The sequence below is a fragment of the Collinsella sp. LCP19S3_A7 genome (genome assembly GCF_052121995.1).
Taxonomy (GTDB): domain Bacteria; phylum Actinomycetota; class Coriobacteriia; order Coriobacteriales; family Coriobacteriaceae; genus Collinsella.
In genome coordinates this window covers 1-44276 of sequence record NZ_JBQKDE010000016.1, presented here as the reverse complement: position 1 = coordinate 44276, position 44276 = coordinate 1, and the positions used below count along the sequence as shown (strand labels likewise).

Annotated in this window: 40 protein-coding genes and 1 tRNA gene; 30 read left to right on the top strand and 11 right to left on the bottom strand. The window is 60.2% G+C overall.

Annotated features, from left to right (window positions below; all coding sequences use genetic code 11):
* Nucleotides 1–273: 273 nt before the first annotated feature.
* From purE to ACTQV3_RS07680, 3 genes are all read left to right on the top strand, one after another.
* Nucleotides 274–738: a 5-(carboxyamino)imidazole ribonucleotide mutase gene (gene purE / locus ACTQV3_RS07690; protein ID WP_441068237.1), complete on the top strand. Its 465-nt coding sequence runs from the start codon at nt 274–276 to the stop codon at nt 736–738.
* Nucleotides 739–774: 36 nt separating this feature from the next.
* Entirely contained in the window at nt 775–1779 is a 1005-nt protein-coding gene (locus ACTQV3_RS07685; RefSeq protein WP_441068239.1) for a class B sortase, read from the top strand.
* 143 nt (nt 1780–1922) lie between these two features.
* Nucleotides 1923–2339, top strand: coding sequence for a molybdenum cofactor biosynthesis protein MoaE (locus tag ACTQV3_RS07680; RefSeq protein ID WP_441068241.1), 417 nt, complete (start codon nt 1923–1925; stop codon nt 2337–2339).
* Between the two features lie 106 nt (nt 2340–2445).
* On the opposite strand, the gene ACTQV3_RS07675 is transcribed toward ACTQV3_RS07680, so the two are convergent.
* Entirely contained in the window at nt 2446–3675 is a 1230-nt protein-coding gene (locus tag ACTQV3_RS07675; protein ID WP_441068243.1) for a putative ABC transporter permease, read from the bottom strand.
* Between the two features lie 296 nt (nt 3676–3971).
* Here ACTQV3_RS07675 and purF point away from each other — a divergent pair, with 296 nt between their 5' ends.
* The 13 genes from purF to ACTQV3_RS07610 all read left to right on the top strand — a co-directional run bounded on the left by purF (nt 3972) and on the right by ACTQV3_RS07610 (nt 15207).
* Nucleotides 3972–5642, top strand: coding sequence for an amidophosphoribosyltransferase (gene purF, locus ACTQV3_RS07670; RefSeq protein WP_441068245.1), 1671 nt, complete (start codon nt 3972–3974; stop codon nt 5640–5642).
* A gap of 156 nt (nt 5643–5798) precedes the next feature.
* Entirely contained in the window at nt 5799–6902 is a 1104-nt protein-coding gene (purM, locus tag ACTQV3_RS07665; RefSeq protein ID WP_441068247.1) for a phosphoribosylformylglycinamidine cyclo-ligase, read from the top strand.
* Entirely contained in the window at nt 6892–7599 is a 708-nt protein-coding gene (gene purN, locus ACTQV3_RS07660) for a phosphoribosylglycinamide formyltransferase (RefSeq protein WP_441068249.1), read from the top strand. Before purM ends, purN begins: the two co-directional genes overlap by 11 nt.
* 233 nt (nt 7600–7832) lie before the next feature.
* Nucleotides 7833–8177, top strand: a complete 345-nt coding sequence (locus ACTQV3_RS07655; RefSeq protein ID WP_441068251.1) for a type II toxin-antitoxin system RelB/DinJ family antitoxin — start codon at nt 7833–7835, stop codon at nt 8175–8177.
* On the top strand, nt 8174–8641 hold the full coding sequence (locus ACTQV3_RS07650) for a PIN domain-containing protein (protein ID WP_441068253.1): 468 nt from the start codon (nt 8174–8176) through the stop codon (nt 8639–8641). Before ACTQV3_RS07655 ends, ACTQV3_RS07650 begins: the two co-directional genes overlap by 4 nt.
* Before the next feature lie 65 nt (nt 8642–8706).
* Complete coding sequence (locus ACTQV3_RS07645; protein ID WP_441068255.1) at nt 8707–9174, top strand: PTS sugar transporter subunit IIA; 468 nt, start codon at nt 8707–8709, stop codon at nt 9172–9174.
* Between the two features lie 120 nt (nt 9175–9294).
* Nucleotides 9295–10515: a peptidylprolyl isomerase gene (locus ACTQV3_RS07640; RefSeq protein WP_441068257.1), complete on the top strand. Its 1221-nt coding sequence runs from the start codon at nt 9295–9297 to the stop codon at nt 10513–10515.
* Between the two features lie 54 nt (nt 10516–10569).
* Nucleotides 10570–11013 (top strand): GatB/YqeY domain-containing protein, encoded by a 444-nt coding sequence (locus ACTQV3_RS07635; protein WP_117862823.1) that lies wholly within the window; start codon nt 10570–10572, stop codon nt 11011–11013.
* Nucleotides 11014–11380: 367 nt separating this feature from the next.
* Complete coding sequence (locus ACTQV3_RS07630; RefSeq protein ID WP_055251548.1) at nt 11381–12112, top strand: amino acid ABC transporter ATP-binding protein; 732 nt, start codon at nt 11381–11383, stop codon at nt 12110–12112.
* Between the two features lie 8 nt (nt 12113–12120).
* Entirely contained in the window at nt 12121–12996 is an 876-nt protein-coding gene (locus ACTQV3_RS07625; protein ID WP_427795601.1) for a transporter substrate-binding domain-containing protein, read from the top strand.
* Between the two features lie 25 nt (nt 12997–13021).
* Nucleotides 13022–13768 (top strand): amino acid ABC transporter permease, encoded by a 747-nt coding sequence (locus ACTQV3_RS07620; RefSeq protein ID WP_427728857.1) that lies wholly within the window; start codon nt 13022–13024, stop codon nt 13766–13768.
* A gap of 3 nt (nt 13769–13771) precedes the next feature.
* Complete coding sequence (locus tag ACTQV3_RS07615) at nt 13772–14410, top strand: amino acid ABC transporter permease (RefSeq protein WP_055285379.1); 639 nt, start codon at nt 13772–13774, stop codon at nt 14408–14410.
* A 173-nt stretch (nt 14411–14583) separates the two neighbouring features.
* A complete protein-coding gene (locus tag ACTQV3_RS07610; RefSeq protein WP_427717988.1) occupies nt 14584–15207 on the top strand; it encodes an AAA family ATPase in 624 nt (207 codons plus the stop codon).
* Nucleotides 15208–15334: 127 nt separating this feature from the next.
* Here ACTQV3_RS07610 and gltA read toward each other — a convergent pair whose 3' ends face one another.
* From gltA to glmU, 6 genes are all read right to left on the bottom strand, one after another.
* A complete protein-coding gene (gene gltA / locus ACTQV3_RS07605; RefSeq protein WP_117647774.1) occupies nt 15335–16744 on the bottom strand; it encodes an NADPH-dependent glutamate synthase in 1410 nt (469 codons plus the stop codon).
* On the bottom strand, nt 16735–17574 hold the full coding sequence (locus ACTQV3_RS07600) for a sulfide/dihydroorotate dehydrogenase-like FAD/NAD-binding protein (protein WP_006235793.1): 840 nt from the start codon (nt 17572–17574) through the stop codon (nt 16735–16737). Before ACTQV3_RS07600 ends, gltA begins: the two co-directional genes overlap by 10 nt.
* 359 nt (nt 17575–17933) lie before the next feature.
* A complete protein-coding gene (gene pth, locus ACTQV3_RS07595; protein WP_441068260.1) occupies nt 17934–18563 on the bottom strand; it encodes an aminoacyl-tRNA hydrolase in 630 nt (209 codons plus the stop codon).
* 348 nt (nt 18564–18911) lie between these two features.
* Complete coding sequence (locus ACTQV3_RS07590) at nt 18912–19748, bottom strand: hypothetical protein (RefSeq protein ID WP_427717995.1); 837 nt, start codon at nt 19746–19748, stop codon at nt 18912–18914.
* Between the two features lie 748 nt (nt 19749–20496).
* Nucleotides 20497–21483 carry a ribose-phosphate diphosphokinase gene (locus ACTQV3_RS07585; RefSeq protein ID WP_154516678.1) on the bottom strand — a complete coding sequence of 329 codons (987 nt, stop codon included), beginning with the start codon at nt 21481–21483 and terminating at the stop codon, nt 20497–20499.
* A 193-nt stretch (nt 21484–21676) separates the two neighbouring features.
* Nucleotides 21677–23089, bottom strand: a complete 1413-nt coding sequence (gene glmU / locus ACTQV3_RS07580; RefSeq protein ID WP_441536033.1) for a bifunctional UDP-N-acetylglucosamine diphosphorylase/glucosamine-1-phosphate N-acetyltransferase GlmU — start codon at nt 23087–23089, stop codon at nt 21677–21679.
* A gap of 205 nt (nt 23090–23294) precedes the next feature.
* Between glmU and ACTQV3_RS07575 the strand changes: the two genes are divergently transcribed.
* Genes ACTQV3_RS07575 through ACTQV3_RS07565 form a run of 3 tightly spaced genes read left to right on the top strand, consistent with a single transcriptional unit; the run spans nt 23295 to nt 26534 of the window.
* Nucleotides 23295–24173 carry an energy-coupling factor transporter transmembrane component T gene (locus tag ACTQV3_RS07575; RefSeq protein ID WP_441536040.1) on the top strand — a complete coding sequence of 293 codons (879 nt, stop codon included), beginning with the start codon at nt 23295–23297 and terminating at the stop codon, nt 24171–24173.
* A 23-nt stretch (nt 24174–24196) separates the two neighbouring features.
* A complete protein-coding gene (locus ACTQV3_RS07570) occupies nt 24197–25816 on the top strand; it encodes an ABC transporter ATP-binding protein (protein ID WP_441536032.1) in 1620 nt (539 codons plus the stop codon).
* A 4-nt stretch (nt 25817–25820) separates the two neighbouring features.
* Entirely contained in the window at nt 25821–26534 is a 714-nt protein-coding gene (locus ACTQV3_RS07565) for a DUF6580 family putative transport protein (protein WP_441536031.1), read from the top strand.
* A 535-nt stretch (nt 26535–27069) separates the two neighbouring features.
* Here ACTQV3_RS07565 and ACTQV3_RS07560 read toward each other — a convergent pair.
* Nucleotides 27070–27888 carry an exodeoxyribonuclease III gene (locus ACTQV3_RS07560; protein WP_154516667.1) on the bottom strand — a complete coding sequence of 273 codons (819 nt, stop codon included), beginning with the start codon at nt 27886–27888 and terminating at the stop codon, nt 27070–27072.
* Between the two features lie 136 nt (nt 27889–28024).
* Between ACTQV3_RS07560 and ACTQV3_RS07555 the strand changes: the two genes are divergently transcribed.
* The 4 genes from ACTQV3_RS07555 (at nt 28025) to ACTQV3_RS07540 (ending at nt 32770) form a co-directional block, all read left to right on the top strand.
* A complete protein-coding gene (locus tag ACTQV3_RS07555; protein WP_441056409.1) occupies nt 28025–28777 on the top strand; it encodes an NAD-dependent protein deacylase in 753 nt (250 codons plus the stop codon).
* 94 nt (nt 28778–28871) lie between these two features.
* Complete coding sequence (gene folK / locus ACTQV3_RS07550) at nt 28872–30608, top strand: 2-amino-4-hydroxy-6-hydroxymethyldihydropteridine diphosphokinase (protein ID WP_441041490.1); 1737 nt, start codon at nt 28872–28874, stop codon at nt 30606–30608.
* The gene (locus ACTQV3_RS07545; protein WP_441536030.1) at nt 30609–31310 is read left to right on the top strand and encodes a hypothetical protein; all 702 of its coding nucleotides are present in this window, start codon (nt 30609–30611) and stop codon (nt 31308–31310) included.
* Between the two features lie 263 nt (nt 31311–31573).
* Nucleotides 31574–32770: an ATP-binding protein gene (locus tag ACTQV3_RS07540; RefSeq protein ID WP_441549816.1), complete on the top strand. Its 1197-nt coding sequence runs from the start codon at nt 31574–31576 to the stop codon at nt 32768–32770.
* A gap of 109 nt (nt 32771–32879) precedes the next feature.
* Here the strand turns inward: ACTQV3_RS07540 and ACTQV3_RS07535 are convergent, their stop codons facing one another.
* Nucleotides 32880–33653 carry a type III pantothenate kinase gene (locus tag ACTQV3_RS07535; RefSeq protein WP_441068276.1) on the bottom strand — a complete coding sequence of 258 codons (774 nt, stop codon included), beginning with the start codon at nt 33651–33653 and terminating at the stop codon, nt 32880–32882.
* A 197-nt stretch (nt 33654–33850) separates the two neighbouring features.
* On the opposite strand from ACTQV3_RS07535, the gene ACTQV3_RS07530 reads away from it, so the two are divergent.
* From ACTQV3_RS07530 to ACTQV3_RS07515, 4 genes are all read left to right on the top strand, one after another.
* Nucleotides 33851–33927, top strand: a tRNA-Met gene (locus ACTQV3_RS07530).
* Nucleotides 33928–34131: 204 nt separating this feature from the next.
* Entirely contained in the window at nt 34132–36909 is a 2778-nt protein-coding gene (locus ACTQV3_RS07525; protein ID WP_441536028.1) for a class I SAM-dependent DNA methyltransferase, read from the top strand.
* A complete protein-coding gene (locus ACTQV3_RS07520; RefSeq protein WP_441536027.1) occupies nt 36842–37825 on the top strand; it encodes a hypothetical protein in 984 nt (327 codons plus the stop codon). Before ACTQV3_RS07525 ends, ACTQV3_RS07520 begins: the two co-directional genes overlap by 68 nt.
* Nucleotides 37803–38741, top strand: a complete 939-nt coding sequence (locus ACTQV3_RS07515; protein WP_441536026.1) for a restriction endonuclease — start codon at nt 37803–37805, stop codon at nt 38739–38741. Before ACTQV3_RS07520 ends, ACTQV3_RS07515 begins: the two co-directional genes overlap by 23 nt.
* A 20-nt stretch (nt 38742–38761) precedes the next feature.
* Here ACTQV3_RS07515 and ACTQV3_RS07510 read toward each other — a convergent pair whose 3' ends face one another.
* Nucleotides 38762–39511 (bottom strand): HNH endonuclease, encoded by a 750-nt coding sequence (locus ACTQV3_RS07510; RefSeq protein WP_441536025.1) that lies wholly within the window; start codon nt 39509–39511, stop codon nt 38762–38764.
* 202 nt (nt 39512–39713) lie between these two features.
* Between ACTQV3_RS07510 and ACTQV3_RS07505 the strand changes: the two genes are divergently transcribed.
* Together ACTQV3_RS07505 and ACTQV3_RS07500 are read left to right on the top strand one after the other, a co-directional pair.
* Complete coding sequence (locus ACTQV3_RS07505) at nt 39714–40022, top strand: hypothetical protein (protein ID WP_441549815.1); 309 nt, start codon at nt 39714–39716, stop codon at nt 40020–40022.
* A 10-nt stretch (nt 40023–40032) separates the two neighbouring features.
* On the top strand, nt 40033–40431 hold the full coding sequence (locus ACTQV3_RS07500; protein WP_441536023.1) for a hypothetical protein: 399 nt from the start codon (nt 40033–40035) through the stop codon (nt 40429–40431).
* Nucleotides 40432–40474: 43 nt separating this feature from the next.
* On the opposite strand, the gene ACTQV3_RS07495 is transcribed toward ACTQV3_RS07500, so the two are convergent.
* On the bottom strand, nt 40475–40705 hold the full coding sequence (locus ACTQV3_RS07495) for a hypothetical protein (protein WP_441536022.1): 231 nt from the start codon (nt 40703–40705) through the stop codon (nt 40475–40477).
* Nucleotides 40706–41808: 1103 nt separating this feature from the next.
* On the opposite strand from ACTQV3_RS07495, the gene bilR reads away from it, so the two are divergent.
* Complete coding sequence (bilR, locus tag ACTQV3_RS07490) at nt 41809–43839, top strand: bilirubin reductase, long form (protein ID WP_441536021.1); 2031 nt, start codon at nt 41809–41811, stop codon at nt 43837–43839.
* The last annotated feature ends 437 nt before the right edge of the window (nt 43840–44276 follow it).

The window sequence follows — 44276 nt, the reverse complement described above, 5'->3', positions numbered from 1 at the left end:
CAATATTTCAGCCAACGTACGTCATAGCAATTCCCGGTAGGTCGCAGGGCGGGTTGGGGGGGGGGGGGGGGGGTTTTTTTGCAAAATTTTTATAAAACACCCGCTTGCTAAAAAAAACCACCCCCCCCGCCCCCCCCCACAAACACAACCCCCCCCCCCCCCCCCCCCCCCCCCCGCCACAAAGACCGCAGGGACGGGAGCAGCTATACTACTCTCAGTAGTTAAGGGTCGCGGATTGGCCGCGTCACCGCTCTCAACAGGAGGTCTTTATTTATGGCAGATCAGAAGCCGGTTGTCGGGATCATCATGGGCTCCAAGTCCGATCTGGGCGTTATGGAAGGCTGCACCGCCGAGCTCGAGGCGCTGGGCGTGCCCTATGAGCTCGTGATCGCAAGCGCGCACCGCACGCCGGAGAAGGTTCACGAGTGGGCTTCGACTGCTGCCGATCGCGGTATCAAGGTGATTATCGCCGCCGCCGGCAAGGCCGCTCACTTGGGCGGTGTCGTGGCTGCCTTTACGCCGCTGCCGGTTATCGGTGTTCCTATGAAGACGAGTGACCTGGGCGGCATGGATTCGCTGTTGTCGATGGTGCAAATGCCTTCGGGCGTGCCCGTAGCCTGTGTTGCCATCAACGGCGCCAAGAACGCCGCTATCTACGCCACACAGATTCTGGGTGCTTGCGATCCCGAATATCGCGCAATTATCGAGAAGATGAAGCAGGAGATGGCTGACGCCTAAGCGGCTTGCCGTTCCGTTGTAATCATAGGGAGAGTCATGTCCGACTATCAGGGAAAACGTTTCTCGGCTTCTCAGATCCCCGATCCATCCAAGTTGGGATCGGTCCGCTCCATGCAGCAGGGTCGGGCATCCTCTCCTCAACAGGCTCGTGCGCCGCGCCCCGTAACGCCGACGTCCCATCGCCGTCAGGATACGCCGGCTGCGTTTCGCCCCTCGTCATATGGCACGGCAAAGAAGCAGGCCCGGCCGACGAGGCGACCGAGCGGCGCTCCGTCCAGCTACACCGAGCCGCCGCGTAAGAAGCGCCGCTCCATCATCCCCATTCTGCTCATCATCGTGGGCATCGGTCTGATTGTCGCCGCTGCCGCCATCTTTATCAATGCACAGATTGGCTACAAGCAGGCGAGCGATTCGTACCAAAAGATCGAGAAGCAGTACGTGAGCGATAAGGATGCGAGCGGCGTGCCGATTGTCGATTTTGACGCTCTTGCTAAGGCAAATCCCGAGATCGTGGGATGGATTTATGTGCCGGATACCAACATCAACTATCCCGTGGTGCAGGCCAAGGACAACTCTAAATACCTCAACACGCTGTTTGACGGTACGTCCAATGCATCGGGTGCGATTTTCTTGGACTTCGAAGATGTCGCGCCGGGCATGGTGGACCAGCAGACGACAATCTACGGCCACCATATGAACGACGGATCGATGTTTAATGTGATCTCGGACACCACCGACCAGGCGACGTTCGATAGCATCGAGTACGTGTATTACATCACGCGCGATGGCACGTATAAGCTGAGACCGCTGGCGACCAAGGTGGTTGAGGATACGTACTCCAAGGCGCGCGCGACCAACTTTGAGGGCGACGACGGGCTGACGAATTATCTGTCCGAGATGCTCGACGGTGCCTCTGCCGTGGCGAGCGATGCCACCGATCGTGCGGCTTCGGCAACCAAGGTCGTAACACTTGTGACCTGCCGCTCACTGTCATTTAGCAATACGCGCGCCGTCATGGTACTCACGCCGGTCGAGGAATAAGTGGTTCGAGAGTAGCTAATTTGGGACGGGGCTCTTTTAGCTACCCCGGGTATGCAGAATGATTTTGCTGGGTTAGGTGACTGGGGTAGCTAAAAGAGCCCCGTCCCAAATTAGCTACTCGACGACGGAAAAAAGGGGAAGCGATGCTTGAAAGCGGCAAATTGATGCCTTCGGTCGATGCGTGGCTGCGCGAAGCCAAGGCCGACGCTTCGGCGCCGGCGTGTGGCATGTACCTGACGCACAATGGCGTGGTGCGTGCGACACCCAAGTCCGAGGCGCGCGGTGTCGAGACCGATGGCGTGGCGCCGGGCCACAAGGTGGGCGGCGTGGTGTTTGGCTACGACGCCAGCAAGGTGCAGGCCGCTATCGAGTCAACGCGCACGATGCCGGGTATCGGCTATGTGCGCGTATGGCTGGCGAGCGGCGAGCTTGCCGTGGGCGACGATATCATGCTCGTGCTCATTGGCGGAGACATTCGCCCGCATGTGGTCGATGCCCTGCAGGCGCTCGTCGGCACTATCAAGAACGAGTGCGTGAGCGAGGTCGAGCGCGAAGCGTAACGCCTAGCCGGCAACCCGTGTACGTCTATAGCAAAAGCCCGCTGGCAGTTCATGTAGATCTGCCAGCGGGCTTTGGTGTGTTGGGGCTGTTTTGTGCCGGCGCTCGCTACACGCGCGTGGCGTCCTTGGGGCTCATGGTCATGCTCTGGAAGCGATTTTCCATATACTCGTTATTGAAGTACTTTCCGTAGAACTGCGCAACGGGAATATCGCTGGCCGTGCCGTTGACACGCTGGTACCAGTAGTCGAGCGATTGCAGCGTCATGACGCCGTCGACCAGCATGATGATGGTAAAGATGACGGTGGCTGAGTAGCGACTCTTCCAGGGAATCATGTTAATGAGCTTGAGCAATCTGGGCAGCAGCAGCTTGATCCAGATGAGTCCGCCCAGACCCCACAGGCAGGCGAAGCCCGTGCAAGTGCGACCGCCCGTAAGCACGGCGAGCGGATCGGGCATGCCAAAGAGCTTCATATGCGAGTAATTCCACGAGACCACACCGAACGAGGTCTGCATAAACCAGCCCACAAAGACCTCAAAGCTTGCGCCAAGCAAGGCGCTCACCAAAAAGATAATGATGGGGTTCTTTTTGTAGAAGCGGTTGAGCACCATGGTCATGAGTACGGCGCCAAATCCGTAGATGGGGCTGAAGGGGCCAAATAGCATGCCGGCGCGGTTCTGGTAGACGCCTGGATCGTCGACCGTCATGTGCCAGATGTCCTCCAGGATCAGGCCGAGCACGCAGCAGACAAAGAATACCCAGAACAGGTTGAAGTAGTTGAGCTTAATGTAGCCCTCGCCGGTCTCATCGCGGCCGAGCATGCCCTCGGCGGCGGCGTCGCGATCGAGCATCTCCTGCAAGCGGCGCTGCAGTTCGCGCTCCTGACGAAGCGTTGGGTCAACAGTGGCCGAAAGCGCGACGAGGATGCCGAGCTGGATGGCGGGGCGCAGCAGGAAGGGTCCGATACCCTGGAGCATCACGTCAACTAAAAGCTCCACGACGGTAAATGCGATGAGGACGTAAGACAGGCGGGCGGCATTGCGCCGCTGGTCCTTGATGAGGTCCAGGCCAAAGACGATCAAGATGATCGCGCTTGCCGCCGAGAGCATAATGCCGGCGACGATAAGGCCAACCGCGACCAGGGTGTTATCACCGAGCTTAGCGGCGACGTTGCCGTTAATGAGTGCGGTGATGACCTGCCACATAAAGACGGCGACTGACGGGAGCGTGCCCACGCCAGATAGGGTGCACAGGACTGCGTAGACCTTGATGATAAGGGGGATCTTCTTGGCCTCCGTGGTGCTGGGTACACTGGGGTCGAGTTGATTTCGATCCATACGCTACCTTTCTCGTCTTGTAGTAGCCTACAAGGATACGCCGACGACCAGCTAAAAGACAGGACGAACGTCCCAATTGCAACAATGTAGCCCCTAGCGCGGGCGAGACACGGCGCACGGGAAGTCTTCGAGGCCGTTGCCCCTGAGAGTGGACTACCCAATAAAATGTTTGGTCGCAAAACGGATAATAAGCTCGGTGGGCTTTTAAAAAGCGCTGCTCATGCGCGGGAGTGCTTGTCTTGCCGTGCGTATAATAAGGCAGGTAACGCCAAATAACGAGGCTCTGAGGGGATGCCATGTCTCAAGAAACCATCCGCGCGGCCGAGCGTGCCACGGGACAGGTGACGACCATGTCGACGTACGATCCGGACTCCGACCAGCTGCATGAGGAATGCGGCGTTTTTGGTGTGTGGGCGCCCGATCGCGACGTGGCTCGACTGACGTACTTTGGTCTGCGTGCGCTGCAGCATCGCGGCCAGGAATCGGCGGGAATCGCCGTGGGCGACGGCGGCACGGTTATGGTTCGTAAAGACCTGGGACTGCTCGATCGCGTGTTCTCCAACGCCGACCTGTCGACGCTCTCCGGCCAGTTGGCTGTGGGCCACGTGCGCTATGGCACCGCCGGCGCCAAGAGCTGGGAAGCCTCGCAGCCGCATCTTTCCACCATCAACAGCGTCATCATCGCGCTTGCGCACAACGGCACCCTCGTCAACACCGACGAGCTGCGCCGTCAGCTCATCGAGCTGGGCGTGCCGTTCCTCTCCAATTCGGATTCCGAGGTCGCGACCAAGCTCATCGGCTACTTTACGCAGCGCACAGGCCATTTGCGCGAGGGCATTCGCAAGACGATGGAACTCGTGCGCGGTGGCTATGCCATGACGCTCATCAACGAGCAGGCACTCTACGCTTTCCGCGACCCGCACGGCATTCGTCCGCTGGTGCTGGGCAAGCTTGTGGACGAGGGCTTGGACCAGGCCGACGCCGCATCCGTTTCGCGGCTGCCGTCGCAAGACGACGCCGCGACGGTCGACGCTGCCACTCATGTCACTCGCGCTGGTGGCTGGGTCGTTGCGTCCGAGACCTGCGCGCTCGACATTGTGGGTGCCGAGTACGTCCGCGACGTCCGTCCCGGCGAGATTTTGCGCATCAGCGCCGAGGGCTTGGTGTCCGAGCAAGGCGTGCCCGCTGCCGAAGAGCCCGCCAACTGTATCTTTGAGCAGGTCTACTTTGCCCGTCCCGATTCCATCATGAATGGTAAGAGCGTTTACGCCTGCCGCTATGACATGGGTCGCCAGCTGGCACACGAGGAGCCCGTCGAGGCCGACCTGGTCATTGGCGTGCCCGACTCCGGTCTGCCGCCTGCGGAGGGCTATTCGCACGAGAGCGGCATTCCCTTTGGCGAGGGCCTCATCAAGAACCGCTATGTGGGCCGTACGTTTATCGAGCCCACGCAGGAGCTGCGCGCCATGGGCGTGCGTATGAAGCTCAACCCGCTGCGCGATAACATCGAGGGCAAGCGCCTGGTCGTCATCGACGACTCCATCGTTCGCGGCACCACCATGGTGCAGCTCGTCAAGATGCTGCGCAACGCCGGCGCCAAGGAGATTCACATCCGCATCAACTCGCCCGAGGTCATCTGGCCGTGCTTCTACGGCATCGATACCGACGTGCAGTCGCAGCTCATCAGCGCTAACAAGACGGTCGATGAGATCTGCGAGTACATTGGCGCCGATTCGCTGGCCTTCCTTTCGGTCGAGGGCCTGCTGAAGGTCATGCCCAAGGGCGGCTACTGCGATGCGTGCTTTACCGGCCGTTATCCCGTGGCTATTCCCGAGAGCTTTGGCCGCGACAAGTTTATGGAGGGCTTTAAGCCCCGCAACCTGGATAAGCCGCTGCACTTTGGCGACGACGCTGTGGTCGAGAAATACGATGACCGCAGCTGGGAAGAGAAGCACGGCGAGGCCTAGAACCTGCCATGTAGGGACAGGTTTATTTTGGTAGGTTTTACCTGCTGTTTTGTTGATATGACGGCGCGCACCGCTGCGGTGTGCGCCGATATGAACGCAACTATGAGCACTGTTTGGCGTCTGTGTGTCAAACGGTAGTGGGAGAGGAAGGCTCAGATGAGCGACAGCAAGCATGTGACGTATGAGGATGCCGGCGTCGATACCGCCGAGGGCGGCCGCGCCGTCGACGCTATTAAGCAAATGGTTAAGGATACCAACCGTCCCGAGGTTATCGGCGGCATCGGTGGCTTTGGCGGCCTGTTCTCGGCCGCCGCGCTTAAGGATATGGAAGACCCGATCCTGATCAGCGGTACCGACGGCGTGGGCACCAAGCTCGTCCTCGCCCAGATCATGGACCGTCACGAGACGGTGGGCCAGGACCTGGTCGCCATGTGCGTCAACGACATTTTGGCTTCGGGCGCCGAGCCGCTCTTCTTTTTGGACTATGTTGCCATCGGCCACATCGAGGCCGAGCACATGGCAAAGATCATCAAGGGCGTGGCAGACGGCTGCAAGCTCGCGGGCTGCGCGCTCGTGGGCGGCGAGATGGCCGAGCACCCGGGCGTCATGGCTCCCGCCGACTACGACCTCGCCGGCTTTACCGTGGGTGTCGTCGACCGTCCCAAGATGCTCGACCCCGCCAACGTCCGCCCCGGCGACGTGATTCTGGGCCTTCCCTCCACCGGCGTGCACTCCAACGGCTACTCGCTCGTGCGTAAGGTCATCGGCGTTGACGGCATCAAGCCGGGTACGCCCGAGGCCGCCGCTAAGGCCGAGGAGCTGAGCCGTCCGCTCGAGGAGCTCGGCGGCGCATCGCTGGCAGACGCTCTGCTGGCCCCCACGCTCATCTACGTCAAGCCGATTCTTGAGCTGCTCCGCGGCGGCGCTCCGGTGCACGCCATCGCCCATATCACCGGCGGTGGCATCACCGAGAACCTTAACCGTGCGTTGGCCGACAACGTCGACGCCGTGGTCACCCGCAATGGCGACGAGATGGGCTGGGACATTCCGCCCGTCATCACCTATGTTTCGCACCAGGCCGAGCTTACGCCCAACGAGGCATGCAAGACCTTCAACATGGGCGTCGGCCTGTGTCTGATTGTCGCTCCCGAAGATGAGGCCGCGGTAACCGATGCCCTGGTCGCGCTGGGCGAGAAGCCGTTCCGCGTGGGCGAATGCGTCGAGGGCTCCGGTAAGGTCGTGTACTCCGATGAGCGCTAACGAGCAGACGGCTGCCGCCGAGGGCTTGGACTTTGCGCCCTATACCCGTCCGACCGGCACCGATACCACCGAGCCGCTCAAGATCGGCGTGCTCATCAGCGGTTCGGGCACCAACCTACAGGCGCTCGTCGACCTGATCGCCGCCGGCAAGCTCAATGCTTCGATCGAGCTCGTGGTGTCGAGCCGTCCTTCGGCCAAGGGCCTGCAGCGTGCAGAGCGTGCGGGTATCCAGACGCTGACGCTCTCCAAGGATGTCTACGCCGACCCTATCGCCGCCGACGAGATTATTGCGCACGAGCTTCTCGAGCGCGGCTGCGAGTATGTGGTCATGGCTGGCTACATGCGCATGGTGCATACGCCGCTGCTGGCGGCGTTCCCCAACCGCGTTGTCAATCTGCATCCGGCGCTGCTGCCGAGCTTTACCGGTGCGCATGCGATCGACGATGCCTTTACGCGCGGCGTCAAGGTGACCGGTGTGACTGTGCATTTTGCCAACGAGATCTACGACAACGGTCCCATCATCGCCCAGCGCGCGCTGGCTGTTGAGGAAGGCTGGGATGTCGACACACTCGAGGAGCACATTCACGCGATCGAGCACGTGCTGTATCCCGAAGTCGTGCAGATGCTCGCTGACGGCCGCGTCCACGTGCTGGAGAGCGGTAAGGTGGCAATTGATCCGGCGCGCCATCGTGCGTAAAAGGATTCGCCTGGTTTTCATTGCAACGTAAACTATCAAAAAGCTGATTGGGGCATATGGAATCACATGTGCCCCAATCAGCTTAATACCTCTTTGATTTTGGGCTTTGGATAACGTGACGGGCACCATTCCCATTCCAAGAAATCCGATAGGGCCTCGTCCGTGTGTGGGCGGGGCCCTTTTGCGTGGCCTTTTATGTTTGCTATACTGCTAGCAAGTAGAGAGGAGCCGCTATGGGTGCAGCAACGGTGCAGCTCAACACACGAATCGATCCTATGCTCAAGGCTGGTGGCGATGCGGTCCTGACACGCAATGGATTGGGGCCGAGCGATGCCGTTCGTGCGCTTTGGGCCTATCTTGTCGAGCATCAAGCGTTGCCGGGATTTATGGTGACGGATAAGCGCGAGGCGCCCCGCGCGGAGAGCCTGGCTGAGCAGGGGTGTGGCCTAGCTTTTTCATCGCTGGGGCTAAATGCTTTGGATTTTGCGCCAGTTGGATCATCTGCGGAAGACTGGGATGCCGTACGAGATGATATGTATGACACGATGATTGTCGATATTGAGGCGAATTGTCGATGATCGAGGCAAAGCATCTCTTGGTAGATACGAACGTTTGGCTCGATTATTACCTGCAAGAGGGGGCGTTCGACGAAGCGAAGAGATTAGTTGAACTGGCCGAGGCGGGAAAGATTGACCTTCTGTACACGCCCACGACGGCAAAGGATGTGTTCTATATCCTGCCTCGGCGTCTGGCCCGGCGGAATGCGAATGGGGTTAACGTGTCGTTTGCCTCGGCGTCATGGGCCTGCATCGAGCACATGATGCAGGTGGCAACTGCCTCTCCGCTTTCGTTGGCAGAGTGCGAGATGGCGCGCATGCTTGGCAAGCGCATGCCGGATCTCGAAGACAACCTCATCATCGCTTCGGGCGAGACGGCAGATGTTGACTACGTGGTCACGAGTGACCGGCGCATGCTGGAGGCGATGCCCGAGGTGTGCTTGACGCCTGCCCGCGCACTCGAGATGATTGGGATCTTCGACTAACCTTGCCTGTCTGGTTTCGCTATCATATGGGGCATTGTGAGCCTCATGCAACTTTGGAGGACGGTATGGCGGATAACGCCGAGATGCTATTCTCGCCTGAGCTGGTGTTTTTTGATTGGGAGTGCGCGACGCCGGATGAGGTGTTTGCGCGACTCGAGGGCGAGCTTGCTCCGCGCGGCTACATTGCGTCCGGTTGGCTCGATGCCGTCCGTACGCGCGAGGACATCTATCCCACGGGCCTCGCCATGCCGGCGGCCAATATTGCCATTCCGCATACCGATCCGGGGTTTGTGGCTAAGCCCTATATAGCGGTGATGAAGCCCTCCGCGCCCGTGACGTTCAATGCTATGGCGGGCATGGGTGCCCCCGTGCCGGCGCAGATCATCATCAATCTGGGTATTGCCGAGCCGGGCGGCCAGGTCGAGGCCCTGCAAGCGCTTATGAATATCTTTATGGATGCCGACGCCGCAGCCGACGTGCTCGGCCAGACCTCGTCCCAGGGCATGGTCGACGCCATCCGCCGTCACTTCTAAGACTGGCACCTTTGCACCAAAATGGTGCAGATTAACCTGTCCCCCATGCACCAGGTGTGCCGCGGGGGCCGCGTTGTGACACAATGACGTTTGTTCGATTCGTGATGCGAAAGGCCAACTATGGCAAACAAGAAAAAGAACCCAGAGGCCGCACCGACGCCCGAGCAGCAGGTCCGCGCCGCGTCGAGCTCTCGTAACAAGGCGCGCAAAACCCGCGTGTCCAAGACCGTCAAGATCGTTCTGGTGGTTATCGGCGTGCTGGCAATGCTGCTTTCCGTCTCGGCCATGGCGTGCTCCGGCCTTATGTCGCAGGCCGAGGACACCTCGGGCTACAAGCTGACCGGCGGTGTTGCTGCTACTATCAACGGCACCAACCTCACCGAGGACACCGTGACCAAGCAGATCATGAGCATGCGCACGTCCTACGGCTATACCAAGGACAAGGATTGGGCGCAGTATCTGGTCAATAACGACCTGACGCCCAAGAAGTACCGCAAACAGCTCATCGATTCCTATACGCAGCAGATTCTGCTCCAGCAGGCGCAGAAGGAGAACGGCGTGACGGTTTCGGACGAGGAAGTAGAGAAGGCTTGGAAGGACGCCTGCAAGAGCGCGGGCGGCGCCAAGACCTTTAAGGAGACCCTTAAGACCTACGGCTATACCGAGGACACCTACAAGGATTCGCTCAAGGAGAGCCTGGCGCAGCAGAAGCTTAAGGATGCCGTCGCTCCCACCAGCAAGCCCAAGGACAGCGAGATTGTCGATTACATTAACGAGAACCTGTCTAACTACAACGATGCCCGCCGCTCGTCGAACATCCTGATCAAGGTTGATTCCGACGCTTCGGACGAGGACAAGACCGCCGCCAAGGCCAAGGCGCAGGAGTGCCTGGATAAGATCAACTCCGGCGAGCTGAGCTTTGAGGATGCCGTGAAGCAGTATTCCGACGACACCGGTTCCAAGGAGAAGAAGGGTGACGTGGGCTGGGATAAGCTCACCACCTTTGTCGACAGCTACCAGACGGCGCTCGAGGGCCTTAACAAGGGCGATGTGAGCGACGTGGTCGAGTCGACGTATGGCTACCACATCATCAAGTGCATCGACTACTTCCATGTCGATGGCCAGGTCGATGACATCAATCAGGTGCCCAAGGCTATTAAGAAGTACGTTTCCAATGTGGTGAAGACCCAGGCATCGGGCACGGCATACAACGAGTGGCTGGAGAAGTACACGAAGGATGCCGACATTACCGTCAACCCCATGCCCAAGGAGGTGCCCTATAACGTGAGCCTGAAGGGCGTCACCAAGAGCTCGACCGACGATTCGTCGACGACTGAGTAATCAAGGGGCGGTGCTCATGCGAGTGCCGCCCATGTTATTGAGGAGGATTTGCAGATGACCAACGAAGAGCTGCAGCAGGAAATGATTGCCGCCATGAAGGCCAAGGACAAGGTTCGCCTGTCTATCATTCGCCAGGTCAAGGCCGAGGTTAAGAACATCGAGGTCAACGAGCGCCGCGACGTGACCGAGGAAGACGTCAACAGCATGATCAAGCGTCTGATTAAGCAGACAAGCGAGACGTTGGAGATGTCCATCAAGGCCGGTACCGATCAAGATCGTACCGACAACCTAACCGAGCAGGTCAAGATTCTGGAGAGCCTGCTGCCCGCCCAGGTTTCGGGCGAGGAGCTCGAGGCGCTGATTGAGCAGGTCATCGCCGAGCTGGGCGCCACGTCCAAGAAGCAGATGGGCCAGGTTATGGGGGCGCTCGGCAAGGCCACCGGCGGCAACTTCGATAAGCCTGCCGCGGCAAAGATCGTCGGCGCAAAGCTTGCGTAATCTGTTACGCGGTTTTACCAAACCGCGTAACGGCCCGACGCTGCAAACCCGTACACGCGGCAATCTGACGTTCAATTTCAAGGGCGCGACCATAAGGTCTGCGCCCTTTCATTTCACGTCACCTTGCTCGCGTGTACGGGTTTTCGCTGACGTTTGCTCAAAATTAGCTGCCCCATTACGGCACTCATTGGGGACAGACTTAAATGAGTGCCCAATGAGCGGGTACTCATTTAAGCCTGTCCCCAATGAGTGCTCAATGACTAGGTTAAAGGTTGCGGGTTCTTTACGGGAATGTAGTGTGGGCTGCGGAAACGTGGTTCTTTCCGTAAAATAGAGCAATTCGTGTAAGCGCAGGGAAGGGATATTCATGGCAGACATGATCGAGATCAAGCATCTCAACAAGTACTTTGGCGACCTGCATGTGCTCAAAGATATCAACCTCACCGTCAAGCGCGGCGAGAAGCTCGTAATGATCGGGCCTTCCGGCTCGGGCAAGTCCACGCTCATCCGTTGCGTCGATTATCTGGAGGAGCCCACGTCGGGCGAGGTCATCATCGACGGTACGCCGCTCACCAAGAAGAATCACCTGGAGATGGCTCGCAAGTACAGCTCCATGGTGTTTCAGCAGTTCAACCTATATCCCAACATGACGGTGCTGGGCAACCTGACGCTCGCGCCCATCAAGCTGCAAAAGAAGAGCAAGGAGGAGGCGACCGAGATCGCCATCGCCGCGCTCAAGCGCGTCGGCATGGCGCATAAGGCCGGCGAGTACCCGCAGAACCTCTCGGGCGGTCAGCAGCAGCGCATCGCCATTGCCCGTGCCCTGTGCACCAAGCAGCCCATCATCCTGTTTGACGAGCCGACCTCGGCGCTCGACCCCGAGATGGTCCAGGAAGTCCTGGACGTTATGATTGAGCTCGCGCAGGAGGATATCACCATGATCTGCGTGACGCACGAGATGGGCTTTGCGCGCCAGGTGGCCGACCGCGTCATCTTTATGGAGGATGGCCGTATCCTAGAGGAGGGCACACCCGAGCACTTCTTTGATAACCCCGAGAACCCGCGCTGCCGCGAGTTTCTGTCCAAGATTCTGCACTAGGCGCGGTGATGGACATGACGGATATGACGAGGGCGGCCGTGTCACGCCGTCACTTTTTGCAGCTGGCGGGCGCCGGTATGCTCGCGCTGACGGGGACCGCGCTTACCGGTTGCGACAACTCCACCGGCGGCGAGGGCTCCGACAAGGGGTCTAAGCTTGCGGCCATCAAGTCGCGTGGCCATCTGAATGCCGGCGTTAAGAAGGACGTTCCTGGCTACGGCTATTACGACACCGCCAAGGGCCGCTTTGAGGGCATGGAGGTCGATTTGTGCTACCAGATCGCCGCTGCCGTCTTTGGCGTGAGCTACAAGGAGGCCCGTGCCCAGGAGCTTGTCGAGTTTACCGACGTAACGCCCAAGACGCGCGGCCCGCTGATCGATAACGGCCAGCTCGACGTGGTCGCGGCGACCTACACCATCACCGACGAGCGCAAGAAGAGTTGGGATTTCTCGACGCCGTACCGCACCGACTACGTGGGACTCATGGTCAAGAAGCGTTCGGGCTTTACCTCGATTGAGGACCTGGACGGCAAGGTCATTGGCGTGAGCCAGGGCGCCACCACGCAGGGCCTGATCGAGCAGATGATCAAGGACAACGGCTTTAGCTGCGAGCCCGAGTTTAGGGCCTTTAGCGGCTACCCCATCATTAAGAGTTCGCTCGATGCCGGCAATATCGACGTCTTTGCCATGGACCGCTCCACGCTGGCCGGTTACATGAACGAGACCGTTGAGCTGCTGCAACCCGAGGTCAAGTTTGGCGAGCAGGGCTATGGCGTGGCGACCAAGAAGGGCTGTGATCTTTCGGCCGTGGTCGATCAGGTGATATGCGATCGCCTGGCCGACGGCTGGCTCGACCAAGAGGTTAAGACCTGGGGTCTTGTATAGGCGCATCGTCCAAGGAAGGAATCAAATGCTCGAAGGATTGTTTGACGCCGACCGCTGGTCGACGACATTCCAAAACATGGGGCCCTTCTGGGAGGGCTTTGGCGTGACGCTGCAGGTGGTCGTTGCCGGCCTGCTGCTGTCGCTGGTGCTGGGCACGCTGCTGGGCGTGTTCTCTACCACTCGTTCTCGCGTTCTGCGCGCCATAAGCCGCGTGTACGTGGAGTTTTACCAGAACACCCCGCTGCCCGTGCAGGTGCTCTTTATGTACATGGCCGGTCCGCAGTTTTTGCAGGCCATAACCGGTGCCGACCAGCCGGTGCGTATCGCGCCGTTTGTGCTGGGCTTCTTGGGCGTGGGCCTGTATCACGCTGCCTACATTTCGGAGGTCATCCGTACCGGTATCGAGGCCGTTCCGCGTGGCCAGATGGAGGCGGCCCAGAGCCAGGGCTTCACCCGTGCGCAGGCATACTGCTACATCGTGCTGCCCCAGACGTTCAAGATCATTCTGCCGCCGCTGTGTAACCAGGCACTCAACCTGGTCAAAAACACGTCGGTGCTGGCGCTTGTGGCCGGCGGCGACCTTATGTACCGTTCCGACAACTTTGTGAGTTTGTACGGTTACCTGCAGGGATACATCGTCTGCTGCCTTATGTATTTCATCATCTGCTTTCCGCTCGCCATGCTGGTGCAGTGGCTCGAGCGCCGCTCCAAGGAGCGCCCGCGCGGCATGAGCCTGGCCGAGCTGGGGCTCGACAACGTAGAGGAGGCCTAGCGCATGGAAATCTTCAACGCGACTAACCTGCTCTACATTTGGGGCGGCTTTGTTAAGACGATCGAGATCTCGGCGCTGTCGATCTTTTTCTCGCTCATCTTTGGCACGGTGCTGGCGCTCGTTAAAAGCTACGCGCCCCGTCCATTCCGTATTTTGGTGAGCGCCTATATCGAGCTGTTCCGTTGCACGCCAAACTTGCTGTGGATCCTGTTTATCTACTTTACGGTGCAGGGTTTGGACATTGTGATTTCGACCATCGCCTTTACGCTGTTTACCAGCGCTGTTATGGCCGAGATTGTGCGTGGCGGCCTCAACTCGATTCCGCGCGGCCAGTTTGAGGCGGCGCAGAGCCAGGGCTTTGGCTTCTTTGCCACCATGCGCTATATCATTCTGCCGCAGACGTTTAAGACGATCATTCCGGCGCTGTTTAGCCAGTGCACGACCGTCATCAAGGACAGCTCCTATCTTTCGGGCATTAACGTGGCCGAGCTCATGTACACGGCAAACGTCGTGATGGCCCACGCGATCGACCTGTCGCAGGTGCTTATGCTCTACGGCCTGGTGTTTGCGATGTACTTTGTGCTCAACTTTGGTATCTCGCTGCTGGTGAGGGCATATCAACGTCGCATTGTGGCCGCATAGTCCTGCTTCCCCAAGCACGGCACCTTGCCCCTCAATCGTCGCTTGCGTACATTTAGTACGCGGCACTCCTCTTTCGGGGCAATCTGCCGCACTTGGGAAACCAGGACGAAGGTGGGGGCAAAATGAATGTGACAAAGGGACTGTCCCTTTGTCACATAGAGAAAGGAATCGCGATGAGCGATCTGGAGAACAAGAAGAATCCTGTGGTCATTACCATCGCGCGCGACTTTGGCGCCGAGGGTCACGAGATTGGCCGCATGCTTGCCAACGAGTTGGGAATTCCGCTGTACGACAACGAGCTGCTGGTGCGTGCGTCGATGCGCGCGGGTGAGTCGCTCGATAAGATGGCCGCCTACGACGAGCGTCTGGCCGTGGAGAACATGGCGTTTCTGCCCGACCGCTACGATGCGCGTTCGTACTCGGACAAGTTGTTCCAAAAGATGAGTCAGGTGATTTTGGACCTGGGCGAGACCGAGAGCTGCATTATCGAGGGTCGCCTGTCCGATTACCTGCTGCGTAACAACCCTAATCACATTGCCGTGTTGGTGACCGCACCCTTTGAGGACCGCGTCGAGATCGTGCGCAAGAAGCGTGGGCTCAACAAAAAGAAGGGCGCCAAGCTGGTCAAGCAGCAGCAGAAGGCACGCGAGGCGTTCTATAAGCGCTACAGCGCCGGAAAGTGGAAGATGACGAGTGGCAAGGATATCGTCGTCAACCGCGCCAAGCTGGGTCGCGAGGGCTGCAAAGACGTCATAGCCGCTGCCTACCGCTACAAGGTGGCTCAGCTCGAAGGCTAGCCGACCAAAAGCCACCGCAAAGGTGCCCGTTCCCTTTATGGTGATCGGGCGGCCGGCATAGAAAAAGTCCCCGCCGGGCGTGTGCCCGACGGGGACTTTGCCGTTTGGTGGCTAGTGCTGTAGGTGATTACTCGCCCAGCAGGCTCTTGGTGATGGAAGCGGCGGCCTTCTTGCCGGCGCCCATCGCCAGAATGACCGTAGCGGCACCGGTGACGATGTCGCCGCCGGCCCAGATGCGGGGATCGGTGGTCTGGCCGGTCTCCTCGTCGGCGACGATGTAGCCCCACTTGTTGAGCTCCATCTTGCCGCCGATCTTGGCAGCAAAGGGGTTGGCGTTGGTGCCGATAGCCGAGATCGCGACGTCGCAGGGGATCTCCTCGATGGCGCCCTCGATGGGCACCGGGCGACGACGGCCGGACTCGTCGGGCTCGCCGAGCTCCATCTTCTGGACCTTGACGGCGCACACGGAGCCGTCCTCGCCAGCGACAAACTCGAGCGGGGAGACGAGCGGCAGAACCTCGACGCCCTCGGCCTTGGCATGGTGCAGCTCGGCGCGACGGCAGGGCATCTCGTCCTCGGTACGACGGTAGGCGATGATGGCGTGCTCGGCGCCCAGGCGCTTGGCGGTACGGACAGCGTCCATAGCCACGTTGCCGCCGCCAAAGACGACGACGTTCTTGCCGTGCTTGGTGGGGGTGTCGTACTCGGGGAACTTGTTGGCCTTCATCAGGTTCACGCGGGTGAGGTACTCGTTTGCGAAGAAGACGTTGGGCAGGTTCTCGCCGGGGACGTTGAGGAACTTGGGCAGGCCAGCGCCGGTCGCCACGTAGATGGCGTCGAAGCCCTGCTCGAACAGCTCCTCGGCCGTGGCCATGTTGCCCACGACGGAGTTGTACTCAAACTTGACGCCCATGTCCTCAAGGCCGTCAATCTCGCGCTTGACGACCGCCTTGGGCAGACGGAACTCGGGGATGCCGTAGACCAGCACACCGCCGCCGGTGAAGAAGGCCTCAAAGACGGTAACGTCAAAGCCGTTGCGGGCGAGCTCGCCGGCGCAGGTGATGCCGGACGGGCCGGAGCCGACGACGGCGACCTTCTTGCCGTTCTTGGGAGCCATCTTGGGCGTGGAGGCGAGCTCGGGGCGGTCACCCAAGAAGCGCTCGAGCTGGCCGATGGCCACGGGCTCGGACTTCTTACCACGGATGCACTTGCCCTCACACTGGTTCTCCTGCGGGCAGACGCGACCGCAGATGGCGGGAAGCATGGAGTCCTCGCGGATGGTATCGAGGGCGCCGCCAAAGTCCTTCTCGCGGATCTGCTCGATAAAGCGGGGGATGTTGATGTTTACGGGGCAGCCCTCAACACAGAACGGCTTCTTGCAGTTGAGGCAGCGCTCGGCCTCAGCCAGCGCCATCTCCTCGGTGAAGCCCTTGTCGACGGGGCGGAAGTCGCAGGCGCGCTCGGCGGCCGGCTCCTCGTTATCGGGGGTGCGGGGCGACTTCATATCGGCAACGAAACGACCGTTAACTAGTGGCATGCGCAGCTCTTTTCCTCATAGGCCTTGAGGGACTCGCCCTCTTCGGAACGGTAAGCGGCCTGGCGGGCACGAAGGTCATCCCAGTCGACCAGGGTGGCATCGAAGTCGGGGCCGTCGACGCAAGCGAACTTGGTCACGCCGCCCACTTCGACGCGGCAGCAGCCGCACATACCGGTGCCGTCAACCATGATGGGGTTGAGCGACGCGGTGATGGGGGTGTCGTACTTCTGGGCGGTGAGGGTCGAGAACTTCATCATCGGAACGGGGCCGACGCAGAAGACCTGGCTCACGGCCTTGTCCTGCAGCAGGCGCTCCAGCGGAGCGGTGACAACGCCCTGCTCGCCGTAGGAACCGTCGTCGGTGGTGATGTGGATGTGGTCCTCGTCGAGGAGCTCGCGGAACTGGTCCTCCATGAGCAGGAGGTCCTTGGTGCGAGCGCCCATGATGGCGTGCACCTCGTGGCCGGTCTCGACCAGGTGCTTGGCGACCGGGAAGGCAATTGCCAGGCCGACGCCACCGCCAATGACGGCGCAGGGGCCCTCGGCCATCTCGGTGGGAACGCCCAGCGGGCCCACGACGTCGCGCAGCGACTCGCCGGCCTCGTAGGTGGAAAGCATCTCGGTGGTCTTGCCGATCACCATGAAGATGAACTCGACCCAGCCCTCGTCACCGTTCCAGCCGGCCAGGGTAAACGGGACACGCTCGCCCGTCTCGTTGGCGCGAACCATGAGGAACTGTCCAGCGTGCGCATGCTTGGCGATTGCAGGCGCCTCGATGCGGAACTTGAACACCTTCTCCGAGAACTGCGTCTTCTCCAGGATCTTATACATAGAACCCCTCTCTTGTTAGGGCAACCGAACCGTGCCTCCACGGAAATGGACGGCAGCCCGAATAAAACCGTACGCGCACAGGCGTTGTGCAGACATACGGTGTAAATTATACCCTCATGGACATGTTGCTTACGTGTATCTTTGGCAGGCGGGAAAAGTGATCCAGCACAAAGAGGCAGGTTTATTTTGGCGGGTTTTATCAGATAAAACGACAAAAGGGGCCGGCCTTGCATATCGGTGAGGCCGGCCCCTTTTGGGGTGTTGGGTATGTATGGCGGCACAGGGTTTATTGCGATGCGGCCGCTGCGGCGTTTTCGCATATAAAATCTGCCAAAATAAACATCCCTTTTTGGTAGGTTTTAGTGCTTGCCGTTGGCAGAGGCGGAGCCGTTGACGTGGTCGCGGGCATAGATTACGCCGTGCACAATCGCCAGGCCGGCGGCGTCGGCGGCGCGGGCGCAGGTGTCCTGGAAGTCCTTGGCCTCGCGGGCGCGCAGCTGCTTGAGCACGTAGTCGGCGACAGCCATCTTGCCGGGAGGGTTGCCGATGCCGGTGCGGATGCGGCTAAAGTCGCGGCTGCCCATCTTGTCGATGATGGAGCGCAGGCCGTTGTGGCCGGCGTGGCCGCCGCCCACCTTGACGCGCACGTCGCCGGCGGGAATGTCGAGCTCATCGTGGATTACGAGCAGCTCTTCGGCCTTGATTTTGTACTCGCGGCAAAGCTTGGAGATGGGGCCGCCCGAGGTGTTCATGTACGACTGCGGCTTGACCAGCACAATCTGGCGCTTGCCGCCCTCTTCCTCTGGATCGTTGATGTTGATGAGCGCGACCTCGGCGCCGGCCTGGTTTTTCCAGTACGTGACGCCGGCCTGACGCGCCAGCTCGTCGATCGCCTTAAAGCCTGCGTTGTGGCGGGTCTCGGCATACTCATCGCCAGGGTTGCCGAGTCCGGCAACCATGCGAATCTTAAGCGGCTGTGCAGCTGCCATGTGCTTCCTTTCATCGATTTGTCGCCTGCTATGGTGAGCGACCCCGTTGCTGCTGTCAAATGGAGGGTGATTGAGGCTGCATGAGGGCGTTTGGACAGTCGTCAGAAGCCGGGATGGACAGTTAGTTCAGATTTGTATAAACCAAGAGATCTTTGACTGCCAAAATCGGGGCCACGGAACTGTCACGGCGCTTTGGGGAGCACAATTTGTGCTATTTCAGATCTTTTGAGTTTTCAAATGAGGTGATTGGCGCCGGGATGGCGGCAAACCACCTCGACATGAGCCGTCTGTTTATACAAATCTGAACTAACTGTCCAGCCATGCTCGGTAGCACTGGGTAAAAGTCTTTTAGACCGGCGCGAGGCCGATTCCGGCCCGCAGGGTGTTGAGCCAGGCGGCCTGACGCTTGCGATAACCCTTGATGCGGTAGCGGAATCGAACTCCCGCAAGTCGATGCATCGTCTGGGCGAAGGCTTCGAGTGCAACAAGGTCCTTCATTTGGTCACGATTGATAACCAGGACGTGGATACCCATGGCCTTAAGGCCATTGTTGCGATTGCCATCGTGGATGCGAGCGTTTTGAAGCTCATGTCCAATTCCGTTGTATTCGTTGTCGACTCCGGCGGCTGGACAATATAAGTCGCAGATGGCGTAGGGGATGCCCGAGGACATGTTGACCGCAAGGGTGTCGAAATCGACTCGATAGTTGAGCAGCAGGCCTCCCATGGGCAGGCTGCAACACCCGAATCCGCCAAAGCGCATGGGTGCGCCCAGGACGGCGAACATCAATGATTCCGCTGGGGATGCGGATCCGGCCCGGGCGAGTTTGATAGCTGTGCGAAACGAGGCGTAGGAACTACTTTTGGCAAACCGTGCGACTGCCTCGAGCTCTTCGATGGTTGTGGCGGGCTCGCATTTGTAGTGCGCCTGTTCGTAGCGGGTTTCGGCTTGCTTTTCGGGTGTCGGTTGATCGCCCTGGCAATCGAGATCGTCCATCGTTTCGAAGCTGTTGGCCTCGGGCCACGTGTCGTCGTAGGCGATGGGGTAAGTTGCTTCGGGCGGAAGTGAGTAGGTCCCGAGCAGTTCCATGAGAAGCATCAAGGTTTTGGCAACCGATTCATTTTTGGAACAAAGCATGGCCGTCATGGCGGGAGACGTTGCGTAGATGTCGGCTTCGATGTGCATGATCGCGCCCTGGGGGAGAGGGGCGGTGATGGTGTGCTGGAGGAGCCGTCCGTCGGGTCGTCTGTTGCTGCCGCTCGCAACAAAGAGGTCTAGACGCTCGGAGTCGTCTTCGCTCCAGGCGTCAAGTATTGCAAGGGCCGCAAAGTCTATGGCGTCCTTGTTGGGAACGCAACCTACGAGGGCTTGTGTCTGTTGCTCGTCATCGATGGCGTCCCAGGGAAGGGCGGAGTACGCCCGTCGAGCGCGGCGAATTGCGCGAAGGGCGGAGAGGTGTGAAATTACGGTTGTCATAGCTATAAGGTACTAAGCCGTTGGCGAAATGATATGGCCGTGTCGTTCTTTTCGCTCAAAGGGGCGTCGCGCGCCGCGGGCGGTAACGACATCATACGGAATGCCTTGGAAAAGTGGAGAATGGAGTGATGGGTTGGCTTGGAGGCATCTACTGAGATGGGTGCTGGACAGTTAGTTCAGATTTGTACAAGGCGACCGGGGGTGTATTGCCGTTGTTGAGGGACTCGGTGGGCAAAATGGGGCCAATGGCATGGTGAAGAGATCCATGGGAGGAGGAATCGAGCGGAATTATGCCGGCAAGAGAGCTTTCGATACATTAAATGGCCCAAACGAATGCCCAAATTAATACAAATCTGAACTAACTGTCCAAGACGGGTTATCGAGGGGCAGAAAAAAAGGGTCGGAAGCGAGCCTCCGACCCTTCAAAAACACCAGAGATGATGCGATGCGCGCTGGATTACAGCGCGAAGTCGCCGCCGACGAGCGTGGAGACGGGCTCCTCGTGGTAAACGGCAGAGATGGCCTCGGCGAACTCCTCGGCGACCGAGATGGTCTTGATCTTGCCGCCAACCTCGACGGGGATGGCATCGGTGACGAGGCACTCGACGATGGGGGCGTCGTTCAGGCGCTCGATGGCCGGGCCCGAGAAGATGCCGTGGGTGGCACACACGTAGATGTCGCCGGCACCCATGGCCTTGAGCTCCTTGACGTTGGCGCACAGGGTGCCAGCGGTGTCGATCATGTCGTCATTGATGATGCAGGTCTTGCCCTTGATGTCACCGATGATGCCCATGACCTCGGCGGCGTTGTGGCGCGGACGGCCCTTGTGGGCGATGGCGAGGCTGCAGCCGAGCATGTCGGAGAGCTTCTTGGCAGCTTTGGCGCGACCCACGTCGGGGGAGACGACAACCAGGTTGTCGGTGTCGAAGTGCATATCGTTGTAGTACTGGCCAAACAGCGGCAGTGCAGACAGGTGGTTAACCGGGATATCGAAGAAACCCTGAATCTGGCCCTGATGCAGGTCGAGGGTGATGATGCGGTTGACGCCAGCGCGCTCGAGCAGGTTGGCGACGAGGCGGGCTGTGATGGGCTCGCGCGGGCCGGCCTTGCGGTCCTGGCGGGCATAGCCGTAGTGGGTGATGACGGCGGTGATGGAGCGGGCGGATGCGCGCTTGGCAGCGTCGGTGGCGATGAGCAGCTCCATGAGCATGTCGTTGACGTTGCCGCCGGCCACGGACTGAATCAGGAAGACGTCGGCGCCGCGGACGGTCTCGTCGTAGCGGGCGTAAATCTCACCATTGGCGAACTGCTTTAGCGTAAGGCCCGAAAGCTCGACCCCAAGGTACTCAGCGATCTTCTGAGCGAGGGGACGGTTGGAGGAACCGGAATACACGCGGATGGACTTGCGCATATTCTCCGACTTCTCGGGATCATTAATCGGCATTACCCTTCTCCTTTATATATCGAATGCCATATAGATGCCTTGTTGCATTGTAACCGCGTGGCGGGGTTTATCGGGTCTTGATAACGTCTTTACCGTCAACGGACACGAACCGACCACTCATCCGGTCGCGCAGGTCAGCATAGAAAAAGGAGCCATCCCCATGGGAACAGCTCCTTAGATGCTTGGTAAAACGTTATACCTCGTCGTCCTCGTGCAGACGGCGGCGATAATCGGCGGCCCAGCCCTCAATATTTACCTGACGGGCGCGGCCCAGGCCGAGTGCGTCAGCCGGGACCGGCTCGGTGATGACGGAGCCGGCGGCCACGAGTGCGCCGTCGCCGATCTGGGCGGGCGCGACCATCATGGTGTCGGAGCCGATGAAGGCATCCTTGCCGATGACGGTCTTGTGCTTGTGCACGCCGTCGTAGTTGCAGGTGATGGAGCCTGCGCCCACGTTGACGCCGGAACCCATGGTGGTGTCGCCGATGTAGGACAGGTGCGGCACCTTGGAGCCCTTGCCGATCGTGGACTTCTTGATCTCCACGTGTGTGCCTGCCTTGGAGCCATCGAGCATGTGGGTGCCCGGGCGCAGGTAGGCGCGCGGGCCGCAGTCGACGCCGTTCTCGATGACAGCCTCGATGGCGATGGTCTCATCGATGGTGCAGCCGCTGCCAACGGTGGTGTCGGTGAGGCGGCTGTTGGGGCCGAGCTGGCACTCCTCACCCACGGTGACGTGGCCGATCAGATGCGTCTGCGGCCACACGACGGTGTCGCGGCCGATGACGGCGTCGGGGCCGATCCAGGCCTGCGTGGGGTCGATGAAGGTAACGCCCTCGGCCATCCAGTGCTCGTTGATGCGGTCGCGCGCGATAGCGGTGAGTTGCGCGAGCTGGATCCGGCTGTTGACGCCCAGGCCGTCGCGGTAGTCGTCGCAGTGGAAGATGGAGACTGCCTGGCCGTGGCCCTTGAGAATCTCGAGCATGTCGGGCAGGTAGTACTCGGACTGCGCGTTGTCGTTGCCGATCTCGCTGATGTGGGCGGCGAGCTGCGCGCCGTCGAAGGCGTAGCAGCCGGCGTTGCACTCGAGCAACGTGGCGGCCTGCTCGGGCGTGCAGTCCTTCTGCTCGATGATGCGCTCGATCTGACCGTCGGCGCCCAGCTTGATGCGGCCGTAGCCAAAGGGATCGGGCGGGGTCATGGTCATGACGGTGCAGGCGAGCTCGCCGCCGGCGACGGTCTGCGCGAACTTGGCGACGGTGTCGGCGGTGATGAGCGGCAGGTCGCCGTTGAGCACGACGACGGGGCCTTGCATGATGCCGCATGCCTCGAGCGCGACCTTTACGGCGTGGCCGGTGCCCAGGCGCTCGGTCTGTTCGACGCACTCGACCTTGGTGGCGCTGTTGGCGTAGGCGCCGTCGATAAGCGCGCGCATCTCGTCGGCGTGGCTGCCGATGACGACCACGACGCGGCTGCAGCCGGCCTTGATGGTGGCGTCGACGATCCACTGGACCATGGGCTTGCCCAGGATCTTGTGCGAAACCTTGCAGTGGTTCGACTTCATGCGGGTGCCCTCGCCGGCGGCGAGGATAATTGCGGTTGCGTCCATGTGATCTCCTGTTACGTTATAGAGACGTGCGTTTGGAAACGATACACGGCGCAATATGATACCGCAGGCATATGATGAGCGCGTAACGATTGGCGCATGGCGGCCGATGTCGGTTCCGCCGGCGTGCCGTTTGCGCTGGTTGTGCATGGCAGCGGCACTGCGGCGTTGGCGTTTGAGCGAGGGGATGGGGGTGTCCGTGGATATCATGCGAGAGGAATCGGGCAACGAGCCCGTCGCGGCATTCTCGATGTCGCATCCGGCGGTGCCGGCGCTCTACATGGTGCTGACGCTGGGGCTCACCATGTTCTCGATGCAGCCGGTACTGATTGCGCTGTCACTTGCGGGCGGGCTGGCGTATGGGTTTGCGACGCGCGGCGTCGCACGCACGTTGGGGGCGCTTCGCTGGCAGCTGCCGGTGATTTTGATTATCGCGGTGCTCAACCCGTTATTTAGCGCTTCGGGCTCGACGGAACTGTTCCGTATTGGCATGCGTGCGGTGTATCTGGAGAGCATGGTATACGGCCTGTGCATGGGCGGGCTGTTTGTGACGAGCGTGCTGTGGTTTGAGGCCGCGGCGTCGATGCTTAGCTACGACAGGGTGCTTGCGCTTTTGGGTAACACCGCGCCGGTGATCGCGTTCATGATCTCGATGTGTATGCGGCTTATCCCGCAGTTTTTGCGTCGCGGTCGCACGGTGCTGGCGGTGCAGGATGCGATTGATGTGCCGGGCCGCGCGCCGGCCGACCCCGTGCGTTCGCGCCTACGGGCATCGAGCGTGTTGATGGGCTGGGGCATGGAAGATTCGCTGGAGCGTGCGGACGCCATGCGCTCCCGTGGGTGGGGCGCCGCGGCGCGTCGCACGACGTACGCGCGGTATCGGCTGGCGCGCGGCGACGTTGCCGCGTTGGTTGGGCTTGCGCTGTTTGGCGTGGCCACGGCGGCAGTGGCGTGGACCGCGACGATGCAGTATTCGTTTTACCCGCAGCTTTCGGTGCCGGCGCCGTGGCCTGGCTATGTTGTATACGCGACCTGGATGGCGCTGCCCTGCGTGGTGCATGCGATTGACGAGAAGAGGTTTGGCTGATGGCTCGGTTGGACGGGAGCATCATGGCGGACGCGGTGTGCGGCTCGGATATGCCGGCGATTGAAGTGCGGGGCCTGCGCTTTGCCTACCCCGGGGCCGAAGTGCCGGTGTTCGAGGAGCTCGATTGGCGTGTTCCCCAAGGGACGTTTGCGTTGCTTGTCGGTGGTACCGGGTCGGGCAAGTCGACATTACTCTCGTTGCTCAAGCCCGAGATTTCGCCGGCGGGCGAACGCTCCGGCGAGCTGCGCATGCTGGGCGAAAGCGTTGCCGACATGGACGCTCGCGCGTCCGCGGAGCGCGTGGGCTATGTGTTTCAGGACCCCGAGAACCAGATTGTGTGCGAAACCGTGTGGCACGAGATGGCGTTTGGCCTGGAAAACTTAGGCATGTCGCGCGACGAGATGCGCCGTCGCGTGGCCGAGACCAGTTATTTCTTTGGGGTGGAGGATTGGCTCCACCGCGATACCGATACGCTTTCGGGCGGACGCAAGCAGCTGCTGTCGCTGGCAGCCGTGCTGGCGTTGCGCCCTCGCGTGCTGCTGCTCGACGAGCCCACGTCCCAACTGGATCCCGTTGCCGAGAAAAATTTTCTGCATGCGCTGTTTCGCGTGAATCGCGAGCTGGGCTGCACGGTTGTTGTGGCAACGCACCAGCCGCGCCCGATGCTTGAATACGCGACGTGCGCGTATCGGATTGAGGGCGGGCGCGTATGCGAGGTCGCCGATATCGCCTCCTTGGGGCATCGCGAAGAGCTGTTTTCTGGCGAGGTGCCAGGGTGGGGTGGCTCGTGGCGTGCAAAAAACGGAGTTTTCAGCAGCGCCAGTGGCCGGCCGGGCTATTTGGACCCGCGCGTGGGCGCTCCGGGCGCAAAAAAAAGACCGAAATCGGATAAATCGGCTGAATTTGAGGCGCAAATCCTGTCGCAAGACGACTCGGGGGCGCCGTCGTGCGCCGGTGGATGCCGAATACTCCCAAAAATGCACGCTGGGTCGGCTACCACCCTGGCAGGGGGCTGGTTTCGCTACGATCGAGCGTCCGGCTGGGTGCTGCGCGGGCTCGATGCGTCGTTTTCGGCAGGCGCGGTGCATGCTGTTGTGGGCGGTAACGGCTGCGGTAAGTCGACAATGCTTTCGGTGCTGGCCAAGACGGTCAAGTTGCAGCGTGGGCATATGGAGCGCGGGGCGGACTCGGCGGCACTGCTGCCTCAGAATCCCAAGGCGCTGCTGGTTGCCGAGACGGTGCGCGAGGAGCTGATGGAATGGGCTTCGACCTGCGGATATGACGAGGCTATGGCGCGAGAGCGCGCGACGAGTCTGGGATTGTCCGGCTTGGATGGGCGCCATCCGTACGATCTTTCGGGCGGGCAGCGCCAGCTGCTTGCGTTGGCAAAGCTGCTGTTGATCGGCCCCGAGCTGCTATTGCTCGATGAGCCCACCAAGGGTCTGGACCTGGCCAGCCGTCGCATCATCGCCCGCGCCCTGCGCGACCATGCGGAGGCCGGCGGTACCGTCATCATGGCAACGCACGATCTGGGTTTTGCCGAGCAGGTTACCGATGACATTGCCATGATGTTCGACGGTGAGATTGCCTGCATGGAGCCGCCCGCCGACTTTTTTGCCGACAATGTGTTTTATAGGGCGTGATGGGATGGCGGATTATCGCGTCTTGCGCATACTCGCAAAACTGGAGATCCCACTGCTGCTGGCGGTGCCAGCGGTAATGGCCTCGGCGTTGCTGGCAGGCGTTGAGCAGGCGGCGCTTGCCATGCTTGTCGTGGTGGCGCTGGTGCTCGCGCTGTTCTTTGCGGGCTACGAGGCGTCGCGACCGGGCCTGCGCCAGATTATGCCCACGCTGGTTCTGGCGGCGTTGGCCGCGGCGGGGCGTATCTTGTTTGGCCCCATTCCAGACTTTAAACCCGTGAGCGCCATCGCCATTATCGCCGGGGCGACGCTCGGTCGTCGTAACGGCTTTATGGTCGGTGTGCTGGCGACGCTGACCAGCAATTTCTTTTTTGGGCAGGGCATGTGGACACCGTGGCAGATGTATGCCTGGGGTCTGGTCGGCTATGTTGGCGGCGCGCTGGCGCATGCGGGTGCGTTCGACCGTGCCGATGGAACCGTGCGCATGCCGGCGCTGATGGCGTACGGCTTTGCGTCGGGCCTGCTCTATGGCGCCGTGATTAACGCCTACGACATCATCGGTTTTGTGCAACCGCTCACGTGGGCGGGCGCCGTGGCGCGTCTTGCCACGGCGGTACCGTTCGATATCACACACGGCCTTGCGACCTGCGTGTTCTTGGCCGCTCTCTACAAACCTTGGTGTCGTCGCATTAACCGTGTCGTCGTGAAATACGGGCTGTAGTGGCGGTTGCGCCGGGGCGAGAATCAATACTGTCGAAGTGCCATTTTAAAACTATGCCGGTTTACGGGGCTAGATTGGCACAGGCAGACCATGCCGGCTTTTTCCGAAAATAGACGATCCGTCTACCTGCGGTTTTATTTTGCTTGAATTGCGTTTGGTTGGGGATTTGCGATTCAGCCCCGTAAACCGGCATAGTTTTGGAATGGCCGGCTGACATGATGGGCGTCGTGGCCCTTAGAGAGCCAAATTGATCCGTTTTCTTCCGCCCCCAGACGTCCCCAGGGAATCAGTTGACGGCGCTTGCCACGAAACTGGCCCATCTACTACGTTTAGCTTGATACCCTCGACCATGACCGCGTTTTATGAAAAACCGCAGGCTTTCTACCTGCGGTTTTCTTTTTGCGTTGTTCGCCGTGGTTGAGGGTAGTGGCTTAAACGTAGTAGATGGGGCAGTTTCGTGGCGGGTGTGCCGCGTGGATTCCCTCGCGAGGTGAAAATGATCCGTTTTGCTTCGTCCCCGAGGGGTCGGCTGGTGCTAGAGCTCTAGGGTGAGGGTGACGGGGCAGTGGTCGCTGCCAAAGATGTCGCCGCGGATGCCGGTGTCGCGCACGTTGCCGGCGATGGCGTCGCTCACCAGGAAGTAATCGATGCGCCAGCCCGCGTTGTTCTTGCGGGCATTAAAGCGGTAGCTCCACCAGCTGTAGACGCCCTCGACGTCGGGATTTGCCGCGCGCCAGGTATCGGTAAACCCGGCGTCGAGCAGCTCGGTAAACTTACCGCGCTCCTCGTCCGAAAAGCCTGCGTTGCCGCGGTTGGACTTGGGGTTCTTGAGGTCGATCTCCTCGTGCGCGACGTTAAAGTCGCCGCAGGTCACCACGGGCTTGCCGGTCTCGCGCTCGAGTCCCGCCAAAAAGCCGCGATAGGCATCGTCCCAGGCCATGCGCACATCGATGCGCGCGAGCTCATTTTGGGCGTTGGGCGTATAGACGTCCACAAACCAAAACTTGTCGAACTCGAGCGCGCAGACGCGGCCCTCGGTCGCGGCCTGCGCCACGAGCTCGGCTGCCGCGCCCTCGCCGGCGTAAGGCAGCAGCGCATCGGCGCGCAGCACGCGCAGCGGTTCCTGGCGGCTAAAGACCGCAGTACCCGAATAGCCTTTACGTTCGGCGTAGCTCCAGGTTTGGTGATAACCGGGCAGGTCGATATCGGCCTGGCCCTCCTGCAGCTTGGTCTCTTGCAGCGCCAGGATATCGACATTGAGCTCCTGTGCGATCTGGATAAAGCTCGGGTCCTTTTTGAGCACGGCGCGCAGACCGTTGACGTTCCACGAGGCGAAAGTGTAAGTCTGAGGCATGGTGTCCTTTCGACGGGGTTTGCAGGCTTAAGATTAGCGCAAAAGGGGCGGTGGTGGGCTCCGCGCGTGCTGACTCAAAGGCCGCATGCTGGGATGTCGCCCGACGCTGCCCGACCAACAAGGACGGAGGACTCATATGACGCAGGCGATATCGGATCCCAAGCGGGCCTCCGCCGCACTGGCGGAGCTGTTTGGTACCCACAAGCGTGTGGTCTTCTTTGGCGGCGCCGGTGTTTCCACGGCGAGTGGCATTCCCGATTTCCGCAGCGTGGACGGCCTATATCACCAACAGTTTGCCTACCCTCCCGAGACCATGCTCTCGCATAGCTTTTACGAGGCGCATCCGGCCGAGTTCTTCGACTTCTACCGCACCAAGATGATCTCACTTGGCGCCAAGCCCAACCGCTGCCACACCAAGCTGGCCGAGCTGGAGCGTGCCGGCAAACTAAATGCCGTTGTGACGCAAAATATCGACGGTCTGCATCAGATGGCAGGCTCTCAGCGCGTGTTCGAGCTGCACGGATCGGTCCATCGCAACATTTGCCAGTCGTGCGGCGCGGTCTATAGCGCCGAGTGGATTTGCGCCCGCGGGCACGAGGACGCCGCGGGTGTGCCCGTGTGCCCCGCGTGCGGCGGGCGCATTAAGCCCGATGTGGTGCTCTACGAGGAGCCGCTCGACGAGCATGTGCTGACCGACGCCGTTGCCGCCATTGCCGCGGCCGATGCCCTCATTGTGGGCGGGACCTCGCTCGTGGTGTATCCGGCGGCGGGTCTTACGCGATACTTTACCGGCGATACGCTGGCCATATGCAATCTTGCTCCCACCGATCAGGATGCAAATGCCGACCTGCTGATTTCTTGCGACATCGCTGCCGCGTTTGCGTTCTAGCCCGCGCGCGCGGATACAATAGAAAGACTAATTGCAAAGCGACCCCGCCGCCTGCGCCCGAGCGTGGCGGCGCGGGCATTTTAGGAGGATGTTCATGGCGAACGACAGCAAGACATGGCGGTGCGGAAAGTACGAGCTCAGCTTTGACCGTCCGCGCATCATGGGCGTCCTCAACGTGACGCCCGATTCTTTTAGCGACGGCGGTGAGCACTTTGACCAGGATGCCGCTATCGAGTACGGCCTGGCGATGCTCGATGCCGGCGCCGACATCATCGACGTGGGCGGCGAGTCCACGTCGACGTGGCGCCCCGGCTTTACCCCGGTCAATCCCGATGAGGAAGCGCGTCGCGTGCTGCCCGTGGTGCGTGCGCTTGCCAAAGAGGGCGCCATCGTCTCGATCGACACGCGTCATGTGGCGGTTGCCAAGGCAGCCGTGCGCTGCGGTGCCTCGATCGTCAACGACGTGACCGGCTTCACCGACCCCAAGATGGTCGAGTTTGTCGCGACGAGCACCTGCGGCGTCATCGTGATGCACGCCGGCGAGGTCGCCGCGCCCGCTCGCACGCATGCAACGGTGCAGCTCGATACCTCTGCCGCGGCGTTTGTTGCCGAGAAGGCGCGCGAGGCGGCTGCCGAGGCCGCGCGCGAGGCCGAGAAGCCCGCCCGCCGTCGTCGCGGCAAGCTGCTGGGCGAGCCCAAGACGGAGGCCAAACTGCCGGGTGGCGTGGTGCAGCCCTCGCTGCCGTTTGGCGATCCGGAGCCAGCGCCCGGGCCAACGGGCGAGCAGAAGCAGGAGACGCCGGCCGCCGAGCAGGCTGCCCCTGCCGCCGAGGCCGCCGCGACCCCTGAGCCCGCGCCGGAGCCCAGCGATCACTTGGCCGCCATGATGCGCCGCAGCGCCCGCCGCGAGGAGGCTTATGTGCCCACCTCGCAGCTTCGCCGCTTTACCCTGCCCGATTCGGCGCCCATCATGCGCCGCGTCATGGGCTTTCTGTCCGATCAGGCCCGCGCGCTCATCCACGCCGGCGTGTCACGCGACCGTATCTGCATCGATCCGGGTCCGGGTTTTGGCAAGACGGCCAACGAAGACATCGTCATCCAGCGCGAGACCGCCAAGATGGCGTCGCTGGGCTATCCGCTCATGTGCGCCGTGTCGCGCAAGCGCTTTGTGGGCGCCGTCTCGGGCGTGACCGAGGCCGCCGAGCGCGATGCCGCCACCTTTGGCGTGTGCCTGGGCGCTATCCAGGCCGGTGCCAACATCGTGCGCGTGCACGATGTCACCGGCTTTGCGCAGTTCCTGAACGGCTACTGGGCTGTTGCCAAGCCGCAGCCGCGTCGCGCGTTTGTGGCCGTGGGCTCCAACCTGGGGCATCGTTGCGACAACATCCGCGCCGCGCGCGACATGATCGCCGAGATTCCGCTCACCTGTGTGTCCAACTGCTCGCGCATCTACGAGAGCGAGCCGGCCTACGAGACGCGCCAGGACGCGTTTGCCAACGCTGTCATCGAGATCAAGACCGAGCTGGCGCCGCTGGTGCTGCTCGACGAGCTTATGAAGATCGAGGCCGAGCTGGGGCGCGACCGATCCAAGAAGGCCAAGGTCAACGGCCCGCGCACCATCGACCTGGACCTGCTGTGGATGGATGGCGAGACCCATGGCGGCAAAAAGCTGCGCCTGCCGCATCCGCTCATTGGCGAACGCGACTTTGTGCTGGTGCCGCTCGAGGACCTGATGCACGACCCGGCGCGGTTCTTCCGCTACAACGGTGTAGAGGTCAAGGAGCCCGAGGATCGCGTGGGCCATATCGTGGGCGAATTGGGGCGTATGTAGATGATTGAGATGAATGCTGTTGCCGCCGGTACCGAGCTCGACGCGGCACGTGACGCGGGTCGCGAGGGTGTGCCCGCGGGCTGGTGCGCTTGGAGCGTGGGCGAGGCGTCGTTGACGTTTTCGCTGGTCGTGCGCCCGGATGTGAATATGCACGCCTTCCATGGCCTGCCGTTTGTGGCGGCGATGGGCATGATGGACGCGCTCGCGGGAACGGCATCGACGCCGGGGCTGGGTCTTGCCGGTAAGGTGGGCATTCAGTGGCCGAGCGATATCGTGTACGGCGCGCCCGCGTTTGAGACGTCGTTTGCACGCGTCGCCGTCAACGGTGGCGCCGGTGCCGCGGGTATGTTCGGTGCCGTGACGGTGGATATTGAGCGCGCGGCGCTGGGCGAACTTGGCGTGGATGTGACCGATGAAGCGCTGGTCGAAGCGCTGACTACCGCCGTGCTGGCCCGCGTGGACGCCTGGGCGGTTGTCGCCAACACGCCGCAGGGCGCCGCCGGCCCGCTGGCTCCCGTGCTGGGCGAGTACTTCGACATGGTGCCGCTGCTGGGCCGCCAGGTTGCGGCGGTGTCGCCCAACGGCTTGCCGCTTGCGGTTGGTGTGTTTGCGGGCCTGGACATCTGGGGTCGCGCGACCATCAAGACCGATGCCGGCGAGCAGGAGTTTCCGCCCGAGGCCGTACGGATTCGCGGGCTGTAACGCGAGATGTCCGCGCTCAAAGATAATGATGACAACAAGACCCTCCCCGGCAGAGTGAACTGCCTCTGCCGGGGAGGGTCTTTGCGCGACTACAGGGTGGCATCGCGGCCCTATTCCTCAAAACTGAAAAATTTTCGTTTTTGAGGAATAGGATTAAGGCAGCTCGGCCTTTCGCGAGGTATATTCGCTATAGAGCCTATTCCTCAAAACTGAAAAATTTTCGTTTTTGAGGAATAGAGATAAAAGACCGCGAGGAGGCCCCGATGAAACTCATCAATAGAGCGTCATATATGGACACGTTGACGAGTCTTATTGGCGTGCCGGATATCAAGGTCATCACGGGCATCCGCCGCAGCGGTAAATCAAAATTGCTCGAGGCCCTCCGCGATTACGTGGAGGCAAATCTGCCTAATTCGAATGTCATCCATATCAACTACAACCTCGATGAGTTCGAGAACCTGCTCGAGTATCACGCGTTGCTCGCTTATGTAAAAGATCATCGGGTGCCCGGCAAACAAAACGTTCTGCTTATCGATGAGGTTCAGATGTGCGAAGGTTTTGAGCGTGCGATCAACAGCCTTCACGCATCCGAGCATTATGACATCTTCATTACCGGATCGAATGCCTTTTTGCTGTCGAGCGATCTGTCGACGCTCTTTACGGGGCGCACGTTCGAGATCGAGGTTTTCCCATTCTCGTTTGAGGAGTATCGTCTCTATGGCGACGAGGGCGAGGTCGACCGTGACTTCGATGAGTACGCGAGAACCGGCGGTATGTCTGGCTCTTACCCTTATCCACTGCAGGAGCAGCGCTATCAATATCTCTCCAACGTCTTTAAGACGCTCATTGTGAGAGATATCGTGCAACGGCATAACGTGAGAAACGAATCGGCGCTGCTGCGCATTGCCGATTACATGATGGACAACGTTTCCAACATTACGTCGGCACGCAACATTACCGATGCATTAAATGCGGATGGGCTAAAGATTACGAACAAGACGGTCGGTGCGTACATGGGGTACCTGTGCGATGCGTTTGCCTTCTATAAAGTTCGTCGATATGACATTCGCGGCAAGAAATACCTTAAGAGCGGCGAGAAGTATTACCTGGCAGACCACGCGTTCAAATACGCGCTGCTCGGTACACGCGATATGGACTGGGGTCGCGTGTACGAGAACATAGTGGCCATCGAGCTGCTGCGCCGCGGATATGAGGTATACGTCGGCGTACTCTATAAAAAGGAAATTGACTTTGTAGCAATCAAGCGAAGCGAGAAGCTCTACATTCAGGTGAGCGACGACATCAGCTCGGATAAGACATTTGAACGCGAGATTTCACCACTGCTGAGCATTGGCGACGCGTACCCCAAGATGATTCTCGCCCGCACGCATCACGAGGCCACGGACCGCGACGGAGTGCAGATCGTGGACCTGGCGAGGTGGCTGTGCGGCGAGGCGTAGCGTGCATCGAGCCTATTCCTCAAAACTGAAAATTTTTCGTTTTTGAGGAATAGGCTCGAAGCGTTGCCTAGTTCGCCGCTCGCGCTCGTGCTCGACTTAAGCTCCTGCCCTATCCCAGCTCCTGCATGCGGCGGTAGATTTCGCAGATACCCTTAATGGTGAGCTGTCCATCGACCACGTCGAAGGCATCGGTCGAATCGGCGACGATGCCGGCGAGGCCTCCCGTGGCGATAACGGTGGCATCCTCGCGGCCCAGCTCGCGCTTCATGCGCGCGACCAGGCCTTCGGCCATAGCGGCGGTGCCCACCACGGCGCCGACCTTGATGCACTCCTCGGTATCGCGGCCGATGGCGTGCTCGGGCGCCTCGAGCGGCACGCTGGCGAGCTTGGCGGCGCGGGCGGCAAGCGCATCCATGGAGATGCGGATGCCCGGCGCGATCGCTCCGCCAATGTAATAACCGTCCTCATCGATGACGTCGATATTGGTTGCGGTGCCAAAGTCCACCACGATTGCCGGCGCGCCGTAGAAAGTCTCGGCCGCAACGGCGTTGGAAACGCGGTCGGCACCTACGGCCTGGGGACGCGCCGCGCGCAGCTTGGTCACGGCGGCCGTCTGCGGCCCAATGACGATGGCGTCTGCGGCAATGCGGTCGGCCACGGCATGCCATTCACGCGAGAGCTGCGGCACCACGCCCGCAAAGGCGATAGCATCGACCGCGTCGAGCGAAAGGCCGTACATCTTAAAAAAACCCATCAGGCGCACGTGGATCTCGTCGGCGGTATAGGAGCGGTCGGTGGGCATGCGCCACGACTGCACCAGCTCGTCTCCGTCAAACAGGCCCATGGCCGTCTGCGTGTTTCCCATATCGATAGCGAGCAGCATGTCTACTCCCGGTTTCGGCATAAAAGGACGCGCACCATTGTATACGTGCTGTCGACGGCGCTCGGCTGCGATTCGTTTACGGTGATATGGGCTGAGGGGTTTTAAATATGAAGGAATTATGCTCTACGAGAGTTTCCTTGCCGTCCACCGAACTCCCGAGTAATATTCTTTCTTGCGCACATGAGGCGCCCAGACATTGCGGGGTGGAGCAGTCTGGTAGCTCGCCGGGCTCATAACCCGGAGGTCGTAGGTTCAAATCCTGCCCCCGCGACCAAGACTTTTAGCAGCTCAGAGGCATTGTTCCTCTGGGCTGTTTTCTTTGGATAAAGGATGCGGTGAAGACTTCCGATCGGAATATGAGCAGATTGCAACGACCGCCAGGACAAAAGGGATACCAATAAAACTAAAACCAGCTAAAAAGAAGTGAAGAACCCGTAGAATCTTTCTCAGTGGAAAAGGCTATCAAGTGAGGGTCTGTATGCCGGGAAAGAAAGCCGATGCAGAAGCTTTTGCAAGCAGGTGGGCGAACAAGGGAAATGAGAACCAGGACACGCAGCGGTTCTGGATCGACTTCTATCAGAACGTCCTTGGTGTGGAGGATGCCGTCTCGAGACTTGAGTTCGAGAAACCCGTTTCTACCGACGCAAGCACGCACGATGGGTATATCGACGTCTTCATACCGTCGGCCAAAACCCTTGTCGAGCAGAAGTCACTGGGAATCGATCTTGCCAAGGAGGAGACACGCCAGGGACGCAAGGTGACGCCTGCGAAGCAAGGTAACGCTTACGCTCAGGGCATGCCCCTCTCGCAACAGCCGCGCTATATCATCGCCTGCAACTTCTCGGATTTCTGGGTCTTTGACCGTGAGAGGGATTCGCTCTGCCGGGAGCCTCTCTTCAAGTTGCCGCTTGCCGAGCTCCCCAAGAACCTCGCCGCCATCCAGTTCCTCAAGGGCGGCGCGGAGGCCCCGGCCACGATCTCCCGTGCCGTTTCCGTCGAGGCGGGCAAGATCATGTCGAAGCTCCATGAGCAGGTGGCCGAGGCGTTCGATGACCCCGACACGCCCGAGAACCACCACGCGCTTTCCGTGCTCATGACGCGTCTCATGTTTCTCATGTTCTGTGAGGACTCGGGGCTCATTGCCCCCAACGCCTTTCGCGACTACGTCTCGCACTTCTCGGCGGACGACCTTAGGCACGGCCTCAAGGACCTGTTCGTCTGGCTCGACACCAAGGACGAGGAACGCGACAAATACGCCGGGTCTTGGTTGAAGAAGCTGCCCTATATGAACGGCGGCCTTTTCCGCGAGAAGACGGAGATACCGCCCCTGTCCGAGAACTTCCGCCATACGCTCATCGTCGAGGGGTGCCAGGAGTTCGACTGGTCGGGCGTGAGCCCCACGGTTTTCGGCTCCATCTTCGAGGGCGCGCTGTCCCACGACCACCGCCGCGCAAACGGCCAGCACTTCACGAGCCCCGAAAACATCCACAAGGTCATAGACCCGCTCTTCCTCGACGGCCTCAAGGCTGAGTTCGAGGAGGCCCGTGCCAAGCCCGTCGCGGGCGGTGCGAGGACCCGTGCGCTCAAGGACCTGCATGAAAAGATCGGTGGCGTCTCTATCCTCGACCCGGCTGCCGGGTCAGGCAACTTCCTGACGGAGAGCTACCTGTGCCTGAGGCAGCTGGAGAACCGCATCCTCTTCGAGCTCCAGGGTGAGCAGACGTCATTCAGCTTTGAGGATTCCGGCGATCGCGACGTGCTGGTCAACCTAAAGAACTTCCATGGTATTGAGCTGGAGGATTTCGCTTGCTGCGTTGCCCGCACGGCTCTCTGGATCGCCGAGAAGCAGGCGGACGCTGACACCGCAAAAGTGACGCAGCGCGTCTACCAGGAACTTCCGCTCACGGACTATGAGGGTATCGTTAACTCGAATGCCCTTCGTATCGACTGGAATGACGTCGTATCAGCGGATGAGGTCGATTATGTGCTCGGAAATCCTCCTTTTATAGGCAGTTCGCGCCTTGAAGACGCTCAAAAGGAAGATAGGAAGGCGATTTTTGGCAAATCCGCTGGTTTGCTCGACTATGTTGCATGCTGGCATAAGAAAGCGGCTGAATATATGGATGGGCATCGTGTTCGATGTGCATTCGTTTCAACTAACTCTATCTGCCAGGGACAGCAGGTTGAGCCCCTGTGGAAGCCCCTGTTCGACAATGGCGTTCATATCGATTTCGCCTATAAAACGTTCGTTTGGGATTCCCAAGCATCTGATAAAGCGAATGTCCATGTTGTCATTGTCGGATTTTCTAAAAGTCCCGATATGCAACCTCTACTGTTTAGCTCAACGGGTGCAACAAAAGCGGACAACATCAACGGCTACCTCTCGAATGCTCCGGACGTCTTTGTCGAAAAGCGAAGGCAGCCCCTCTGCTCTGTTCCGAAGATGTCGCGAGGTGGCGGCGCTGGTGATTGGGGATTTTTAACCCTCGATGAGGCTGAGGCACATCGTTTACTGACTTCATATCCTGCTCTCGAACAGTACATTAGGCCATTTTCAATGGGATCTGAGTTTATCAAGGGCATTAACAGGTATTGCTTGTGGTTTGCTGGACTATCGGGAGCCGAGCTATCCAAACTTCCCAAAGAAATAAGGGATCGGTTCGATGAAATCCGCAAACTAAGGTTGGCTTCTCCGCGTTCTGGCACGCAAAAGAGAGCCTGTGCCCCGTGGGAGTTCGATGAGGTTAAAGCGCCTGCCGATGGCGCATTCCTGGCCGTTCCACAGGTGTCTTCCGGACGGAGGAAATACATTCCGGTCGGATTCATAACCAACGGCACTATTCCTGGAAACAAGCTCTTTTTTGTCGAAGAGGCGGATTTGTATGATTTTGGAATCATCTCAAGTCAGTTTCACAACGCATGGATGAGGCAGGTTGCTGGACGCTTAAAGAGCGATTATCAATACTCGAACACTATCGTCTATAACAATTTTGTCTGGCCTTCTCCATCTGCGAGTCAGAAGGATGAGATACGCCAGTGTGCTAGGGATGTGCTTGAGGCGAGAAACGCTCAACGCGGGGCAACTCTTGCCGACATGTATAGCCCCGATAAAGCCCTCTTCTTCTCCGATCTCATGAAGGCTCATGCACGGCTCGATGCTGCTGTCGAATCTGCCTATGGCGTTGATTTTGGCGGAGATGAAGAGAGGGTTGTTTCGCATCTATTCAAGCTTTATGCCGAGAAGGTCGGTGAGTAGCGTGAAGGGGAACGTCATAAAGCCGAAGGGGGAGACGATACCATCCGAACCCGATTCCGTGAAGGGGAGCATTGGAGATCTAAGGGCCGAGGCCGATCGACAGGAGGAGGAAGCCCAAAGATATGCCGTCGCCTTCCTCAAGAAGGTTATGAGGCTGAAAGGCGTGGCAATCGAGCGCGACCATTTCCTCCGCTCAGAGTTTCGTAAGCGGGGCGTTGCGGACGAGCGGGTAGAGCTCGCGATTTCAACGAGCCCAGCCGCCGCCGGGATGGATTCTGACCTTGTCGACTCCATCGCGAGGGACGTCATTGATTTCGAGACGAAGAAATCGACCGTCCTTTCGTTCTCCGCGGGATTGCCCGGCGGGCTCGCGATGCTCGGAACGATCCCGGCGGACGTGACGCAGTACTATGTCCACGCCTTTCGAATCATGCAGAAGCTGGCGTATCTCTACGGCTGGCAGTCATTTATCGACGATTGCGACGAGATGGACGATGAGACCTTGGCGGCCTTCGCCCTTCTCCTGGCCGTGATGGCCGGCGTGAGCGGTGCCAACTCCGCCTTGACGGTGTTTTCCAAAACGGTTCAGGCCAATGTGGCCAAGAAGGTCGCCAACAAGGCGCTTATGCAGACAAGTTACTACCCGATTATCAAAAAGGTCCTTGCCGGGATCGGCGTCAAGATCACCAAAAGCAGTTTCGGCGACGCGGTGAGCAAAGTCGTTCCGGTCGTCGGCGGGTTCATCTCGGGAGGCCTCACGTTCGTCAGCCTCAAGGGCGGGTCGAGGAGACTCGCAGGGGAGCTCAGGTCATTGCCGCAGGCGACAGGTCCCTTGACCGCAGCGGCGGTTGATTCTTTTACTGATTTTGCCGAAATGAAGGGGATGACGAGCGATGACGATGCCCAAATGGCATGAGACCATGCGGCCCGTCCTTGAAGCGCTGGCGCATGTCGATGGATATCTGGCAGGCACCGACCTCCAGGATGCCGTGGCGATCGAATTCGACATGACCGATGACGAACGGGCCGAGCGTCTCAAGAGCGGCCAGTCGAGACTCTACAACCGCGTGTACTGGGGTATCACCGATTTGGAGAAGGCTAAGCTTCTGGAATACGGCGAGAAGAAGGGAACCTACCGTATCACCGATGCCGGCAGGACGTACCTCTCTGATTATCCCGGACCCATTACAGCCAAGGGTCTCTATGAGAACTGCACGGCATTCAAGAAGTGGAAAGACGGCTATCAGGCCGCAAGCAAGGCCAAAAACGCTTCAGAGCCCGAGGGCGTTTCGACGCTGGAGGACCAGGAGTCCCCTCAGGAGGCGATGGAGTCTGCCTACGGCGAGATTCGCGACGCGCTCGCCGACGACCTCATTTCGATCATCATGGGAAAAGATCCGTATTTCTTCGAGCACCTGGTCGGAAAGCTGCTCGTGGCGATGGGTTACGGCGAGAGCCTGGACTCCCGTGCCGACGTCACCAAAAAGAGTGGTGACGAGGGGATAGACGGCGTCGTCCGTGAGGACCGACTCGGATTTGGAACCATCTGCTACCAGGCTAAGCGGTGGGATCCGCAAAGGACGGTCGGACGGCCGGAGGTTCAGGCATTCGTCGGGGCGCTTTCCGGAAAGGGCGTATCGAAGGGCCTTTTCATCACCACGGCTCGCTTCTCCAAGGATGCCCGCAAATATGCTGAGGGCCTCCTGGGGCAGACGGTCGTGCTCGTCGACGGCCCCGCGCTCGCCGGCCTCATGATCGACTACGGCGTCGGCGTGAGCACGAGACAGGTCTACGAGATCAAGGCCGTTGACACCGATTTCTTCGACGAATAGCGCGTGTCTGCAACGCGCCGCTACCGCGCGCCCTTCCGCCCGTTGCATTTCGAGCAGAGCACCTGCAGGTTGGATGGAACGGTCTTGCCGCCCTTCGCGACCGGCACGATATGGTCGACGTGCAGGCCCACGCCGTCCGGCATGTATTTCCCGCATATCTGGCAGGTGTAGTTGTCCCGGCGGGCGATCTGCTCGCGCAGCTGCTTCGTCATCAGCCTTCGCTGGTTCTTGGCGTGATAGTCCCTGAGCGTCGCCTCGTCGTTGATGGCGGCGAGGCGGATGCGGCGCTCGACGATCCACTCCCAGTTCACGTCAAGCTCGGAATCATCCATCGACACCTTGTAGGACGTCTTCACGTAGTTGGCCTGCTTGTACCTCGTCTGTTCGCGGCGGGTGATGAACCTAAAGGCCCTGTCATCGTCGACCGCCTCGGCGTACTGACGCTCGCGCCGGCTGCGGAGCCGGCAGGTTTTCAGATACTCTTCTTGCTCGTGCTTCCAGTTCTGGATGTATGCTCTATGGGCGACGATGGCGTCCCAACCGGCCGGGTCCATCAGGTGACGGTCGATGTAGTCCTCGATCCTCACGTTGCGCCTGCCAGACACATCGAAGCGGGCCACGTAGTAGGGATACCTAAAGGGGCTCGCCAGAATCCTGCGAACCAGGACCGCGATTGCACAGACCAGGGCTATGGCCAGCACGCCGAGAACGAAATAGGGCGTCAGGTCGCCTATATAGTGGTACCCGTCTATCTCATAGAGCTGAGTCATGGCATTTTTCCTTCCCCAAGGATTGCAAAATGATACCAAGACGCGGGTCTTCCGGATCGCGGGCGCTTTCCACGCGATACATCCATGCCCCTCCGTCCGGACACCGCACACCGAACCCCCACACCACGTTCGCTTTACAATCAAGAACATTCGTTCGACAATGAAGCCCGTGAGATACAAACGGATGTTCGGGGGTACGCGCATGATCATGAAAAAGCACTCGCTTGCGGGAACCTGCGGCATACCCACCGATGCACAGCGCATCTACATCCCCGTGGACGCCAACGGCGCGGACGACCCCGACCACGGCCCGTCCGATCCCGTCACCATCCACTGGCCGGACGGCCGCAGTTGGAAGGTTGAGAGCATCTACGCCCGCCAGGAGTTCGGCCGCGCCATCTTCGGTAACCTCTCTATGTGCGTTACGACGTCTGCATCGCGAGGCAGCGCAAAACGGTCTGGTGGGAGCACGGCGACTGGTTCGTCGAGCGCGGTGGCGGCATGGCGGTGATGCCCGAGTGATGGGCCACACAAAGGACTTTGGCGGTGGCATCACCGTTCGCGCCAACGGCGACAAGCCCGGCAGACGCGTCCATAAGCAGTACGTAGACGTCTACGCCCGCACTAACGCCGACGGAACGACGGTGCCTGTCCGCGTCTGCTGGCCGGACGGCCGCGGCTTCACGATCGACCAAATCATTCGAATAGACCCCTTCGGCGCGGTCATCCACGACGCGCAGACGGCGGTCTACACGGTGCGCTTCGGCGGCTGGACCACTCAGCTCATGCTGGAGCACTTCCACAGGGAGGACCCCATTCACGGGGCAGATGACCGCCTGCGATGGTGGGTCTGGGCGTTCGAGAACACCCGCTCGAAGAACGACGTTTCCGCACCGCCTGCCGACACGCGCGTCCGGTGAACGCGGGTTGGGTCGTCATGCGGAACGCAGAGGGTGACGTCGGCTAGAGCCAAGCTCCGGTCCACTCGCTCCGGTTCCTCGTCGCCGCGAGGAGCGCACCGCATGCCGCGAGCAGTTCGTAGTTCGCGATCCTGATCCCGACCGACATGGCCTCGGCGAGGACTTCAATCCTTCTGCCATAATCCTCGATCTCGGAGAATACCCCGATACCGTCCATGAGCCGCTGGGCGGCTTCGCTCGGCCTGTCCCCCGTCGTGACATGACGTTCTTCCATGCCGAAACAATCCTCTCTATGCGAGAAAGGCGATGATAGCAGGTGCTGTCCGGGCCAGCATAAACAGCGTTTTACGTTTTACGGCATACGCCGCCGTATGGCCACGGCTTCGCGGCCGGGTGGCACCTCCGCTACGCCGCGTCAAGGGGGCCCATGAGACCCCACACAAACCTCCGCTCCGCTCCGGTTGGTGGAGGTCGTCATGGACCTCCCTTGACCCGTCTTCGCTCCGGTGCGGCTTTGCAGGGAGCAAAGCCGACGACGACGCGCGGCGTCACCATTCGGCTTTGCCCACAGGGGCGAGATGTTGAGGGCCACGTGCCCGGAACGGAGGAAGACATGCAGCAGCTGATGACCGAGGAAATCGCCAAGACGGTGCCGAGGTTCTATAGGCAGGACGGGGCGTACGACCCCATCGTCCAACTTGCAGCTCGTCGGCCTAGCCGGCGAGCTTTTTTTTCCGGGACCGTGTTCTCGGTCCAATTCTCGGCCTCTCAAACAAAATCTCAATCTGTAACATCTAGACCCGATTTGGGCGGCTAGGTGTTACAGATCGAGATATGCCGGTGGGTTGGGTCCCGTTTGTCTAAATCTGTAACACGAGGGACGGTTTTTGCCGAGTAACTGTTACAGATTTAGATCTTTCGGCAGGCTAGATTGGTTTGTCTCGATCTGTAACAGGTGGAGGCCAAAAGTCGGTCTAGATGTTACAGATTGAGATGTTTGGTCGGACCGAGTTTGTTCGTCTCGATCTGTAACATCTGGGGTTGTTTTTGGCCTGTAGGTGTTACAGATCGAGATTTTCCGACGGAACGCTGCCGCTTGTCTCGATCTGTAACAGGTAGGGGTCAAAAGTTGGTCCAGCTGTTACAGATTTAGATTGTTGAGGATGGGTCGAGAGGAATATCTCGATCTGTAACAGTAAGACCCGGTTTTGCTGGGTAGCTGTTACAGATTGAGACAAACCGACGGGCCGCCCCGCCCCATCCGCCTGCCGCTGCCTGCTATCCGCCGATTTTCGTTGTGCCGCTGTACCCCCATGCCATATCCTCTAAACAACTACGCGGCACCATCGCCGCCGCGTCTACAAGAGAGGAATGTCCATGACCGCACCTGCGTCCAAGCTGCTCCAGCCCATTACGGTTGGCCCCCTTGAGCTCAAGAACCGCATTATGTTCCCGCCGCTGACCACCGGCTATGAGGAGCGCGACGGTTCCATCGGCGAGCGCAGCCTGGCTTTTTACGAGCGTCTGGCCCGTGGCGGCGTGGGCTACATCGTCATCGGCGACGTCGCTCCCGTCATGACCGCAAGCCCCACGCCCAAGCTGGCAACCGACGCCCAGATCCCCACGTTTAAGGCGCTGGCCGACGCCGTCCACAAGCACGGTGCCAAGGTCGCGCTGCAGCTGTTCCACCCCGAGTACGACGTGCCCGGTGTCGGCCGCATGGTCATGGGCTCCATGGCTGCGGCCAAAGCTGCGCAGGAGGCCAAGGCCGCCGGCGACGAGGAGACCTTTGCCGCCAAGATGGCCGAGTCCAACGAGATCCGCAAACAGGCATACGCCAAGCTGCACCACGATATGCAGCACTTTGTGAACGAGGCGAGCGTAGAGCAGCTCGCCCAGATCAAGGAGGCCATCGCTGCCTCGGCCGCTCGCGCGCAGCAGGCCGGCATCGACGCCATCGAGGTCCACGGCGACCGCCTGGTGGGCTCGCTGTGCTCCTCGATCCTCAACAAGCGAACCGACGAGTACGGTGGCTCGTTTGAGAACCGCGTTCGCTACGCGCTGGAGGTCGTCGCTGCCATCAAGGAAGCCGCGCCGCAGCTGATGGTGGAGTATAAGCTCCCCGTGATCATGGAGAACCCCGACGGCACGCCGCGTGGCAAGGGCGGCCTGCAGCCCGACGAGGCCTGCGAGTTCGCCAAGCTGCTCGAGGGCGCGGGCATCGATATGATCCAGGTTGCACAAGCCAACCACACCGGCAATATGGGCGACACCATTCCGTCCATGGGCGCCATGCCCTACAACTGGACGCTGCCCGTGGCCGAGCGCGTCAAGGCCCTGGTCTCCGTGCCGGTGGCAACTGTGGGCCGTGTTGTCTCGGTCGAGGCTGGCGAGAAGATCCTGGAAGACGGCGCAGCCGATATCATCGCCTATGGCCGCTCGCTCATGTGCGACCCCGACATTGCGCTGAAGGCCGCCACGGGCGAACCCATCCGCGAGTGCCTCAACTGCAACAAGGGCTGCGTCGATGCGATTCAAAACCGCAGGTACATCTCGTGTGTGCTCAATGCCGAGAACGGCGACGAGGCCACCATCGCCATTAAGCCGGGCGTGGGCGACAAGAAGATCGCCGTTGTGGGCGGCGGTATTGCCGGTCTGGAGGCCGCGCGCGTGGCGGCCAAGCGCGGCTACGACGTGACCGTCTACGAGGCGAGCGATCATCTGGGCGGCCAGATTGTGCTGGCGGCCGCGCCTCCGCGCAAGGACGAAATCATGCGCTCGGTCGAGTATTACGAGAAGATTCTGCCCGGCCTGGGCGTGAAGGTTGAGCTCAACCACGTCGCTACTACTGAGGACCTCAACGCCGCCGACGCCGCGATTGTGGCCGTGGGCGCGCACGACGTGGTCATCCCCGTTCCGGGTGCCGATTCTAAGAAGGTCGTCTCGAGCTGGGACGTGCTGGCCGGCAAAGTGGAGCTTACGGGCCGCGTCGCTGTCATTGGCGGTGGCCTGGTGGGCACCGAGACTGCCGAGTACCTGCTGCAGCACGGCTGCGAAGTGGCGATCGTGGAGATGCTCGACAAGATTGCCGCAGGCGAGTCCGAGACCATTCTGCCACTGATTATGAGCGACTTTGCAGAGCACAACGTGGAGCAGCATGTTAAGACCCGTCTGACCGCCATTACCGACGAGGGCGTGGAGGCCATTCGCACTGCCGATGACGGCGCCGAGGAGCCGGTGAAGATCGCCTGCGATTACGTGGTGATGGCCGTCGGTTCCAAGGCCAACGCGTTTGACTTGGATGGCGTTACGGTGCCCGTGACCTGTGTGGGCGACTGCTCGGGCGAGCGCACCGCCGACATTGCGAACGCCATTCGCACGGCATATCACGCGGCCAACGAGCTGTAGTTGAACATCGCGGCCAGGTGGGGCGGTAGCACGGATCTGTCTCGCCCGGCCGCGTCCCATCGGGTGTCAATCGGGGCGGGGCCTGCAAGCGCAGCAGGTCCCGCCCTTTTTGTTTTGCCCCGGTGGACGACAATGCGCGCTAATCATGGGGAGTGAGGCGTCTACTGCCTTGCAGGCTGCTCAAAATTATTGGAGGAGGGGTTAATAACTATATCCTCTATTCCAAAGGACATAAAGAGATGCCAATTTTGCTGGCAAGCGAATGACGATTAGCTGCGAGCTAGTTACCAGCGTAAATAATCAATAAAGAAATGTCGTAAATTGGTGGTACCGTCAAGATTCTTTCGCAAATTGATTTAGCCGTCTCCGGCCCCGTCCTCTTCTAGCCCTCCGCCTTTCCCCTCAGCTCGTCCATCTCCTCCAGCTTCGACATGTCC

Bases quoted from the DNA above. Each gene is read 5' to 3' on its own strand.
- ACTQV3_RS07655 (WP_441068251.1), top strand. From the start codon at position 7,833: ATGGGTGCAGCAACGGTGCAGCTCAACACACGAATCGATCCTATGCTC.
- gltA (WP_117647774.1), bottom strand. From the start codon at position 16,744: ATGCCACTAGTTAACGGTCGTTTCGTTGCCGATATGAAGTCGCCCCGC.
- ACTQV3_RS07525 (WP_441536028.1), top strand. From the start codon at position 34,132: ATGCCGGGAAAGAAAGCCGATGCAGAAGCTTTTGCAAGCAGGTGGGCG.
- purN (WP_441068249.1), top strand. From the start codon at position 6,892: ATGAGCGCTAACGAGCAGACGGCTGCCGCCGAGGGCTTGGACTTTGCG.
- ACTQV3_RS07560 (WP_154516667.1), bottom strand. From the start codon at position 27,888: ATGCCTCAGACTTACACTTTCGCCTCGTGGAACGTCAACGGTCTGCGC.
- purM (WP_441068247.1), top strand. From the start codon at position 5,799: ATGAGCGACAGCAAGCATGTGACGTATGAGGATGCCGGCGTCGATACC.
- ACTQV3_RS07535 (WP_441068276.1), bottom strand. From the start codon at position 33,653: ATGCTGCTCGCTATCGATATGGGAAACACGCAGACGGCCATGGGCCTG.
- pth (WP_441068260.1), bottom strand. From the start codon at position 18,563: ATGGCAGCTGCACAGCCGCTTAAGATTCGCATGGTTGCCGGACTCGGC.
- ACTQV3_RS07630 (WP_055251548.1), top strand. From the start codon at position 11,381: ATGGCAGACATGATCGAGATCAAGCATCTCAACAAGTACTTTGGCGAC.
- ACTQV3_RS07640 (WP_441068257.1), top strand. From the start codon at position 9,295: ATGGCAAACAAGAAAAAGAACCCAGAGGCCGCACCGACGCCCGAGCAG.
- bilR (WP_441536021.1), top strand. From the start codon at position 41,809: ATGACCGCACCTGCGTCCAAGCTGCTCCAGCCCATTACGGTTGGCCCC.
- ACTQV3_RS07635 (WP_117862823.1), top strand. From the start codon at position 10,570: ATGACCAACGAAGAGCTGCAGCAGGAAATGATTGCCGCCATGAAGGCC.
- ACTQV3_RS07680 (WP_441068241.1), top strand. From the start codon at position 1,923: ATGCTTGAAAGCGGCAAATTGATGCCTTCGGTCGATGCGTGGCTGCGC.
- ACTQV3_RS07625 (WP_427795601.1), top strand. From the start codon at position 12,121: ATGGACATGACGGATATGACGAGGGCGGCCGTGTCACGCCGTCACTTT.
- ACTQV3_RS07510 (WP_441536025.1), bottom strand. From the start codon at position 39,511: ATGACTCAGCTCTATGAGATAGACGGGTACCACTATATAGGCGACCTG.
- ACTQV3_RS07650 (WP_441068253.1), top strand. From the start codon at position 8,174: ATGATCGAGGCAAAGCATCTCTTGGTAGATACGAACGTTTGGCTCGAT.
- ACTQV3_RS07590 (WP_427717995.1), bottom strand. From the start codon at position 19,748: ATGCACATCGAAGCCGACATCTACGCAACGTCTCCCGCCATGACGGCC.
- ACTQV3_RS07575 (WP_441536040.1), top strand. From the start codon at position 23,295: ATGCGAGAGGAATCGGGCAACGAGCCCGTCGCGGCATTCTCGATGTCG.
- ACTQV3_RS07495 (WP_441536022.1), bottom strand. From the start codon at position 40,705: ATGGAAGAACGTCATGTCACGACGGGGGACAGGCCGAGCGAAGCCGCC.
- ACTQV3_RS07555 (WP_441056409.1), top strand. From the start codon at position 28,025: ATGACGCAGGCGATATCGGATCCCAAGCGGGCCTCCGCCGCACTGGCG.
- ACTQV3_RS07570 (WP_441536032.1), top strand. From the start codon at position 24,197: ATGGCGGACGCGGTGTGCGGCTCGGATATGCCGGCGATTGAAGTGCGG.
- ACTQV3_RS07515 (WP_441536026.1), top strand. From the start codon at position 37,803: ATGACGATGCCCAAATGGCATGAGACCATGCGGCCCGTCCTTGAAGCG.
- ACTQV3_RS07545 (WP_441536030.1), top strand. From the start codon at position 30,609: ATGATTGAGATGAATGCTGTTGCCGCCGGTACCGAGCTCGACGCGGCA.
- purE (WP_441068237.1), top strand. From the start codon at position 274: ATGGCAGATCAGAAGCCGGTTGTCGGGATCATCATGGGCTCCAAGTCC.
- ACTQV3_RS07585 (WP_154516678.1), bottom strand. From the start codon at position 21,483: ATGCCGATTAATGATCCCGAGAAGTCGGAGAATATGCGCAAGTCCATC.
- ACTQV3_RS07505 (WP_441549815.1), top strand. From the start codon at position 39,714: ATGATCATGAAAAAGCACTCGCTTGCGGGAACCTGCGGCATACCCACC.
- ACTQV3_RS07620 (WP_427728857.1), top strand. From the start codon at position 13,022: ATGCTCGAAGGATTGTTTGACGCCGACCGCTGGTCGACGACATTCCAA.
- purF (WP_441068245.1), top strand. From the start codon at position 3,972: ATGTCTCAAGAAACCATCCGCGCGGCCGAGCGTGCCACGGGACAGGTG.
- ACTQV3_RS07500 (WP_441536023.1), top strand. From the start codon at position 40,033: ATGGGCCACACAAAGGACTTTGGCGGTGGCATCACCGTTCGCGCCAAC.
- ACTQV3_RS07645 (WP_441068255.1), top strand. From the start codon at position 8,707: ATGGCGGATAACGCCGAGATGCTATTCTCGCCTGAGCTGGTGTTTTTT.
- ACTQV3_RS07615 (WP_055285379.1), top strand. From the start codon at position 13,772: ATGGAAATCTTCAACGCGACTAACCTGCTCTACATTTGGGGCGGCTTT.
- glmU (WP_441536033.1), bottom strand. From the start codon at position 23,089: ATGGACGCAACCGCAATTATCCTCGCCGCCGGCGAGGGCACCCGCATG.
- ACTQV3_RS07565 (WP_441536031.1), top strand. From the start codon at position 25,821: ATGGCGGATTATCGCGTCTTGCGCATACTCGCAAAACTGGAGATCCCA.
- ACTQV3_RS07540 (WP_441549816.1), top strand. From the start codon at position 31,574: ATGAAACTCATCAATAGAGCGTCATATATGGACACGTTGACGAGTCTT.
- ACTQV3_RS07600 (WP_006235793.1), bottom strand. From the start codon at position 17,574: ATGTATAAGATCCTGGAGAAGACGCAGTTCTCGGAGAAGGTGTTCAAG.
- ACTQV3_RS07610 (WP_427717988.1), top strand. From the start codon at position 14,584: ATGAGCGATCTGGAGAACAAGAAGAATCCTGTGGTCATTACCATCGCG.
- folK (WP_441041490.1), top strand. From the start codon at position 28,872: ATGGCGAACGACAGCAAGACATGGCGGTGCGGAAAGTACGAGCTCAGC.
- ACTQV3_RS07685 (WP_441068239.1), top strand. From the start codon at position 775: ATGTCCGACTATCAGGGAAAACGTTTCTCGGCTTCTCAGATCCCCGAT.
- ACTQV3_RS07675 (WP_441068243.1), bottom strand. From the start codon at position 3,675: ATGGATCGAAATCAACTCGACCCCAGTGTACCCAGCACCACGGAGGCC.